This is a genomic window from Kitasatospora sp. NPDC048722 (genome assembly GCF_040650235.1).
GTDB lineage: Bacteria > Actinomycetota > Actinomycetes > Streptomycetales > Streptomycetaceae > Kitasatospora.
Genome location: NZ_JBEZGX010000007.1, coordinates 114699 through 171702 on the forward strand (window position 1 = coordinate 114699; position 57004 = coordinate 171702).

A 57004-nucleotide genomic window follows, 5' to 3' on the forward strand; every position below is an offset into this window, starting at 1 on the left:
GCAGGTACGCTTCGGCCGATGGTGACCAACTGTTGAGCAAAACCAGGACCGAGGTGGTGCGGGCCGCTTCGGCGATGTCGTTCAGGCCGTCCGCCTGCCCGAGGGTTTCGTCGTCGATCAGGGCCGCGTCGGCGAGCCAGGACACCCCTTCGGTCGGAGACCGGCGAGTTGAGACGACGGCAATCCCCTCATCGGAGAGAACCTGCATGAGACCGACGAGATAAACTGGATTGTTGACCAGTACATCAACTCGTAGCACGCTTCTCCCTGTAGATAGCTGGATGGGTTCATCCATCGTCAAGCGAGTAGCAGTCGGACCATGGTTGCCCGCTGTCACGAAGTCGTTCGGCGGGCGCATGGCAGGTTGGTTGCGCCCTGAGCCCGGCCTCCGGTAGCAGCGAGTCGTATCCGAGCAAGCGACCGTGATCCACTACCGCCACCGATTATTGGCCCCTTCGAAGCGGGCCGCTTGTCGCGCCAACCGGGGACATGGACCCGCCTTGACGGGGACCCGTAAGATCGATGCTTTGGATCGCGTTCGCCAGCCTCTGACCGGAATGACCAGGGGGTCGGCCGGGCAGCACGAGGTGGCCCGTCGGCGGGCTGTGACCGGGTCGGTCAGATGGTCGTGGGGGCCAGGGTGACGTCGTGGCCGCGGGGCCTCAGCCGGCGGACGAGGTCGCGGGTCTTGCGGGCGGCCTTCATGTGGCCTCGGCGTTTGACCAGGCGTCGGTAGCGGGCGCCGAGGAAGGTCCCTGTTCTCACGCCCGCACGGCGTACCCACCGGGATCAAGGCGACTGGCCTGCGCAAACGCACCAGCGGCAATGCATGGTCCCTCGCGAGGAAGGGCGCCTGTCGCCGGTTCACGTGACTGCGCGGCCCTGACTGGCCCCGCCTACTGTCGATCACACAGTGGGCTTGGTGAAGGGAGGGGACCGGTGGCTATCGGCACGGCTGCGGCGCTGCTCCTGGCGCTCTTGGTGATCACCGTGGTCGCCCGGGTGCTGGGGCTCCTCTGTAGACGGTTCGGCCAGCCGGAGGTCATCGGCGAGATCGCCGGCGGAATCCTGCTCGGCCCGTCCCTGTTCCACGGTGTGGTCACGCGCACTTTGTTCCCGACCGAGATCCGTCCGGAGCTCAAGACGATCGCCAGCGTCGGAGTCTGCGTCTTCATGTTCCTTGTGGGGCTGCATCTGGCCGAAAGTCGTCTGCGCGGGCAGAGCCGGATCGTCCTGTCGTTGTCGATCGGCTCCATGGTCGTGCCGTTCGTCCTCGGCAGCCTCTTTGCGATCGGCATCGTTGGCGACCGGTCCGGGAGGACTGCGGTTCTCTTCTGCCTGTTCCTCGGAACGGCGATATCGATCACTGCTTTCCCGGTACTTGCCCGGATCTTGACGGACCGCCGGCTGATCGACACGCCCGTCGGTGGTCTGGCACTGGCCGTGGCAGCGGTCGGGGACTTCCTCGCCTGGGCGATGCTGTCGGTCGTGGTCGCCCTCTCGCACGGGAACCAGCCCCCCTGGCGGATTCTGCTGGTGGTGCCCTTCGTGGCTCTCCTCGTCGGGGTGGTGCGACCGGTGCTGGCCAGGCTGGCGAGCCGCCCGGCCGGGCGCAGGCGCGGGTCCGCTGCTCGGATCACCCGTGGCGCCGGCCTGCCGGTCGCGATCGCCGGCGCACTGTGGCTGTCGTCCGCGGCGACCGAGTGGATGGGACTGCATCAGATCTTCGGCGCGTTCCTGCTCGGCGCGGTGATGCCTCGCTCGGGCGCCGCCGACCTGCGTGAGCGGGTACTGCCCCGGGTCGAGCGGGTCAACCGGACCGTGCTGTTGCCGGTCTTCTTCGTGGTCGCCGGCTTCGCGGTGAACCTGTCCGGGATGGACGCCCGGGAGTTCGGCCTGCTGCTGTTGATCCTGCTGGTCGCGATCGGCGGCAAGATGGCAGGTGCCTTCATGGCTGCGCGGCTCGTCCGGGTGTCACGCCGGCACAGCGTCGCGCTGGGCCTGCTGGTCAACACCCGAGGACTCACCGAGCTGATCGTCCTGGCCGTCGGCCTCCAGATCGGCCTGCTCGATCAACGCCTGTACTCGCTTCTGGTGGTGATGGCGCTGGTCACCACATCGATGGCGGGTCTGCTGCTGCCCTTCGTCTACCCCCGGCAGCAGGCCGAGCCGCACCACGAGGGCTGCTCGGCCGCCGAGTTCGCACCCTTGGTGAGAGAGGAGTCGAGATGAACCCGTTCGACGACCCGGAAGGTCGTTTCCTGGTGCTCGTCAACGACGAGGAACAGCACTCGCTGTGGCCGAGCCGCCGGGCGGTACCTGCCGGTTGGCGGATCGTCCATGGCGAGGACAGCCGGCAGGCGTGCCTCGACTACGTCACGCAGCACTGGACCGACCTGCGCCCGCTCAGCACCCGCTGAGCGGTCCGCCGAGAAGAGGCAGCCCGTGATCCCGATCTCCGACTTCCTGGAAGAACTGCGCGTGGCCGGCGTCCAACTCTGGCTTCAGGAAGGCAGGCTGCGCTATCGGCCGGCCGGTGCGCTCGACGCCGAACGGCTGGCGGTGCTTCGCGAGCGGCGCGACGAGGTGATCGCCACCATGCTCGCCGACCCGGTCCCGGCCCCAGCTGCCCGGCCGGACGTCATCCCGCTCTCCGACCACCAGCAGGGCATGTGGTTCCTTGAGCAGATGGGCGTGCTTGGCGCGGCGTACAACCAGACGGCGTTGCACCGCATCACCGGCGACCTGGACGTGGCGGCGTTGCGGTCGGCGATCGCCGAGATCGTGCGACGGCACGAGATCCTGCGCACGGCGTTCCCGGCGCGCGACGGCATCGGCGTGCAGGTCGTGGAGCCGCCTGGTGATCCTCGCTTCACCCTTCTCGACATGTCCGAGCTGTCCGCCGCCGAGCAGCAACGGTGGCTGGACCAGCGGAAGCGGATGTACGCCGAGTACCGGTTCGACATCTCCGTGGCGCAGAACTTCCGGACCGAGCTGATCCGTTTCTCGCCGACCGAGCACGTGCTGGTCTTCCGTTCGTACCATCTGGTGCTCGACGGTCCCTCGCACGCCAACCTCTACGAGGAACTGCGCACGTTCTACCGGGCGTTCCGGACCGGTACCCCGGCCGACGTGCCCGAACTGAGCATGCAGTACGCCGACTACGCCCTGTGGCAGAACGGCCGGGACGCCGCAGAGGCGAAGCGGCACATGGACTACTGGACGCGGCGACTGGCCGACGCACCGCACGTCTTCGACCTGCCGACCGACCGGCTCCGCGCGGCCACCGCCGAACTCGACGGCGACACGGTCGAGGTGCCGGTGCCCGCCGAGGTGGCCGAAGGGCTGCGCCGACTGGCCCGGCAGGAGGGCGCCACGCCGTTCATGGTGCTGCTGGCGGCCTTTCACACGCTGCTGTACCGGTGGAGCGGCCAGACCGACGTGAGCGTCGGGATGATCGTCGACGGGAGGGCGCACCCGGACGTCGAGGCCAACATCGGCCACTTCGTCAACCCGGTGGTCCTGCGGGCCGACCTGGCCGGGCGGCCGACCTTCGTCGAACTGCTCGGCAAGCTCCAACCGCTGCTGCTGGAGGCGTACGAGCACCGGCACGCGCCGTTCGACCGCCTGGTGGCGGAACTCCGGCCACAGCGGGACCTGGCGGTGCAGCCGCTGTTCCAGGTGCTGTTCACCTACCTGAGGGCCGAGCCGTTCGACATGCTCGACGGGCTGACCGTCACCCCGATCGAGCCGGACGAGCGCAAGGCGATGTTCGACCTCACACTCTTCGCGCAGGAGGGCGAGACGGGGGAGCTGAGCGTCGGGCTGGAGTACCAGACCGCGCTGTTCGAGCGCGCGACCATGCAGCGCCTGGCCGGCTACCTGGTCACCCTGCTCGCCGGGGTGGTCACCACGCCGCACGTGCCGATCGACGATCTGCCCCTGATGTCGGTCGGAGAGCGGCACGAGGTACTCGAACTCTGGAACGGCACGGTCACCCGGTACGACGACGACATCTGCCTGCACCAGTTGGTCGAGCGGCAGGTCGCCGCCACACCGACCGCCGTCGCGGCGGTGTTCGACGGCCGGGAACTGACCTACCGTGAACTGGACGAGCAGGCGAACGCCCTGGCCCGGCAGCTGCGGGAGCTGGGCGTCGGCCCCGACGAGCGGGTCGGCATCGCACTGCGCCGCTCGCTCGACCTGGTGGTCGCCAACCTGGCGGTACTCAAGGCGGGCGGTGCCTGCGTCCCGATCGACCCGTCCTATCCGGAGGCACGCCGGCAGCTGATCGCGCAGGACGCGGCGCTGCGCCTGGTGATCGGCCCGGCAGACGGTGCGGCCGGCCCGGAAGGCTCCGCGCCAGTACTGGCGTTCAGCCCCTCGGCCGCCGTCACCGGCCCGGCGAACCTGACCGACCCGGCCAACATCGCCTGGGTGCTCTACACGTCCGGGTCCACCGGCCGGCCCAAGGGCGTGGCCATGTCGCACCGGGCACTGCTCAACCAGGTGCGGTGGCAGCAGCGCCAGGGCCCAGGTGGCCGCGGGCGGACCCTGCAGTGGGCCGCGCTCAGCTTCGACATCTTCTACCAGGAGATGCTGACCACGCTGGCCGCGGGCGAGACGCTGGTCCTTGTCGAGGAAGAGGTCCGGCACGACTTCGAGCGTCTGCTCGATGTCATCGAGACGCAGCGCATCGAGCGGGTCTTCATGCCGTTCGTGGCCCTGCAGGGCATGGCCGAGCTGGCCGTGCGCCTCGACCGCTTCCCACCGTCGCTGCGCGCGGTGCTCACGGCCGGCGAGCAGTTGCAGGCCACCCCGGCGATCCGGGAGTTCTTCACTCGGCTGCCCGACTGCACGCTGTTCAACCAGTACGGGCCGATCGAGGTACACCTGGCCACTTCGCACCAGCTCGGCGGGGACCCCGCGCAGTGGCAGGCATTGCCGCCGATCGGCCGGCCCTTCGACAACGCCCGGGCGTACGTTCTCGATGCCGAGCTGCGGCCGGTGCCGCCGGGGGTGGCCGGCGAGCTGTTCGTCGGCGGCACCCCGCTGGCCCGCGGATACCTGGGCCGCCCGGACCTGACGGCGGAGCGGTTCCTGCCCGACCCGTTCCGCGACGGGGCCCGGATGTACCGCACCGGCGACAAGGTCCGCTGGAACGCCGCCGGGCAGCTGGAGTTCCTCGGCCGGTTCGACGACCAGGTGAAGATACGAGGGTTCCGGGTGGAGGTCGCCGAGATCGAGACCGTCCTCAGCGGCCACCCGCAGGTGCTGGAGTGCGCCGTCGCCGCCCACCGGTACGGCGTCGGCGACCGGCGCCTGGTTGCGTACGTCGTGCCGGACACGCAGGCCCCGCCGCCCTCCGCCGAGCTGCGTGCCTTCCTTGCCGACAGGCTGCCGGACTACATGGTGCCGGCGGCCTATATGACGGTGACGGAACTGCCGTGTACGCCGAGCGGGAAGCTCAGCCGCGCACTGCTGCCACGGCCGGACGACGAGACGGAGTGGGCAGGGGCGGCCGAGTACGAGCCGCCGGGTACACCGCTGGAGGAGCGCATCGCCGCGATCTGGACGGAGGTGCTGGCCGTGCCGCGGGTCGGCGTGCGGGACAACTTCTTCGAACTGGGCGGCCACTCGCTGCTGGCGGTCGCGGTCGTCAACAGGGTCGGGGACCTCGTCGGGCGCACGGTCGCTCTGCGTACGCTCTTCGAGACGCCGACCGTGGCCGGCCTCGCCACCCGCCTGAGCGAGCCGGACCGGAGCTGAGCGGCCGAAGCGGCGGACCCCTCCGTTCTGCCGGGCCCTGAGCCGTCCCGGTCTGGTGCACTCGGACCGGCTGGGGCTGCGACCGGGGAGCACGCGGGCAACAGCGCAGCAACGCCCCGCTGAAAGTGCATGAGAACGGGCCGGTGTCCACCAGGACACCGGCCCGTTGCGTTCCTGCCGCGGTCTCAGCCGGACAGTCCGCCGACGGCGGTGCTGCCGTACTCGTCCTCGAGCCCCATCGCGAGCTGGATCCAGGCCGCCGCGCAGGACCTCGCCAGCGACCCGAGATTGAGCCGCGAGTGCGGCGGGATGTGGCTCAGCGTCAGGGGGATCTCGTCGGGCACCAGCACCCGGGGCCCCAGCCAGCGCAGCAGCACCCGGCCGGACTCGGTGTAACGCAGTGACGGATCCCGTTGGATGCTGTCGAGCAGCGACCGCAGTTCCTGGGAGGGGTCGGCCTCCGGCAGTTTCACCGTCATCTGCCGGTCCTCGTCGCGGTCGATACGTTCCGGCCGGGTCCGCCGGTCCAGCACCGGGTCCTCGCCGGCCCGCAGACGGGCCCGGACACTGCGCGCGGTCTCCACCGAGATGCCGGCCTCCTGAGCGATCCGGCGCAGCGTCGCCTCCGGATGCACGGCGATCAGCTCGGCCGCGGCTTGCCGGCCGGCCGCCCCGTTGACCGGCCGTACCCGGCCGTCACGGCCGATGCGCGCCTCGACCGGCGGGCCGTCGATCCCGCGACGCAGCGAGCCCACGGTCTTCGCGGCGAGCCCGGCGGTGACGGCGATCGACCGGTCCGACAACTGCGGGTGGCTCCGGATGATCCGGACCGCGGCGGCGCGCCGATCGGCGAGCGTCAACGGCCTGCCGTGCGACACGTTGAGCCGGACGGCAACGAGGAACGCCTCGTGACTGTCGCCGTCGAACATCTGCGCGCGGATCTCCTGCTCCCCGCGCAGGCGCGCGGCGGTGAGCCGGTGCATGCCGTCGATGACGCGCATGGTCGCGCGGTGCACCACGATCGGTGGCAGGTCCGCCTCCATCTCCGCCAGGGAGCTCGCGTACTCCAGGTCAACGCCCGCGGATCGCGGCGAGTCGGCATCGTGGATGGCGGAGAGGGGCAACTGCACGACTGCGTCGTCCCCGTCGGAAAGCGGCTGTGTGCACGGCTGCACACCGGTGGAGGTCGCGGTTTCGAGTATGGATCCAGAGGTGTTGACCGGCACTGGTTCAGCTCCGTTTCTGTCACGGCCCCGATGGTCGAACGAGGACACGGTCCTCGTTCATCCTGACCATGTGGCCGGACCCACGGCACTCACCTGTTTTGGGGGCAACGCCCGCTAGCCGGGTGTGCGGAGGTACCCCAGGCGCCGTACCGGCTCCACGCCGCCGGCCAGACGGACCGGATCGCTGCCGCGGGCCAGGGCCGCCAGGAACTCGTGGCGCGGCAGCGGCCCCGCGCCGAGCCGCCGGCTCCGCTCGCTGTCCCACTCGACGTCCAGCAGCGTCACGCCGGCGCCGGCCAGCCGGTGCTCCATGTCGAGCAACGCCACCTTCGACGCGTTGCTGCGCCGGTGGAAGCAGGTGTCCAGGACGAACACCTCCCCGGTGCCGATGCCGATGGCACCGCCCACCAGCTCGCCGTCCTCCCACACCTCGACGCTGTGCGCCCAGCCCTGCCGGTTGAGCTCGATCATGCACTCGCACAGCTCGGTGGTCAGCCACTCGGGGAGGCGGTCCCGGCGGCACTCGGCGAGCACCCGGGCGAAGTCCTGGTTGGTCGTGGTGGTCCAGGTCAGCCGGTTGCGCAACAGCTTCATCAGGCTGCGTGCCTTGGTCAACCCGCCGTACGGTATGACCGGCCGGGGATCCGGGGACCACCAGACCAGCGCGTACGGGTCGGGCAGCGGCGAGTCGAGCACCACGGTCCTCCCGGACTCCACCGACTCCTCGTACAGGGCGTGATTCACCTCGATGTCGGCCGCCGTCGCGGCCGGCATGGGGAAGGCGCCGTGCCGGTAGCCGCCGAGAACGGTGGCCGGGTCGAGCTGCCCACCGATCGCGATCGGCACATCGGCCGGGGCACTATCCATCGCGAATCCGTCCCAGACGCACCCTTCGCAAAGAATCACATGCGGATTCTGGCCTCAGACCCGCAACCGACGGGAGTCCCTCGATGACCGCACCCTCGACATTGGGCAGCACCGGCGCAGCCGCGCGCTGGCTGCGCCGGCCCCGGCCGCGCCAGGACCCGTCCGCCCGCCTCGTGTGCCTGCCGCACGCCGGCGGCACGGCTAGCGTCTACAGCCCGTGGACCGACCGGCTGCCGACCGCGATCGAGCTGATCGGAGTGCAGTACCCGGGCCGCCAGGACCGGCTGGCGGAGCCGTTGATGTCGTCGGTCCCGCAGATCGCCGATGCCGTGGTCGCGGCGCTGGCGCCGTACACCGACCGGCCCCTGTTCCTGTTCGGGCACAGCATGGGCAGCCTCGTCGCCTACGAGGTCGCGATCCGCATGGAGGCCGGTCCGGGGCCGGATCCGGCCGGTCTGTTCGTCTCCGGCCAGCTCGCCCCGCAGCGGTCCGCGCCACCGAAGGGGGCGCTCGACGACGCCACCGTCGAGGCCGAGGCCCGGGAGGCCGGCTGGACCGATCCGGTCGTGTTCGACCACCCGGAACTGCGCGAGCTGGTGCTGCCGGCGCTGCTGGCGGACGTCCGGGCGTCCCTCACGTACCACCGCGAGGAACCGGTGCGGCTGAGGGTCCCGATCGCCGCCTACGGGGGACTCGGCGACGGCGGCGACGTGCCGGGTGAGCTGGCCGCCTGGGGTGAGGTGACCTCGGGCAGCGCCGTGTGGCGGGCGTTCGACGGCGACCACTTCTACCTCCGGCCTCAGGAGGCCGACCTGGTTGCCGACATGGTGACCCGGATGTCTGACTGGGGAGAGCCGCCAGTTGGACATAGCTGAGTGAGGAGAAGGACCGTGGCCGATTCTGATCTAGCCGAGCGGTACCGCTTCGCGCCGGACATCATGGTCGAGGTCCGGGCCGCGTCTCGGCCGGACAACTGGCACGGTCCGCTGGAAGCCGTCACGCACTGGGCCTGGATGGCGTTCTGGTGCGCGGCCTCGGTGCTGTCGTGGCAGCACGCACCCTGGTGGCTTGCGCTGCCGGTGTACCTCGTGGCGGTGTTCTTCATCGGCGGCCGCCAGCGTGGCATCGCCGGCATGCTCCACATGGCGACACACCGGGTGTTCATGGCGAACCACCGGGCCGGCAGCGTGATCGGGGCGGTTCTCGGCGGATACCCCGTGCTGCAGAGCTACACCGGCTACCGGGCCTCGCACCTCGGTGAGCACCACGGCCGGCTGGGCGACCCGGACCGCGACCCGGACTACCAGCAGTACCGGGACAACGCGCTGTGCGGGGACAACCTGAGCCGCAAGGCGCTGCGCCGGTACCTGCGCACGGTGGTGACGCCGAAGGCGACCGCCTCGTACGTGTTCTACCTGCTCCGGCACCGCATCGTGGCGGCGGGGGAGCAGCCCGCCGAGCGGGCGTTGCGGGTGGTCCTGCTGGCGGGGGTGCTCATCTGGGCCGTCCTGGGCGGCTGGTGGCTGTGGCTGGTGCTGCTCTGGTTCGTGCCGCTGGTCACCACACAGGTGTGGATCGGTGCGGTGTCCGAGTTGATGGAGCACTTCCCGCTGATCGAGACCGCGCCCCGGGTGGACATCTACATGTCCTGGAACCGGGTCTACGGATGGGGCACCCGGTTCCTGCTGGGAGAGATCGACGGCGAGGGCTTCCACCTGGTCCACCACCTGTTCCCGCGGACGCCGATGTGGCGGCTGCGCGAGGTCGACGCGATCCTGAGCCGCGACCCGGTGTACGCGGCACTGCCGCGGCTCGGCGGCCCCCTGGGCGGCCTGGAACAGATCTACCGTTCGCTGCCCGCGCACCGCGAGCACGACGACACAGTGAGGGTGGACGCATGACCGAGACGGTGATCGTGGTCTACACGGCCGGAGCCGCCAGCCCGCTCGAACTGGCCGCCGACGCGGAGGGCTACGACCTCCTGTTCGCGGTGCCCGTCGAGGAGGCGCCGGACGGACTGACCGACCTGTTGGCGGTCGTCGGTGAGGTCGTCGACATGACCGACGAGGCGGCCGGCGCCGCCGTGCTCGCGGCCCGCCGCCCGGCCGGGATCGTGGCCTTCTCCGACCGTGACCTGCCGCTCGCGCAGCGGCTGGCCTCCCGGCTCGGCCTGCGCTTCCACTCCGAGAGCACGGTGCTCGCCGCCACCGACAAGCACGCCCAGCGGCAGCGCTTCCGTGAGGCCGGGCTCCGGGTGCCGCGGTTCCGGCTGCTGACGGGGCCCGGCCAGGCGGTGGAGGCGCTCGCCGAGGTGGGCACGCCGGCCGTGCTCAAGCCGGTGAGGGGTGCGTCCAGTCGTCAGACGTACCGCCTGGACAGTCCGGAGGACGCGGTGCGGTACGCCGCCGACGCGTTCGCCTCGGGCGACGCCGACGAGTTCGTGATCGAGGAGATGCTGGTCGGCTGCCCGTCGGTGGCCGGGCCCGGCCTAGGTGACTACGTGTCGGTCGAGGTGTTGTGGTGGCGCGGCACGGTCGCGTGCCAGGTGCTCAACTCACGGCTGCCGTTGATGGAACCGTTCCGGGAGCGGGGCTTCTTCCTGCCCGGTCTGCTGCCCGCGCCGGTCGAGGAGGAGGTCTACGCGATCTCCGCGGCGGCCTGCCGGGCTCTCGGCGTGCAGGACGGGTGGGCGGACATCGAGCTGAAGCTGACCGCCGACGGGCCCGTGGTGATCGAGGTGAACGCCCGCCTCGGCGGCTACTCGGCCGCGCTGTTGCACCGGTCGTTCGGAGTGGAGGCGGTCCGGCTCGCGTTCGAGGTCGCCGTCGGCCGACAGCCGGTGGTGTCGCTGGGGGAGCCCGCCGCGGTCGCCTTCGGCTACCAGATCCTGCCGCCGGTCGGCGACTGGCGGTTGGCCTCCTGGGGCAACGTGGCCGCCCTCGCCGAGCGTCCCGACATCCTCTCGGTCGTCCTGACCGCGGAGCCCGGTGACCGGGTCGACTGGCGGCTGGGCGGCCAGGGCACGCTCGGCGTGGTGGAGGGCCTGGTCGCACGGCCGGACGAGGTGCTCCCCGCGATGCGCGCCATCGAACGGACCATCGCCGACCAGGTGGTCTTCACCCCCGCGTGAGCGGCCGCTCCCAGTAGCTCGGCCGGCGCCTGGGCCTCGACCGGCGCATCGGATCGCGCAGGACCCGAAGGACCAGGCCCGCCGGGATCACGAGCAGGACGTACACGACGGTGAGCAGGGCCTTGCGCATCAGGAACCCCTATCAGTGTGGGACGGACGGCTGCTGGTCAGTCGAGGGGAACCTCGGTACGCCAGTCCACGTCCTCTTTCCAGTCCGGCTGGTCGGACTTGTGCAGCAGGAACCCGCCGAGCACGAGCAGGTCCATGTCGGTCCGCATGAAGCAGGTGTACGCCTCGTGCGGCGTGTTCACGATCGGCTCGCCGCGCACGTTGAACGACGTGTTCACCACGACGCTGCTGCCGGTCTCCCTCTTGAGTGCCGTGAGCAGGCGGTGGTAGGCGGGGTTGTCCCGCGGCCCGACGGTCTGCACACGCGCCGAGTAGTCCACGTGCGTGACCGCCGGGATCACCGACCGGGTGACCTTGAGCCGATCGATGCCGGTCAGGCCGGAATCCGTCTCGACGGCGAGCCGGGCCGCCTCCGCGACCGGCGCGACCACGAGCATGTACGGACTCTCCTGGGAGAGGTCGAAGAACTCCTTGGCGTCCTCGGCCAGTACGGACGGCGCGAACGGCCGGAACGACTCCCGGAACTTGATCTTCAGGTTCATGACCGACTGGGTCCGCGGATCACGGGCGTCGCCCAGGATCGACCGTGATCCGAGCGCCCGCGGGCCGAACTCCATCCGGCCCTGGAACCAGCCCACGACCATCCCCGCGGCGATCGACTTCGCGACCTCGGCAGCCAGCTCCTCCGGTTCGAGGCGGCGGTGCGGGACGCCGGCCTCGGCCAGGTAGGCCGCGATCTCGTCGTCGTCGTACGCCGGTCCGAGCAGCGACCCGGACATCGCGTCGTGTCCGGTCCCCGCGTGGGCACGCCCGGCTCCCCGGTCCATCGCGACCGCGAGCGCCGCGCCCAGCGCGCCGCCGGCGTCGCCGGCCGCCGGCTGGATCCAGACCTCGTCGAACAGCGCGTCGGCGATGATCTTTCCGTTCGCCACGCAGTTCAGGGCCACGCCCCCGGCCAGGCACAGCCGCGACTCGCCGGTCAGCTCGCGGGCCGTGCGCGCGAGCTTGAGGACGACCTCCTCGGTGACCAGCTGGACGGACGCGGCCAGGTCGAACTCCCGCCGGGTCAGCTCGCCCTCCGGCTCCCGGCGCGGACCGCCGAACAGCTCCTCGAATCCGCGACCCGTCATCACCTGACCGCGCAGGAACGCGAAGTAGCGCATGTTCAGGCGGAACGACCCGTCCGGCTTGACGTCGATCAGCCGCTCGCGGATCAGGTCCGCGTACCGCGGTTCCCCGTAGGGCGCCAGGCCCATCAGCTTGTACTCGCCGGAGTCCACCTTGAACCCGCAGAAGTAGGTGAAGGCCGAGTAGAGCAGGCCGAGCGAGTGCGGGAAGCGGATCTCGGCCACCGGCTTCAACCGGGTGCCCTGCCCGTGCCAGATCGAGGTGGTCGCCCACTCGCCGACACCGTCTATGCACAGCACGGCGGCCGATTCGTACGGGCCGGCGAAGAACGCCGAGGCGGCGTGCGACTCGTGGTGCCGGCGGCAGATGATCTCCGGTACGCGTCCGCGGTCCAGTCCCTCGAGCTCGCGACGGACCACGTCGGCGACCCGCCGCTTCGACGACCACCAGCCAGGAAGGGTGTCGCGGAACGAGGCGAGTCCGAACGGGACCGCGCCGAGATAAGTCGCCAGGACACGGCGGAACTTGAGCGCCGGGTCCTCGTAGTAGGCGATCGCCGACACGTCCGCGAGTGTGGCGCCGACCTCGTCCAGGCAGTAGCCGACGGCGTTGGCCGGGAACGCGGAATCGTGGCGGCGGCGGGTGAAACGCTCCTCCTGCGCGGCTGCCACGGGGCGCCCGTCGGACACCAGCGCCGCGGCACTGTCGTGGTAGTAGGCGGAGATACCGAGAACCAGGTCAGACATGTGCGGATGCCTCCACTCGGGCGCGACGGGCCGCGTTGCGGGCCCAGAATCCGGACGGTGGGTTCAGCGAGCGGTACCCGGCCCGGATCCGGTCCCACGCGTCCGTGCGAGCTGCCGGCGTCTGCTGCGCCAGATATCCGTCGACGGCGTCCGCCGCCCACGCGGAGTGTCCGGTCGCGACATTGTCGATGGTGTTGTGGACGTCGACGAACGTGGTGCTGAAGCCGTACTGCTTCAGCGCATGCCGGGCACGGCGATAACTGCCGCCGACACCGGACAGCTCCATGGCCAGATTCAGGCCGAGGATCTCCGGTTCGAACCTGCCCGGGAACCGGCCGATCGCCAGCCAGTAGACGGGCAGTTCGAACGACAGGTCCCGGATGGCCGGCCAGGCCGCGAACTCCGGCGACCGGGTCGGTGGCAGGTCGATGCCCATCTCCCGCAACAGGGTGCGGTAGATCAGCGGATGGTTCAGCTCCAGCTCGCCGTTGCCCAGTTCGTCCCAGTAGGTGTTGAACAGGAAGTGGCCGCGCTCGGCGGAGGCGAGCTGGTAGTCGGTGTGACCGGCCAGCCAGGCGCCGTCGATCAGGGTGAGCGGTGCCAACTGCAGCGTCGAGTCGATCAGCTCGGCGCGGCTGGGCAGGGGATCGTCCGAGCCGTCCTGGAACTCGCTGTTGTGGAGGTCGTGCTGGTCGAGCAGCCACGGCCGCAGGCCGTTCGTCGGCGGCTGGGCCGGCAGCGACTGGGCCGTCCGCTTCATGCCGTGGCGGGAGCGGGCCAGCCACCCCGCGACGTAGCGCAGCGCGTACTGCCGGGTGGCCGGCGTGATCGAGCGCCGCAACAGCCGGGTGTACGCCTCCCGCAGGTCGGCGGGAGCGACGTCGTCGTCGCCCGTGGTGTCCGGGGCCGGGCGGAATCCGATGCTCCGGGGCTGATGCGCGGCCGGCCGAGGCCGATCACGCTCAGCCGGATCGGCCGGCAGCGCATCGATCCACCGGTTGATGACGTCCAGGTCGTCGTCGGGGAACACCCGGAACATCCGGCCGTTCTCCGACACCAGTTCGCCGGTGAGCCGGCTCTCCCCGGACCGGCCCGGCCGCACGAGGCGGCTGTCGGCGAGCGCGGCCAGGAACGGAGCCGGGTCGGTACGCGCCTCGGTGAGCCACTGCTTCAGTGGTCGCCCGCGCATGACGAACCGGTCGTGATAGGCCGACGCCTCACGGGCCCGGGAGCGCATCAGCTCGGCCATCTCGAAGGACGGGTCGCGAGCGGCGTCGAGCTCCCGGTACGCCTCGTCGCTCCAGCGCCGCAGGGCGGCGAACGCCCACGCGAAGCCGCGCTCGATCGCCGCCGTACCAGCCGCGCCGGCCGCCGTGGTGAACGCGGCCGCGACGGCTCGTGCGTCGTCGAGCGCCGGCGCCCGGCGCGGGCCGCGTGCGCGGCCCGGGTCCAGCGCGGCCCAGTCCGCGGTGTCCGGACCTCGGGTCCGGACACCGGCGAGCGGGGGCAGCAGCCCGACGGCGCGCAAGCAGAGATCAAGACCGATGATCTCGCCCTGGTACGCGTCCGGGCGTCGGCTCATCGTCAGTGCGAGAGCCGGCAGGTAGAAGGAGGGGTCGGCGATCCGGCGGTCGTGTGCCAGGCGGGCGGTCGGACGCGCGTGCACGGCTACCCGGACGTGCCGCATCAGGGCGAGGTACGCGTCGCCACGGGAGTCGCCCGGATGCCCGGTGCCGACATCGGCCGCGAACAGCGCGAGCGCCCGCATGGTGACCGGTTCCTCGGCGTTGCCCGGCTCGCTCATCCATTGCAGCCAGGCACCCGATACCGAGGCCAGTGGCGCACAGGCGAGCACCGCCCGGCGGACGAGCACCTCCGCACAGCCCTCGCGCTCCGCGGTGGCGAACAGCGCGGTGAAGCGCGCCCGTTCGGCCTCGGCCCAGGCGGCGACCGCAGAGGGTTCGCACCGCGGATCGCCGTCGTGGCCGGCACGATCCAGCTCGTCGGTGATCGCGGGCCGCAGCGTGTCGGGCAGCGGCGTGTCCTCCGGCTCGCACGCCCGCGCGAACACCGTCCGGACCGACAGCGTCAGCCCGTCGTCGCCCATCACCTGATCAGAACATCGGGTAGATGGAGGCATCGGCCTTCTTCTTCTTGCGGCGGCCGAACAACCTGGCCATCAGCGTACGCAGGAACGGCACGGAGAAGTCACCTCAGTTCACTTCGGGTCGGCGTCCGGACGTCACGTCAGTTCGAGGTCCTCGGCGAGCACCTGCGCGACGACGTCATTGCCCTGGTCGGTGTAGTGGCCGCGGTCGACAAAGAGCCAGTCCGACGGCTTCACCACCGCGGAGAGCCGGGAGAGCGTGTCGACGAACGGGATGCCCTTGCGCGCGCATGCCTCGCCGAGGGCCTCGGCATAGGCGGCGCCCGTCGCGATGCTGCCGACGTCGCCGTAGCGCTCTTCCCAGGTCCCGTAGTCGGAGGCATTGTCGAACTCGTCGAAGAGCAGCTTCTCCTGCGGCGCCGGCGTTTCCCGCAGCCAGGTCGCGAGCGGCTGGAGGGCGAAGCTCACCCGGGCGCCGGTCGCGGCGGCCATCACGAGCCAGCTGTCGAGGTTCCGCAGCGTGACGTCGACAGCGGACTGGATCATGCCGGCCGTCGTCGGGCGTGCTGCCGACGGCGTGACCGACTGCGCCGGTGGCCTCGGGCCGGTCCGCCACCGCTTGGTCCTGGCCGGCTCGGCGTACCGTGCTCGCAACTCCTGCATCTTCTCGAAGTACTCGTTGCAGAAGAAGAACGGCTCCTGGCCGCCGACGTCCACCCCTGTCAGCTGTCCCATGACCAGCGTGTTGAAGCCGCTGAGGATGACTATCTCGTCGATCGGCGGCAGCAGGTGCCGGTGGAGCATGAACAGCATCAACTCCTGGGTGGAGTTGAGGTACGGGGCGCCGAAGGTGAACCACGGCCGGCTCGGCGCGTGTTTCGACCAGAGCCGGGAGGCGATCGTGGCCGCGTCGCTCGTGGCGCCGTAACCCAGCGACACCGAACCACCCACGAGCAGCCGGACCGGCCCGTCGAGCCGGTCGCCGCCGACGGACCCCGGCCCGCTCGGACCGTGCGAGATCCGGAATCCGAGCCGGTCGGTGTTGATGGCCGCCGACCGGAAGTTCGGCCTGTTGAAGTACATCAGATAGGGGAGGTACCTCATCTCCCCGCGATCGAGGAAGTCGAGATAGTCGGCGAGCTGGGGCGTCAACAGCTCGGTTTGCCGCACCATTAAGACGACCTCCATCTGCCAGCAGGTGGCCCCTCCGGCCGGAATCCCTTCGAAGCAACCTAACGTCGCGTCGGCCAGACGGCGTGTCCCGTAAAAGGGCTGCGGGCCGCCGGCCGGTTTCCGGAGCTCCCGAAGTCACCCGTCCGGCGTGCTAGCCTCGGCTCGGCTCTGACGTGGAACGACCCGTCGTTCCGTCCGACACGGAGATGTGATGACTGACGACGTGGCCAGGGACATCTCGTTGCGACCCCTGACCGAAGATGACGTTCCGACGCTCTTCGACATCCAACTCGACGAGGAAGCCCAGCTGTTGGCGGCCTTCACCGACGCCGAAACCGCCCGCGACGCCGACGCCTTCCGGCAGAAGTATCGGAAGATCCTGGCCGACGACGCGATCGTCAACCGGGTCGTCGAGATCCACGGTGAGGTCGTCGGCAGCGTGGCCACCTTCCCGATCGAGGGCGACACGGAACTCACCTACTGGATCCGCAAGGACTGGTGGGGCCGGGGTGTGGCCACGGCGGCCGTCGCGGCGCTGCTCGACGAGGTGACGGAACGGCCGATCCACGCCCGGGTCGTGGAGGACAACGCCGGCTCCGTCCGGGTGCTGGAGCGCAACGGTTTCGTGCGCGTCGGCAGTGAGGACTCGTTCGCCCCCGGCCGTCAGGCCACCGTCACCGAGCTGATCTTCAAACTGGGCGACTGACGACGGACCCGGTGCGCATCCGCGCAGACCGGGCCAGGACAACGACATCCGTGCGCCGCATGGTCCGAGGACCATGCGGCGCACGGCTTTTCGTGTGCAGTTCTCGCTTCCAAGTGCCGATTGTGAACAGTTGGACGCCGGACGCGGCCTCATGCCCTCTCGACCTCGGGCGAGGTCGAGGCGCCCGCGGTGGCGCGAGTGGTGAACGCCCGGTCGACGGCATCGTTGACAGTTCCGGCCATGGTTAGCGTCGTCACCGTATCCCGGGCTCTGTGGCCCATGGCCCGATTCCCGGTGCTTGCGAATTCGCGCAGGGAATCGCACTTCGGTGAATCGCCGGGCAGGTCCACCACGCGTACGGAAAGGTACTGGTGCAATGGTCGACGCCAAACCACAGCAGTTCTGGCGAAACAGTCCGGCCGACGCCATCCTGCTCGCCATCACTGTGACCCAGTTCGCCGGGACCATCGCGCTCGCGGCTCTGACGCCGGACGGGTTGTGGCCCAGGCTCGGCTCCGCCGCCCTGGTCACGGCCATGATGACGTACTCGATCATCGTGGTCACCCACCTGTTCGTCCATCAGCCCTGGTTCACCGACAGCCGCCTGAACGCCGCTCTGTCGTTGGTGAGTTCGGCGAACATCGCGCAGTCGGTGCAGGGCTACTACCTGACCCACGTGCGCAACCACCACCGCTACAACAACGACCGCAAGCGTGACGGGACCACCGCCGACATCACCTCCACCTACCGGCACGGCCGCGACGACGGGCACGCCCCGCTGTGGCGGTACCTGGTCGGCGGCCTGGCCTCCTCCGCTCTGGAGTGGGTAGCCACCTGGGCGATGCTGCGCCGGGGGTGCGCGGTCGGCCCGCAGGAGGCCACGCTGCAGGGGCTGGCCTCCCGGAACCCGACCCGCCGGGCCGCCGAACTCAGCCAGATCAGGTACGACCGGCTCGCGTACCTCGCGTTCACGGTGCTGCTGGCCGTTCTGTCCTGGCAGTGGACCCTGCTGTGTTACCTGCCCTCGGTGGCGCTCGCGTTCACCCTGGTCAACGTCCAGAACTACTACCGGCACTTCGGCGCGGAGCCGGAGAGCCGGTACGCGAACTCGGTGAGCCATTACGGCCGGCTGTACAACCTGCTGACCTTCAACGACGGCTACCACCAGGAGCACCACCTTCGCCCCGCGACGCACTGGAGCCGGCTGCCCGTGGTCGCCGAGCAGTACCAGGAGCAGTTCGAGGAAGCCGGTCGCGTGGTCTCCCCGGTGCCGGCCCTGGTCGGCTTCCTGGACACGGGCCGCGTCGGTCAGCGCCCGTCGGCGAAACCGTCCGTCGGATGAAGCCGCTCAGCCGTCGAGGAAGGAACAGTACGTGAAGGATCTCGGCACGCGGGACGACCCGTACGACGTGATCGGTCTGGGTTTCGGACCGTCGAACATCGCGCTGGCGATCGCCGCTCAGGAGATCGCCCCCGATCGCAGCTGCCTCTTCTTGGAGCGCTCGCCGGACGTCTGCTGGCACGAGGGCATGCTCATCGACGGGGCACGCATGCAGATCTCGTTCCTGAAGGATCTGGTGTCCCTGCGTAATCTCGCCAGCCCGTTCACCTTCCTGGCGTACCAGAAGGCCAAGGGACGGCTCGAGAAGTTCGTCAACCTCTCCGAGTTCCGGCCGACCCGGCTGGAGTTCCAGGACTACCTGCGGTGGGTCGGCAGTCAGTTCTCCGGCACGGTGCGGTACCGCTCCGCGGTCACCTCGGTGTCCCCGGTCCGCGGCGACGACGGCACGCTGTCGCTGCTGCGGGTGACGGCCACCGACACCGCCACCGGTGAGGTGGTCGAGTACCACGCCCGCAACGTGGTGCACGGGCTCGGCGGCCTGCCGAAGGTGCCCGCCGGGGTGACGACCGGCCCGTCCGTGGTGCACTCCAGCGCGTTCCTGTCCAAGTTCCCGGGCGCCTTCACCGACCACGACCGGGACTGGGAGTTCGCGGTCGCCGGGGACGGGCAGAGCGCCGGCGAGATCACCCACTACCTGCTGGACCGCTACCGCAACTCGCGGGTGCACCTGGTCCTGCCCGGGTACTCGCTGAGCGCCACCGACAACAATCCGTTCGCCAACGAGCAGTTCTTCGAGGCCAACGCCGACGCCTTCTACTTCCGCAGCGAGGAGAACCGGCGCGACTACGCCGCCCGCCTGCGCGACACCAACTACGCCGTCGTCGAGGCGGGTTTCCTCGACGACCTGTACCGCCTGGTCTACGCCGACGAGGTACGCGGCCGGACCCGGCTCGTGGTGCACGACGGCTGCCGGCTGACCTCGGCCGACTCCGACGGCACGGGAGTCCGGGTCGGCGTGTACAGCCGCTTCGGTGCCGGAGCCCACGAGTTGCGCACGGACGGACTGGTGCTGGCCACCGGTTACCGGCGGGACCTCGACACGGAGATGTACCGGGACGTCCTGCCCTACCTCGAGACCGACGACCACGGCCGGCCCGTGGTCTCCCAGGACCACCGGGCACGTTCTGCCGAGGAGTTGACCTGCGGACTGTACCTGCAGGGCCTTTCCGAGGCGACGCACGGGCTCGGCGAGACGCTGCTGTCGCTGCTGCCGTTCCGGTCCAAGCAGATCATCACGGCCATCGCGAAGGACGGCGGTTCGATGGCGCGGGCGTTCCCCGCCGCGCAGGACGACTTCGAGGCCCTGGTCGCGCAGATCCGGCGGTGTGATTCCGGCACCGTGATCAGCGCCGGACCTTCGGAGTTCCCGGTCGCGATCCGGCTGCCGCTGGCCCTGGACCGGAACCGGGGCCGGCGGGGAGTCCTGTTCGGAGTGCTGGACCGGACGGACGCGGTGCCGCTGACCGACGGCGGCAAGGTGCTGGCGGTGTTCGACCCGGCGTCGGCCGGCAAGCCGATGTCGGTCAACGTCCGCGGGCACGTCCGGCTGGTGAGCGACCGGGAGCGGATCGCCGGACACCTGGCCCGGTTGGACCCGGCGGAGTCGGCCGGTTCGCCGGACGCCAAGGTCGGAATCGAGATCGAGATCGAGATGCTGTCCGGCCGCGTCCACCCGTCCCGGGAACAGCGTGCCGTAGGAACCGAGAACGAGGGGCAGTCATGACCGACATCGATGAGACGTACGTGGTCGTGCACAACGACGAGGAGCAGTACTCGATCTGGCGGTCGGACCGACCGGTGCCGGCCGGGTGGACCCCGGTCGGCGAGCCCGCGCCCCGGGAGGACTGCCTGGCCCGGATCGGCGAGCTGTGGACCGACATGCGGCCGGCCAGCCTGCGGGCGGCCATGGGCGGGTCCCAGCGGTGATCGTCTGCGGCATCAAGGTCTCCCACGACGGCGCGGTGGCCGTGCTCGACGGGCAGCGTCTGGTCTTCAGTGCCGAGATGGAGAAGCTCGGCAACGGCCGGCGCTACAGCGCGCTCGGCGACCTCGACCGGATCTCCGCCGTCCTGGCCGATCACGGGTTCGACGTCGCCGACGTGGACCGCTTCGTGATCGACGGATGGTGGTCGGAGGGCGACGGACCGACGCTCATCGACACCCTGTCCGGTGGAAAGCCGGTCAGCGTCGCCACCGCGCCGTACGCCGCCGACCCGTTCGTCCCCGTCCTGCCGGCGCGGTACACGTTCGACGGCATCCCCGGCAGCCCACTGGCCGGGGGCTACAGCAGCTACCCGCACGTGAGCCACCACCTGTACGCCAGCTACAGCACCGGTCCGTTCGCCGGCCAGACCTCGCTGGGCCTGGTCTGGGACGGCGGCACGCTGCCCCGGCTGTACCTCGTGCGTCCCGGCCGACCCGTGACCGGCGAGTACCTGGGTCCGCTGTTCGGTCTGGTCGGCGACATGTTCACGTACTTCTGCCTCGCGCTGGAACCGTTCCACCGGTCGCTGGACGGGCTCACGGAGGTCCAGATCGTCGAGCACCACCTCGGCACGGCGGGCAAGGCGATGGCGTACGCCGGCCTGGGCGCCGTGGACGACGACGTGCTGGCGGTGCTCGACAAACTCGTCGCCGAGCTGGGCGCCGACCTGATGGGCCCGGAGGTCGGCACGATGCTGGCCGCCCGCTGCACCGGGCTCTTCCCGTCGCATTCGAGCGCCGACCTCATCGCCTCCTGCCAGGAGTTCATCGGCCGGACGCTGGTCGGCGCGCTCACCGACGCGGTGGCCCGGCTCGAACTGCCCGCACTGCTGCCGATCTGCCTCGCCGGCGGATGTGCGCTCAACATCAAGTGGAACAGCATGATCCGCTCCAGTGGGCTGTTCGCCGGTGTCTGGGTGCCGCCGTTCACCAACGACTCGGGTGCCGCCATCGGCACCGCCCTCTGCGAGGTGCTCAGCCACGGGGGCGGGCCGGAGCTGGAGTGGAGCGTCTACTCGGGGCCGGCCGTCACGCCCAGTCGGCCAGCGCCCGGCTGGTCGGCCCGGCCGTGCGACGAGGCGCAGTTGGCCGCACTACTGCACACCACGGGTGCGCCGGTGACGGTGGTCGACGGGCGGGCCGAACTCGGCCCGCGGGCGCTCGGCAACCGCAGCATCATCGCCGCCCCGGTGGCGCCGGCCATGAAGGACGAGCTGAACCGGATCAAGCACCGGGAGCCGTACCGGCCGGTCGCGCCGATCTGCCTGGAGTCGGCGGCGTCGGCGGTCTTCGACCCCGGGGGCGCCGACCCGTACATGCTCTTCGACCACCGGCTGCGGACCGGCTGGGCGGAGCGGGTGCCGGCCGTGCTGCACCTGGACGGGACGGCCCGGCTGCAGACCATCCGGCCGGACACACCGCACACCAGGGTCGGCCGGGTGCTCGAGGAGTACCACCGGATCAGCGGGATCCCCCTGTTGTGCAACACGAGCGCCAACCTGTCGGGACACGGGTTCTTCCCCGACGTGGCCACCGCCACCGCCTGGGGCGGCACACCGTACGTGTGGTCCGGCGGAACCCTGTACACCGACGAACGAAGGACGAACAGTGTCTGAGTCAGAGGAGACGACCGGGTCGCCGGTCCGCGCCTACAACGAGTGGGACCCGCTGGAGGAGGTCATCGTCGGCACCGTCGACGGTGCGCACTTCCCGCCGTACGACACCGTGACGGCCGCGCCGCTCTCGCCGGAACAGCGCGCGGTGTTCAGGGAGAACGCCGGCAAGCCGTTCCCGGCCGACCAGATCGCCGCGGCCCGCGACGAGCTCGACCAGCTCGTCGACATCCTCAAGAACCACGGCGTGCAGGTGCGCCGACCGGATTCGCGCGACCACGGCCAGTCGTACGGCGCGCCGGGCTGGACCAGCACCGGCCTCTACGACGCGATGCCGCGCGACCTGCTGCTGGTGATCGGTGAGCAGATCATCGAGGCGCCGATGGCCTGGCGGTCGCGCTACTTCGCCAGTTCCGCCTACCGGCCACTGCTCAAGGAGTACTTCCGTGCGGGCGCCCGGTGGTCCGCCGGCCCGCGCCCGGAGCTCAGCGAGGAGCTGTACGTCGAGGGCTGGACCGACCAGCCGGAGGGCGAGCCGTTCCGGTCGGTGATCACCGAGTTCGAACCGACCTTCGACGCGGCCGACTTCATCCGGTGCGGCCGGGACATCTTCGCGCAGCGCAGCCACGTCACCAACATGATGGGCATCGAGTGGGTGCGCCGGGAGATCGGCGACGAGTACCAGGTGCACGTGGTCGAGCTGGCGGACGACCATCCGATGCACATCGACGCGAGCCTGATGCCGATCGCACCCGGCAAGCTGCTCATCCATCCCGACCGGGTGGTCGAGGTGCCGCGCCAGTTCAAGGACTGGGAGGTCCGCCGGGCACCGGCGCCGGTCATCCCGGACGGCCACCCGCTGTACATGACCAGCAAGTGGATCAACATGAACATCCTGATGCTGGACGAGACCCACATGGTGGTCGAGGCCGAGGACCGGCCGATGCAGGAACTCGCCGAGAACTGGGGCATCACGCCGATTCCCTGTCCGTTCCGGAACTTCAACACCTTCGGCGGCTCCTTCCACTGCGCCACCACGGACGTGCGCCGACGCGGTGAGCTGCAGTCCTACTTCTAAGTCCGGGACATCGTCTCGACGCCGGTCGGCGCGTCCGTGCTTCGCCGACCGGTTCGACCAACGAAGGCGAAGGGCCGGGAAGGCGAGATGACAGATCAGAGGACGGCCGGGCGGTTCAAACAGGTCCGGCGATCACGGGCGTTGCTGCTCGCCGCCTTCCGCGCCCACCCGGGCCCGATCGCCTGGGGACTCGTCGGCTCGCTGCTGTACGGCACGAGCCTGGTCGCCTGGTCGGTGGCGCTCGGCGCGTTGTGCAACGACGTGGTGATCCCGCGGTTCGACAACGGCCACGTCGCCACCGGCACGATCCTCGCCGTGCTGGTGGCGGTGGCCGCCGTCGGCGTGCTGCAGGGTTCCGCGGGACTGATCCGGCGTTGGACCCTCGTCGTGACCAGGGCGCGCTTCGACGCCACCCTGCGGGACGCCGTCGTCCGGCGGTACCACCAGCTGCCGATGACGTACCACCAGGCCCACTCGACCGGCCAGAAGCTGGCGCACGTCACGACGGACGCGGAAGCGGCGGCGGAGCTGCCCGCTCGGCTGCCGGACGTGCTCGGCATGTTGGTGCTGTTCGTGGTCACCGTCGGGTGGGTGCTGGCCGTCGACCCGGTGCTGGCCCTGGTCGGCGGCATGATGATCCCGGCGCTGCTGCTGGTCAACTCGGTCTACCAGAAACAGGTCGAGGTGCCCGCCGAGGCGGTCCAGGAGCGGCTGGGGCGGGTGACCGAGGTCGCCCACGAGAGCTTCGACGGCGCGGCCCTGGTGAAGATGCTCGGCCGGGACCGCGTCGAGCGCGACCGCTTCGCCGCCGAGGCGGCCGGTCTGCGCGACGCGAAGATCAAACTGGCCGTCCGTGAGTGGATGCTGGACTCGCTGGTCGAGTCGATCCCGACGGTCACCTCGCTGGTCATCGTCATCGTCGGCGCGTTCCGGGTGAACAGCGGAGCGATCACGGTCGGCGCCCTGGTCAGCTTCGTCAACGTGTTCGCCATGTTGGTGGTCCCGGTGCGCACCATCGGCAACGTGCTCGGCGACGTGCCGCGCATGCTGGCCGGGTACGCCCGGGTCCAGGCGGTGCTCGACGAGCCGCTGCCGCCGGCCACGGCGGATCCGCAGCCGCTGCCGGACGGCCCGCTCGACGTACGCGTCCAGGACCTTTCCTTCACCTACCCGGGCGGCGCGGCAGCGCTGTCCGGAGTGAGCTTCCACGTGCCGTCCGGCGCCACCGTCGCGATCACCGGCGGTACCGGGTCGGGCAAGTCCACGCTGCTGCTGGCACTGACGGGCCTGGTGCCGCCGGCCGGCGGCACCGTGCTGCTGAACGGGGCCGACCTGAGCCGGATCAGCCCGGCCGACCGGGTGGCGGCCATCGCAGCCGCCTTCCAGGAGCCGTTCCTGTTCGCCGGCTCGCTCGCCGGGAACGTGCTGCTCGACTTCGACGCCCCCGTCTCCGCCTCCGCCTCCGCCGCGGCCGATCCGCGGCTGGACGAGGCGCTCCGCCTGGCCCGGGCGACCGCGCTGGTGGACGGCCAGCCGAACGGGGCGGACACGCCGGTCGGCGAGCGTGGAGTCACGCTCTCCGGTGGCGAACGGCAACGCATCGCGCTCGCACGGGCGTTGGCCCACCGGCCACGGCTGCTGCTGCTGGACGAGGCGACCTCCGCCGTCGACGCCACCACCCGACAGGAGATCATGAGCGGCATCGCGACCGGCCTGACCTCCACCACGACGATCGTCGTCACCACCAGCGCCGCGACGCTGGCTCTCGCCGACGCCGTCGTCTACCTCGAGCAGGGCCGGGTGGCCAGCGTCGGCTCACACGCCGACCTGTTGCGGATCGACGGCTACGACCGGCTGATCCGGGCCTACGAGCGAGAGCGGGTGCAGGCATGACCACGATCGACCCGGCCGACCCCGAGAGCGTCACGGGGTCGACGACCGCCGTGATCCGCCGCGGTCTGGCGGCCATCCCCTCGATTCGTCAGGGCCTGGCGCTGACGGTCGTCCTCGCCCTGCTCGGCGGGATCGGTCGGCTCGCCGTGCCGGTGCTGATTCAGCAGGTCATCGACCGCGGGCTCAGTACCGGTCATATCGACGGCGGCCGGCTTCTGAGGCTCGGCGCGGTGGCCGCGCTGGTGGTGGTGTTCACCGCGGTGGTCAACTGGGCCAGCCTGGTGCGTCTTGCGATCGCCAGCGAACGTGCGCTGTTCGACCTGCGGGTCCGCGCCTTCACCCATGTGCACCGGCTGAGTGTGGCGTACCACTCGGCCGAGGCCCGGGGGAAGCTGGTGTCCCGGGTGACCTCCGACGTCGAGACCCTCAGCATGTTCCTGCAGTGGGGCGGTATCGCCTGGCTGGTGAACGGCGCCATCATGCTGGCCGCCCTCGCCGGCATGGCCTACTACGACATCGTGCTGACGGTGATCACGGTCGTGCTGACCGTGCCGCTGCTGATGCTGGTCCGGGTGGTGGTCGGCCGCCTCGGCCCCGCGCACACCGCGGTCCGGGTCCGGGTCGCCGAGTTGCTGACGGTGATCTCGGAAACGGTCCAGGGTGCCGCCGTCATCCGCGCCTACGGCGTCGAGGAGCCGAGCCTGCGGCGGACCACGGCCGGCATCCACCGGTGGCGGGACTCGAAGATCCGGGCCGGGTACCTGGGCAGCGTGCTGATCTCCCTCGCCGACCTGTTCTCCGTGGTCGTCGTGGTCGGCGTCGTCGCGGTGGGACTGGCGATCGGCCCGTCGACCGGGCACAGCGCCGGCGAACTGGTCGCGTTCATCCTGCTGGTGACCCTGTTCATGGCGCCGATCACGGAGTTCACCCAGGTCATCGACTTCACCCAGAGCGCCGTCGCCGGGTGGCGTCGCGTGCTGGCCCTGCTCGACATCGCCGACGACATCGCCGAGCCGGCCGAAGGCCGGCAGCTGTCACCCGAACCGCCCGGTGTGGTCGTGGAGAACGTGGTCTTCGGCTACCCGGGTGCCGGCGTGACGCTGGACGACGTGTCGTTCGAGGTGCCCGCGGGCCGCCAGGTCGTGCTGGTCGGTGCCACCGGATCCGGCAAGACGACGCTGACCAAGCTGATCGCGCGGCTGGCCGACCCGGACCGGGGCCGCATCCTGATCGGCGGCGTGGACGTCCGCGAGATAGCGACCGAATCGCTGCGCTCCCGCCTGGTGGTCGTGCCGCAGGAGCCGTTCCTCTTCGACACCACCGTGGAGGAGAACGTCCGGTACGGTCGCCCGTCCGCCACCCGCGCCGAGATCGAGCACGCCTTCCGCGAGTTGGGTGCGGAGGCGTTCCTCGCCGGCCTGACGAACGGCCTCGACACCCCGGTGGGGCAGCGCGGTGAGAGTCTGTCCGCGGGGGAGCGGCAGTTGGTCGCCCTGGCCCGCGCGCACGTGGCCGACCCGGCCTGCCTGATCCTCGACGAGGCCACCTCGGCCGTGGACCCCGAGATCGAGCTGACGCTCATCGAGGCGCTGCGCCGGCTGACCGCAGGGCGCACCTCGGTGACCGTCGCGCACCGGCTGGCCGTCGCCGAGCTGGCCGACGAGGTGATGGTGCTCGAGGGCGGCCGGCTGGTGGAGCGTGGCCGGCACGGGGAACTGCTCGACGCGGGCGGCGTGTACGCCGGGCTCTACCGCAACTGGCGACAGGCCACCATCGACAGCGCCCCCGCCTGACGGCACGTTGGTGCGGCTGCAGGACGAGCGTCTGCCTGGCGACCGTGACCTGAACAGTCAAGGCCGACGGTGACGTCGGCGGCCGCCGCCGCAGACCCCCGTTCCGGTGACAAGACGCGTCGCTCCGGCCCGCATACGGTGGGTCCGATCGGCCCCGCATTCCTCCCTGCTCTCAGGTGGCTCACACCGGCAGGAATCGTTGGCGAAAGGAAAAGAAGGTGGCTGAAAGCACCAGCGGAACGGCAAACCAAGGCTTGACGGCCGAGCAGGTGAAGTTCTTCCAGGAGAACGGTTTCATCGGACCTTTCGACCTCTACGAGGAGGACGAAGCCAAGCTTCTCTGGAACCAGGCCATGATCGAGATGGTCACGTCCCAGAACAAGCCGCACGACTCGACCATCATCAACTACGACCGCCACCTGGACTGCGACACCCTGTCCCGGCACATCGCCCACCCCACGGTCGTGCACAAGCTGCGCAGCCTGATGGACCAGGACATCATCTGCTGGAAGACGAACATCTTCGAGAAGCAGCCGGGTGAGCAGGGAACCGGGTGGCACCAGGTCGAGGCGTTCACCGTCTTCGAGTCGGAGACGGTCGCCTACCCCTCGCTGCGCTACACCGAGGAGAGCACCGCGACCACGCAGGAACTGACCGTGTGGACGGCGTTCTCCGACGCGGACGAGGAGCACGGCTGCCTCCGGTTCATCCCGGGCAGCCACAAGCAGTGGTACTACGACGAGACCAAGCCGATGTCGCGGAACGTGGAGAGCAAGTCCCACGACTTCTTCGGGTACGACTACTCGGAGCTGCAGCTCGACAAGGACTGGGACCCGGACGCCGGCGAGATCGTCACCATGCCGATGAAGCCGGGGCAGTTCGTCATCTTCCTGGCCAAGTGCATCCACGGCTCACTGCCGAACGTCAGCGACTCCAAGCGGCTCGGGCTCGCCACCCGGTACGTGTCGCCGTCCGTCCGGGTCTACGAGCACATCGACAGCCTCAGCGGGTTCGGTGACGAGATCAGCCTCGACTACCACGGCAGCGTCCTGGTCTCCGGCGAGGACCGGTGGGGCCACAACCGCATCCACGCCGAGAACCTGAACGGCTTCCCGTTCCCGAAGGTCGGCTGATGAGCACCGACGAGTACCGCCGCAAGTTCGCCGACTTCCTCGCCACGCAGCCGATGACCAGCGACATCACGTACGAGCAGGTGGCTCGGGCGAAGACGCGCGACGAACTGGGAATCAGCTCGCTCAACATGGTCCTGGTCCTCGTGAACTACATCGACAAGTTCACGAACAACACCGTGACCATGCGCCCTGAATGGGTTTCCCTGCTGGGCGACGTCGACGGCATCCTCTCCGTGCTCCGCCAGATCGACGCGAGTTCGGTGGTACCGAATCGGGCCTGACGCCCGTGAAGCAGAGGCCGGCGCCGGCATTCCCCCATCCGCTCGGTAGATCGAAGGAACCATGATCTCGGATCTCGACAATGTCGGCATCGGCTCGTTCGCGTGCGCCTTCGGCGACCTGGAGAACAAGCCGGAGAACATACCCGATTTCGACGACCTCTGGCAGACCGTGTCGTTCGGCACGGACTTCACCGAAATGGGCTGCACCACCTACCGGAAGATGTCCGGGCCGGTGCAGGACTACGTCGTGGACGCCGTGCGCCGGACCCTGCGGGACTCCGGCGCCGGCGCCGCGGACATCGACCATCTCGTCATCGCGACCAGCGACCCGGCTCTCGCACTGTTGCCGTCCGACTTCGCGGAGCGGGTGCTGATCGCACTGGGGCTGGACGACTGTGTTCCGCACCTCATGTCCTACCAGCGGTGCTGCAGTTCGCTGACTGCTCTGCGGCACAGCCGGGACCTGTTCGCCGATCCGGACGTGACGCACGTGGTCATGGTCGCTCTGGACTTCGTGCCGGTCGACCGTGACAGGATCCTGCCCTACGCCGTGTTCGGTGATGCGGCGGTCAGCTGCATGCTGACCCGGAACGATCCCGGTCTGGTGCGGATGTCCGGCTCTGCCATCAAGGTGGACCCGGAAGGACTGCGCGGGCGCGACACGTTCGCCTCCCGCAAGACCGTCGCCGACCGTGCGCTGGCCGCCGTCCTGCGGGACGGCGGGCGGGAGCTCGGGCAGGTGACCAAGGTGTTCGCGGCCAACCTGCACAAGCCGCTGACGATGTTCAACGCGAGCGCCGTCGGCCTGTCGCCGGACCGGCTGCACTTCGCCGAGACTCTCTCCGCCTACGGGCACTGCGGCAACGCCGACTGGATGATCAATCTGGTCGACTATCACGATCGAGTCGGCATCCGCAGCGGGCAGACGTATCTGGCGCAGTCCCTGGCACCGGGGTTCTACGCCTGCGCGCTCCTGGAAGGGACCGCTTCGTGAACGGGCTGCTGTCCAGGACGGACTGCATCGGGCCGATCACCGTGTCGGCCGACGTGATGCGCACTCTGCACTCGCTCTCCACGGCGGCCGGGGTCGACGATTTCGTCGCCCTGTCGATCTGTGTCGGTGTGCTCGCCGAACGGTTGCCGCGCCCCGGCACGGACCTCCGCGTCCGGGTCACCCGGCAGGAACGCGACGCGGTCCTGCCGCGGCCCGATGCGCCGGACCCGGCGATGAGCTTCCGTGACGCGCTGCGGCAGGCCGCCCGGTCCGAGGCCGCCGCCACGGCGGAAACCGGCGACGACCGGGTCGCCGTGACGATCCTGGTCTCCCGGGACGGCCGGAACCTGTACGCCGAATCCATGACCGATTCGTCCGACGTCCCCTCCACGGAGGCGTGGGCACAGGCGTTCCTGCAGCTGCTCATCGGCATGACGGACGACCCGGACGCACCGATGCTCAGCCATCCGCTGGTCGGTCCGGAGGAAAGCGAGCGGATCCGGCACGGCCTCAACCCGCACCGGGATCCGGAGATCCGGTACCGCACGATGGCGGCGCCGTTCGAGGAGCAGGCCGAATGCACCCCGGACCTGGTCGCCCTGCAGGACGAGGACGGCACCACCGTCACCTACCGCGAGCTGAACGAGCGCGCGAACCGGCTGGCCCATCACCTGCGGGGGCTCGGCGCCCGCCCCGGCACCCGGATCGGGATCTGCCTGCAGCGCGGTATCCCCCAGGTCGTCGCGATCTACGCCGCGGTCAAGACCGGCGCCACCTACGTTCCCCTCGACGCCGACCTGCCGGACCAGCGCATCGCTCTGATCCTTGCGGACTCGGAGCCCGGGCTGGTGCTCACCGATCCGGTCTGCCGCGACCACCTGCCCGAGGGCCCGTGGGAGATCCATGACGTGGGCACCGGGCAGGCCGGGTCGGGCCGGCCGACGACGAATCTCGTCCTCGACGACGGCCCGGGGCTGGTGCACATCCTCTACACCTCGGGGACCACGGGCCGCCCCAAGGGTGTGGTCTCCCGGACGGCAGGCACCCTGGCCAACCTCTCCTGGATGCAGCGGCAGTACCCGTTCCGCGCCGCTGAGACGGCGCTGTTCAAGGCATCCCCGGGATTCGACATCTCGATCTGGGAGCTCTTCTGGCCGCTCTACCACGGCGCCCGTCTCGTGATCTGCCGGCCCGGCGGCGAGCGGGATCCCCGGCATCTGGCCCGGCTCGCCCGGGACCACGGCGTGTCGCAGATCTTCCTGGTGCCGACGATGATGACGGCCTTCCTGGAGGAGATGTCCCAGGCCGGTTCCGAGGCACTGAGGTGGGTGGTGTGCGGGGGCGAGCCGATGAGCCCGCGGATCCCCGAGGCGTTCGCCGCCGTGCTGCCCGGCAGCAGCCTGGTCAACGCCTTCGGCCCGACCGAGGCCGGGCCGGTCACCGACAACGTCGTTGATCCGGGCTCGACCGGCGGGTCCGTTCCGGTGGGCCGGCCCGCCGACAACTTCCGGCTGACCGTGCTGGACGCCAACCTCGATCTCGTGCCGATCGGCACGCCCGGTGAGGCGTACATCAGCGGTCAGGTCGGCCTGTCGGACGGGTACTGGCGGCAGCCCGCCCAGACCGCCGAACGATTCGTCGCGGACCCCTACGGGCCACCGGGATCACGGATGTACCGCACCGGTGACCTCTGCCGCTACCGCGCGGACGGCACACTGGAGCACCTCGGCCGGATCGACCGGCAGGTGAAGATCCGCGGGCTGCGGATCGAGCCGGGGGAGGTCGAGTCGGTGCTGGCCGCGCACCCCGCGGTCGGCGACTGCGCGGTGATCGCCCACGGGCAGCCGCTGCGCCTGCTCGCCTTCGTCGTGCCCGCCGGCCAGGGCTCCGTCACCGACCTGGACCCGGCGGCGGTCCTCGAGCACGCGGCCGGGCTCCTGCCCGCGCAGATGCGGCCGGACCGGGTGGTGCCGGTCGACTACCTCCCGGCGACGGTGAACGGCAAGATCGACCAGGGCGAGCTGATCAGGATCTGGCAGGAGCTGGCCGAGCGGGAACGTCCGGTCGAGCCGCCCGCGGACGAGCTGGAAGCGGCCCTGGTCCAGATCTACCAACGGGTCCTCGGCCGGTCCCCGATCAGCGTGTTGGACACGTTCCTCCAGGTCGGAGGCCACTCGATGCTCACCTTTCGGCTGCTCGACGAGTGCAAGGCAACCCTGCGGGCCGAACCCGACATGACCCAGCTGCTGCACGGCACGCTGCGCGACGTCGCCGCGACGATCCGCACGACGACAATCCCGTCACCTCGGGACTAGGACGGAGGACGAAGGCTTTGGACAGTCTCACGACCGGCGACTCGGAGAAGCTCGCCGACGCGCTGAGCGGCGATCTCATCACCGCCGCCGATCCGCGATACGACGAGGCCCGCAAGGTCTGGAACGGGGACATCGACCGGCGTCCCCTGCTGATCGCGCGGTGCGCGGACGTGGCGGACGTGACCGCGGTCGTCACCTTCGCCTCCGAGCGCGGACTGCCCATCGCGGTGCGCGGCGGTGGGCACAGCGTGGCCGGCCAAGGGGTCTGCGACGACGGCGTGGTCATCGACCTGTCCCGGATGCGTGCGGTCGAGATCGACCCGGAACGCCGACTGGCCCATGTGCAGGGCGGAGCCCTCTGGCAGGACGTCGACCGGGCCAGCCAGGCGCACGGGCTGGCTACAACCGGCGGCATCGTCAGCGAGACCGGCGTCGGCGGGCTCGCCCTGGGCGGCGGGATCGGCCACCTCATGCGCCGCTGCGGGCTCACCGTGGACAACCTGGTGGAGGCCGACCTGGTGACCGCGGACGGCAGCTGCCTCCGGGTGGACGCCACCACGGACCCGGAGCTGCTGTGGGGCCTGCGCGGCGGGGGCGGCAACTTCGGGACCGTGGTGCGGTTCGGCTTCCGGCTGCACGAGATCGGACCGACCGTCCTGGCCGGGATGGTCATCTATCCGCTGGACGTCGCAACGGAGTTCCTGACCGTGTACCGCGACCTGATCGCGGACGCTCCGGACGAGCTCGGGACGATCCTCAACCTCCGGCTGTGCCCGCCGTTGGAGACCGTCCCCGAACGGCTGCACGGTTCTCCGGTCGTGGCCCTCAACGTGTGCTGGTCCGGTGACCTCGAGGAGGGGCTGGCGTTCCTGCGTCCGTTGCGCGGGTTCGGGCGTCCGCTGCTCGACACGGTCGGTCCGATGCCGTACGTCGAACTGCAGCAGACGGTCGACACCACCTCCCCGCCCGGCAAGCACTACTACTGGCGGTCGGTGGACTTCGGGGAGCTCAGCGACCAGGTCATCGCGACCGTCGTCGAGCACGCGTCGCGGATCACCTCGCCGCTGGCGGCCGTGCCGATCTACCACCTCGGCGGGGCGGTCGGCCGGGTGCCGGCCACGGACACCGCCTTCGGTTCCCGGCACGCCGGTCACAACATCAACATGTTCGGCGCGTGGGAGCCCGGTCAGGACGACCGGGAGCGTCACGTCCAGTGGGTCCGGGACTTCAGCGACGCGATGGCGCCGTATGCGGTCGGGCAGTACGTCAACTTCCTCAACGACGAGGGGGGCGACGGCGTGCGCGCGGCCTACGGGGAGCGGTGGCGGCGCCTGGTCGCGCTCAAGCGGCGGGTCGACCCGCAGAACCTCTTCCGCTACAACTTCAACATCGATCCCGGCCGTCCGGGCGAGGGAGACGCATGAAATTCGGCATCATGATCGTCCCGGAGGACCGCTGGCAGACGGCGCGGCTGAAGTGGCGCCAGGCCGAGCAGATGGGATTCGATCACGCCTGGACCTACGACCACCTCAACTGGCGTGCGTTCCGCGCCAAGGAGTGGTTCACCATGGTTCCGACGCTGACCGCGGCGGCGGTGGAGACCGAGCGGATCGGAATCGGTGCGCTGGTCTCCTCGCCCAACCTGCGGCACCCGGTGAACCTGGCCAAGGACGTCACCACTGTCGACGACATCTCGGGCGGCCGTCTCATCCTCGGTCTCGGCGCCGGCGCGGCGGGCTTCGATTCCACCATGACCCGCCGGAACCCGTGGAGCCGGCGGGAGCGGACCGAGCGGTTCGCCGAGTACGTCGAGCTCACCGACCAGCTCCTGACCCAGCCGGTGACCACGTTCGACGGCCGCTACTACCTGGCGGACGAGGTGCACTCCCAGCCCCTGTGCCGGCAGGAGCCCCGCGTCCCGTTCGCGATCGCCGCGTCCGGGCCCCGTGGCATGCGCGTCGTGGCCCGGCACGCGTCGACCTGGGTCACCACGGGCGAACCCAACCTGTTCGCGAGCGCTCCGTACGTGGAGGCCCTCCCCGTCCTGCGCCAGCAGGTGGAGGCGCTGGAGAAGGCGTGCGTGGAGATCGGCCGTGACCCGTCCACGGTGTCCCGGCTGCTGGTCACCGGGCCCACCGTCGGTGGCGTCCTCGATTCGCCGGCCGCGTTCTTCGACGCGGCGGGCAAATTCGCCGAGGCCGGAATAACGGACCTCGTCGTGCAGTGGCCGCGGCCGGACGAGCCTTTCCAAGGCCGGGTGGACGTCTTGGAGAAGATCGCCGAGGATCTGGATCGCAACCGATCCATCTGACTCCACCCAGGAGAAGACGCCGTCCACCGTTCCGGGATAATGACGATTTCGACCGAGAAGGGCTGCTTGATCCTGTGCGAACCCATTATGTAGGGGACATCCGTCTCGACGAATCCCGCCTGGCGAAGGATCTTGAGCAGATCGATTCATTTCCGTGGTCCGAGGCGTACAGCGATTACGTTTTCGGCGGCGCGTGGAAGAGCTGCATGCTCTGGGCGCGGGGCGGGGTCGCCGGCGACGGCGTGGTCACGAACTACGACCACGACCAGCCCGCCGCCTTCTCCGAGCTGGCCGATCGGCTGCCCTATCTGCGGGAACTGATCGCGAACACGGCCGACCTGGATCGGCTGAACTTCGTACGCCTGGCGAAGGTGCGGAACAGCGTGATCATCCCGCATCGAGACCTGCTGGAGCTCGGCGACCTCGCCGACGAGACCCGCAACGCCCACCGGATGCACATCCCCCTTGTCACCAACGAGGACTGCTTCTTCAACGAAGGCGACACCGTTTTCCGAATGCGTAAAGGCGAGGTGTGGTTCCTCGACGCCTCGGAGATCCACTCGGTGGCGGTGCTCTCCTCGCAGGAGCGGGTGCACCTGATGTTCGACTTCGTGAACGTGCCGTCCGCGAAGCCGTTGACCACGGTTGAGGGTGCGAGCTCGGACGTCGGCGTTCCGGCCGACCGGACAGTGACACGACCGCCGCTCACCGACGCCGACCGCGCCGACCTGATGCGGCTCGCGGACGTGCTGACGCTGGAGACGGTCAACGAAATCTTCAGCATTGTCATCAAAAAGCATTTCCGGTACGACGGGGGTGTGGATTTCGTCTGGAACACCATGCTCGATATTGCGCGCGCCGCCGAGGATCCGGCCGTCCTCTCGCACATCGAGGAACTCCGCCGCCACTACACTCTGGAACGGGTGGCCTGATAATCCGCAGCTGTTCGGAGTGAGCCTCTGGAACAACCGGCTGTAATGCTAGGAGATTCCCCTGAAATCCGGTGGAGCAGTCGACCGACGAGTCGGGGGATAGAGGAAGAGGTTGAATATGCCGCTGAAGATCGAACGCAGGTTTCTGGTCTCCACCAATTGGCCAGCTGCTGCGGCACGGCAGACGCTCGAACTCATGCAAGGGCATGTCCCTGCTGAAGGTACGGACGGAGAGATGCGTGTCCGTGCTTCTGGCGACAGCTATTTTCTTGCTCTCAAAACCGGGCAGGGTCCCGTCCGAGAAGAAGTGGAGATCGGCATAACCAAGGGCGTCTTCCAGGCTCTGTGGAAGATGACTGGCGGACGGCGAGTGCAGAGGAAGAGGTCATCCATCGCCTATGGTGGAGGCATCATCGAGGTGGACGAGTTCGAGGGAGTCCACGCCGGGCTCACGCTGGCCGAAGTGACATTTCCCAGCGAGGCCGACGCGCGGGTCTTCGTTGCACCGCCGTGGTTCGGCCAAGAGGTCACCGACGACGTGCGCTTCAAGAGCGCCTGCCTTGCCGAACACGGGATGGACCTCATTCGGTCGTATTCCGTGAGCCATCGGTCCGTTGGCTTCGGCGCCGCAGGAGAGAAACGGTTCATGTCCCTGTAGTGGCGTACTGAAGCCCCGGGCGAGCTGGCCGAGGTCGGCGGCGGCGAGGTTGCCGATAGTGCGCTTGACCAGCGACTGGAGCGATCTCGCGGTGACAGCTGGAGTGCAGGAACCCCGTAGCGCGCAACCAGCCCGCACCTGCCCGGGGCGATCGACAACCGATTGGGACTGACCGAACCGTCTGGGACCGGCCGTCACGCTACACCTGGCGGCAGGGAAAAGCCCCAGGTCAGCGTGATCGTACTGACCGGTGAACTGAACCCGGCGTACAGGCCGACTCTTCCGCCCTCCACGCAGCCGAAGGCCCTCCGGATCGCGCGAGAAGCGCGGGCCGGAGGGCCTTCCGCGTGTCGTGGGCCGACTAGGCCGGGTGGGCGCCGACGGCGTCGCGGATCTGCTCGCCGAGGCCGCCGTTGACGCGGGCGCAGTTGGCGCAGCAGAAGAACATGCCGGCCACCTCGACGCCGTGGCCGACGATGCGCACGCTGCACTGTTCGCAGCGGGGCGCGAGCTTCTCCATCGCGCACTCGAAGCTGTCGAAGGTGTAGGTGTCGCCGGTGACCGTCTTGATCTCGAAGGCGAGCCAGTAGTCGTTGCCGCAGGTGACGCAGATGGCCATGGCGGCCGTCTCCTTCCGGTGGGGCCGGCCCTGGCGGGGCGGCTGCCTCCAGTGTCGAAGGGACGGACGGCCGCGGCCACTCGGCGGCACCGTCAGGCGGAGCGGTCGGACAGCTCCGTCAGGGCCAGGACGGCGCGCTCGGCGTCGTCGGCGCCGACGAACAGGTGGTCGTGGTGGAAGCCGGCCACGACGTTGCAGCTGATCCCCTCCTCGGCGAGCCGGCCGGCCACCGCCGCCGTCAGTCCGACGGCCTCCAGCGCCGAGTGGATCTGCAGGGTGATCCAGGCGGCCACGTACTCGTACCGCAGCCCGAGGGCGTCCGCCTCCTCCTGCGGGAGCACCACCGTCACCCCTTCGGGTTCGGCGACGGTCACCACCGGCCGCATTCCGGCGGGCACCTTCGCGGGCAGCGTGCAGTAGACGTACCGCCCCGGGTTGAGCAGCGGGCGCATGCCGCGCAGCAGCGTCGAAAGATCGCGTTCTCCGGCCATGCCCGTCACCGTAGCGGCTGGACGGGGGCCGACCGCTGCGCTCGGCGGCCGTGTCGGGTGTCGGTATCCGTTGACGAGCGACAGTCACCGATATATCGTCGAGCTATCGAGACAGTTACTCGACTGTCTCGCCGAACCACAGGAGGTGGGCGCCGTGCGCTCAGGAATGCGATTTCGTGGAGAGGGCCCCCGCGGCGACAGGCGTCGCGGCCCGGGCCCGGAGTTCGAGGGGATGCCGGGGGAGGGCTACGAGCGCCGCGCGGCGTTCGGCGGCTTCGGTCCGCCGTTCGGCGGCGGTGGCCCCGGCCGCCCGATGGGCGGTCCGTTCGGGCACGGCTTCGGCGGGCGCGGCGGCCGGCGCGGCGGTCCGCACGGGCGGCGCGGGGGCCGGGCGCGGCGCGGGGACGTCCGTGCCTCGCTGCTGGCTCTGCTCAGGGAACGGCCGATGCACGGCTACGAGATGATCGCCGAGATCACCGAGCGGACCGGCGGGGCCTGGCGGCCGAGCCCGGGTTCGATCTATCCGAACCTCCAGCTGATGGAGGAGGAGGGCCTGATCGTCGCGGAGGAGATCGGCGGCAAGCGGCTGGTCTCGCTCACCGATGCGGGCCGGGCCGAGGCCGAGGCGGGGCCGGCGGAGCCGTGGGCGGAGGCCGGCCGGGAGGTCGACTGGGAGGCCGTCCAGGAGGTCGGCCAGGCGCTTGCCTCGGTCGACCAGGCGATCCGTCAGGTCATGGCCACCGGCTCGGAGGCGCAGCGCACCAAGGGCCTGGCAGTGCTGACCGAGGCCCGCAAGAAGCTGTACCTGATCCTCGCCGAGGACGACTGACCGGGGATGACTGGCCGTCACCGGTGGGAAGCGGACGGTGCCGCTGTTCGGGACGGGCTCGGAGGGGGCTCAGCCGCGGATCGTGAACAGGGCCACGCAGGAGAGCAGCAGTACCGCCCACCCGAACCAGAGCCAGCCGTCGGGCCCGATGACGACGGTGTAGAGGCTGATCACGACCAGCAGCGCCGCGGTGACGCCGGCCACCTGCCGGTTGTGGTGCGCGATCGCCTCGGTCCTGCTCCTGGGGTGCCGCACGGTTCTCGCCATGGCCGTCCTCCCGGGGAGGCTGCGGAGGGGGCGCGGCCCGCGGGCGTCAGCCGGACGCGCGCTCGGTGGCCGCCTCGTCGTACTCGTAGCGCCAGAACCAGCGGGTGCCGTGCACCTGCTTGGACCGGACGTACACCAGTGTGCGCGCGGGGGTGTCGCCGTGCGCGGGGACCGGCACCTTGTAGGTCTTGGGCACGCCGAGCATCATCCCCACCTCGATGGGGAGGACCTGGCCGTCCAGGGGGCCGCCGACGAATTCGGTCTCCGCTTTCACCCCACCAGGGTCTCACCTCCGGGTGGGTGACGTTACGGCGGACCACCCGAGGGGGCGTTGTGGCCGCTGCGTGCCGGGAGTGTGACCGGCGAGGCACCGCCCCCGGTCATCCGAAGGCCCCGCGCACCCTTATCCTTCCTGTTACGCCCTCGGGGTCCACCCGGGTCAGCGGGCCCCGTGCGGGCCGGGCGAGGCGCGGATCGGCGTGCTCTCCCGGCCTTCGAGCCGCAGCCCGAGCGCTGCCGCGACTCCGTACCGTGACCCGGGCGTCGGCCGTCCGGTGACCCCGGCTCCGGCCGGCAGGGCGTGGACGGCAAGGCCGAGCACCGACCCGGGAAGCAGCGGGGGGCGCCGTGCGTTGCGTCGGAGAGGTACGTCGAACGCTGTGTCGCACCAGGCACGGCAGCGCGCGGAAGGGGCCCGATGGAAGCCGGCAGCAGGTGGACGACCTGGTGGCAGAAGCGTGACCGTGAGCGGGCCCGCCCGGGCGACGCGGACACTCCCGCCGCCCGACTGGATCAGCTGCTCGGCGCCGTCCGCGCCGGTTTCCCGCTCGCACCCGCGGCCCATCCGGCCGGTTACCGGTGTTCGTGCGACCGGGTCGCCTGTCCGGCGCCCGCCCAGCACCCGGTGTCCTTCGCCTGGCAGACCCAGGCCACCACGGACCCGGAGCAGCTGGCCCGCTGGCTCTCCCGCGACCCGCACGCCAACTTCGTGACCGCCACCGGCCGCGCGCACGACGTCCTCGACGTCCCGGCGGAGGCCGGGCGGCTCGCTCTGGAGCGGCTGACGGCGCTCGGCGTCGAGGGCCCGGTGGCCGCCGTCGGCGAGGACCGCTACCTGTTCTTCACCGCCACCCGCGGCACCCCGCAGGACGAGGACGAGTGGTGGCCGAGCGCGCTCGACTCCACGCCGGACACCATGTCCGAGCACCCCGGCCTGCGCTGGCACTGCCGCGGCTCGTACACGCTGCTGCCGCCGGCCGCCCTGCCGGACGGCTCCCAGGTGCGGTGGCTGCGCGGGCCCGAGCTGTCCCTGCCGGACCCTTTGCGCGTCCTCGACGTGCTGACGGACGCCTGCACCGAGGTGGGCGCCGTGGCCGAGGAACAGTGGCTCATCGGCTGACGACGCCCACCGGGGCGGGATGGTGGGTCACGGCAGGGTCAGGACCTCCGCGCCGTCCGCCGTGACCACCAGGGTGTGCTCGAACTGGGCGGTGCGCTTGCGGTCCTTGGTGACGACGGTCCAGCCGTCCGGCCAGATCTCGTAGTCGTAGGTGCCGAGGGTGAGCATCGGCTCGATGGTGAAGGTCATCCCGGGCTTGATCACCTCGGTGGCCCGCTCGCTGTCGTAGTGCGGGATGATCAGGCCGGAGTGGAACGACGTGTTGATGCCGTGGCCGGTGAAGTCCCGCACGACGCCGTAGTCGAAGCGCTTGGCGTAGGACTCGATGACCCGGCCGATCACGTTGATCTGACGGCCCGGCTTGACCGCCTTGATCGCCCGGTCGAGCGACTCCCTGGTCCGCTCGACCAGCAGCCGGGACTCCTCGTCCACGTCGCCGACCAGGTAGGTGGCGTTGAGGTCGCCGTGCACGCCGTGGATGTAGGCGGTGGCGTCGATGTTGACGATGTCGCCGTCCTGGAGCACGGTCGAGTCCGGGATGCCGTGGCAGATCACCTCGTTGATCGAGGTGCAGACGGACTTGGGGAAGCCCCGGTAGCCGAGGTCGGAGGGGTAGGCGCCGTGGTCGCACATGTACTCGTGGGCGACGGCGTCCAACGCGTCGGTGGTGACGCCGGGCGCGATCAGCTCGGCCGCCTCGGCCATCGCCCGGGCGGCGATCCGGCCCGCGATCCGCATCTTCTCGATCGTCTCGGCGGTCTGCACCTCGGGCCCGGTGTACGGCGTCGGCGCGGGCTTGCCGACGTACTCGGGGCGCGCGATGTGCGCCGGGACCTTGCGGGTGGGGGACTGGGTGCCGGGTACGAGAGCCATGCGGCGAGTCTATCGGCCGGGTCCCGGGCGGCCGGGAGGTGTGCGGAGCGGCCCCGGCCGGGGAATGATCGGTGGCGGACCGTCCACCGTCGTACAGGAGACCGCCATGCCCCTGGGATTCCACCGCAAGCCGACCGGCAAGCCCGGCGAGTGGTTCTACTGCATCAAGCACGACAAGGTCGAGGAGGGTCCCGAGTGCCCGGCCAAGGACCGCCTCGGCCCGTACGCCACCCGCGACGAGGCGGCCCACGCCCTCCAGCTGGTCGAGGAGCGCAACCGCGAGTGGCGCAACGCGTCGGACGACAAGCCGCAGGACGGGGCGGAGTAACGGCGCGTCACGGGGCTGCGGCCGCCGCCCGTTCGCGCTCCGCCCGTTCGCGCCCGGCCCGGACGGCGGCGGTGTGCGGGTCCGTGCGGTCGTCGTACCGCAGCAGGCCGGGGAGCGCCGCGCCGACGGCGACGACGGCGAGGACGCAGGCCAGACCGCCGGTCCAGACGGCGGCGCGGACGCCGACCAGGCCGGCCATGGTGCCGGCCCGGACCTGCCCGAGCTGCGGGCCGACCGAGTAGCTGAGCAGCTCCACGCCCGCCATCCGGCCGCGGACCTCGTCCGGGATGGACTGGTTCCACATGGTCGAGCGGGCGACGCCGCTGATCTCGTCGGCGCCGCCGGCCAGCGCCAGGCCGAGCAGGACCACCCAGACGTTGCCGGTCAGGCCCGCGAGCGCCATCGCCGCGCCCCAGCCGACGGCCGCGACGACCAGCAGGCGGCCGTGCCGGTGCACCCGGGAGGTCCACCCGCTGGTCGCGCCGACCAGCAGGGCGCCCGCGGCGGAGGCCGCGTACATCGGGCCGAGTGCCCAGTCCGCGCCCAGCTCCGAGGCCAGGAACGGGAAGACGGCGACGGGGAAGGCGAACAGCATCGCGCAGATGTCGATCGCGTACGTGCCGAGCAGGTCCTTGCGGCTCCACGCGTACCGGAGTCCGGTGAACACGGCCTGCAGGGTGGGGCGTTCGGCGTCGCTCGCGGGCGGTACGGCGCGGATCCGGGCGAGCAGCAACAGCGACACGGCGAACGTGAGGACGTCGAGCGCGTACGCCGTCCGCACCCCGGCGAAGGCGACGATGACGCCGGCCAGCGCCGGGCCCGCCACCGAAGCGACGTTGCGGTACAGGGAGTTGAGGGCGAACGCGGCGGCGAGCTGGTCGTGCCGGACGATCCGCGGGACGAGCGAGTCCAGCGCCGGGCGCTGGAGGCCGTCGGCCGCGGCGACCAGCGCGGAGACCGCGTAGACCGGCCAGAGCAGCGGGTGCGGCAGCAGCGCGTTGAGCAGGAGCAGCCCGGCCAGCAGGCCGAGTCCGGCCTCCGAGAGCAGCACCAGCCGGCGGCGGTCGAGGGCGTCGGCGAGCGCGCCGCCCCAGAGCCCGAAGACGATCAGCGGGACGAGCTCGAAGGCGCCGACCAGGCCGACCGCGAAGGACGAGCCGGTGACGTCCTTGATCTGCATCGGTACGGCGACGTAGGTGAGGAAGCTGCCGAAGCTCGTCACGCAGCCGGACGTCCAGAGCAACCGGAAGTCGCGGGAGGAGCGCCAGGGCGAGAGGTCGGGACGCAGCGAGCGCAGCAGGGCGCGCGGCCGGCCGCCACGGGGTGGCTCGTCGTCGTTCACGAACGACCATCCTCGGACGGCGGCTCCGGGGGTCGCAACGGATTTTTCCGGCCGCCGGGGCGGGGCCTACCAGCGGCTGATCGCCGGGGGCGCGGTGAGCCGGGCAGCCAGGTCGGCGAGTCGGCCGAGGACCGGGCGGCGGGCCGGGGGCTGCCCGGCGGCGGCGCTCACCAGGTGCTGGGCGAGGTCGAAGGGCTCCTCCGCGCCGGTGCCGACGGCCAGCCGCTCGTGCGCGAGCCCGCGCAGGTCGGCGAGCCCGTCGAGCCCGCCCGGGTCGGCGGACGCGGCGCCGCCGTCCAGCGCGAGCACCGTCGCGCCGCCCCGGCGGGCGTCCTGGACACGCTCCAGCAGCGGCGCGCCGACGGCCCGCGGGGCGACCACCAGGACGGTGGCGCCGCGCCGGGCCCCGCTGAGCCGCCCGAGGCCGTGCGCCAGGTGCGCCGGGGCGCCGGCCGTCGGGCCGTACCGCACCAGGGTGGGCGCCAGCCGGGGGACGTCCGACCAGGCGGCCTCGTCGTCCAGGTGGGCGGCCAGGTGCCAGGGCTCGTACGCCTCGGTGCCGACCAGCAGCAGCTCGCCCGCCCCGCGCCGGGACACCGAGCGGCGGAGCGCTCCGGCGAAGCCGCCGACCGCCTCCAGCCAGCCGGTGCCCGTCAGCCGCTCCCGGAGTGCCGAAACTCTCACCGCGTCCATGGGCCTCAGAATGTCCGCCCGGCCGGGGATTTGGCAGGATCGGCCCATGACTTCCCTCGATTCAGCGACAAACCCGGCCCGTGAGCTGCCGGACGTCTCGCGGCTGGTGGTCGGCGTCCTCGGCGGCACCGGCGACCAGGGGCGCGGGCTGGCCCTGCGACTGGCCAAGGCCGGCCAGCAGGTGATCATCGGCTCGCGCGACGCCGCCCGGGCCGAGGCCTCGGCCGCCGGGCTGGGCCTCGGCGTGCGCGGCGCCGACAACGCCACCGTCGCCCGGGAGAGCGACATCGTGATCATCGCCGTCCCGTGGGACGGGCACGCCGCGACCCTCACCGCTCTGCGCGAGGAGCTGGCCGGCAAGATCGTCGTCGACTGCGTGAACCCGCTCGGCTTCGACAAGCAGGGCGCCTACGCGCTCGTGCCGGAGGAGGGCAGCGCCGCGCAGCAGGCCGCCGCGCTCCTGCCGGACTCGCGGGTCACCGCCGCGTTCCACCACCTGTCGGCGGTGCTGCTCCAGGACGAGTCGGTGGAGCGGATCGACACCGACGTCATGGTCCTCGGCGACGAGCGGGCCGCCACCGACGTCGTGCAGGCGCTCGCCGAGCGGATCCCCGGCATGCGGGGCATCTTCGCCGGCCGACTGCGCAACGCCCACCAGGTCGAGTCGCTGGTGGCCAACCTGATCTCGGTCAACCGCCGCTACAAGGCGCACGCGGGCCTGCGGATCACGGACGTCTGAGCGCGTCCCGCCGTGTCGGCCTCACCCCTGGACCCGGTCCGGAGGTGAGGTCGGCGACAATGGGGGCCGGCCGCCGGACAGATCCCTTCCGGCCGGCCAGCCCGTCCGCGCCCGAGGAGCCGCCCGCCATGCCCCGCACGTCCGTCTTCGCCCTGATCGTCGTCGTCCTCGCGCTGACCGCCGCCGTGGTCTCGCTGACCCAGGGCTTCTGGCTGGGCCTGATCTGGATCCCGCTGGCGGGCGTCGCGAGCAACGTCCTGTGGATGAACCGGCGCCGGGCGAAGCTGGCCTCCGCCCAGGCCGCCGACCAGGGCTAGGGCAGGGCTAGTTCTTCCAGAAGCTGAACAGGTAGCGGCCGAGCGTCGCGTAGTCGGCGTCCACGCCGAACAGGCTCATCATGCCGTGGACGGCCTCGAAGAAGTACGTGTTGACCTGCGGCTGCCACAGCAGCGCGAACACGGCCAGCATCCCGTACGGGGCGAACGGCTCGACGGCGCGGCGCGCGTTGTACGACAGCCAGGGCTCGACGATCCCGTAGCCGTCCAGGCCCGGCACCGGCAGCAGGTTCAGCAGCGCCGCGCTGAGCTGGAGCAGGCCGAGGAAGCCGAGCGCGCCGGCGAACGGCGAGACGTTCAGCTCGTAGCCGTTCCAGACCGCGTGCACCGTCGGGTCGTCCAGCCAGCCGGCGCCGATCGGGATCAGCAGCAGCGCCGCGCACAGCAGGTTCACCAGCGGCCCCGCCGCCGAGATCAGGCTGTGCTTGAGCCGCCCCTGGATCCGGTGCCGCTCGATCCACACCGAGCCGCCGGGCAGGCCGATGCCGCCGAGGATCACGAACACGATCGGCAGCACGAAGCTGAGCAGCACGTTGGTGTACTTGAGCGGGTTGAGCGTCAGGTAGCCCTTCGCGCCGACGCTGATGTCGCCGCCGTGCAGCGCGGTGCGCGCGTGCGCGTACTCGTGCAGGCAGAGCGAGACCATCCAGCCCGCGACGACGAACAGGAACACCCCGAAGGAGGCGTTGCCGTAGCCGGCGTACACCGCCCAGCCGGAGGTGCCCAGTATGGCCAGGAGCACCCAGAACACCGGGCTGATCCGGCGGTCGTCGCTGCGCGAGCGCTGCGTTGCGGCGAAGGTCATGGTCTGGTGCTCCGGGGGTCGGGGGGTGGAACGGGGCGGGCGGACGGCGCACCGATCATGCCGGGCGCGCCGGTGACCGGACAAGCCGTCCAGGGTGAACGTCCGGCGCCCTCGTCCGGGTTCCGGGGGCTCGGCGGGTGCCCGGACAATTGTGCGTCCCCGTGACCGGACATCGACCAGAATGGTCCAGTGCATTACGGCATCCTCGGAACCACCACGGCCCACCACGACGACGGCACGCCGGTCCCGCTCGGCGGCGCCCGGCTGCGCGCGCTGCTCACCGCGCTGGTCCTGCGCGAGGGCCGCCCGGTGCCGGCCGACCTCCTGGTGGACGAGGTGTGGGACGCCGAACCGCCGCAGGACGCCTCCGCCGCCCTGCAGACCCTGGTCGGCCGGCTGCGCCGCACCGTCGGCCGGGACGAGATCGGCTCCGGTCCCGCCGGGTACTGGCTGACCGGCCCCGCCACCGACCTCGCCGAGTTCCGCCGGCTCTCCGCCGAGGGCCGCCGCGCGCTGGACGCCGGCGACCACGCGCTCGCCGCCGAGCGGCTGCGGGCCGCCCTCGCGCTGTGGCGCGGCCCCGCACTGGCCGACCTGCCGGACAGGGGCCCGGCCGCCCGGCTGGAGGCCCAGCGCGACGAGGCCCGCCGGCACCGCATCACCGCCGAGCTCGGGCTCGGCCGGGCCGCCGACCTGGTCGCCGAGCTCACCGAGCACTGCGAGCGGCGCCCGCTGGACGAGCCCTGGCAGTACCTGCTGCTCCGCGCGCTGCACGAAAGCGGCCGGACGGCCGAGGCGCTGCGCCACTACGATCGGACCAGGCGCGCCCTCGCGGACGAGCTCGGTGTCGACCCCGGGCGTCAACTCCAGGACCTCCACGCCGAGTTGCTGGTTCCAGAGGAGGCCGCGCCGCCGCCCAGAGCGCCCGCGCGCGCCGCCGTCGCCGGGAACCTGCGCGGCCGGCTCACCAGCTTCGTCGGCCGCGAGAGCGATCTCGCCGCCCTGCGCGAGGCGCTGACGACCGGTCGGCTGACCACCCTGACCGGCCCCGGCGGCTCCGGCAAGACCAGCCTCGCGGTCGAGGCCGGCCGCGCCGAACTCGCCGCCGGCCGCTGGCCGGAGGGCGTCTGGGTGGCCGAACTCGCCCCGCTGGAGAGCCCGGAGGCCGTTCCCGCCGCCGTGGTCTCCGCGCTCGGCCTGCGCGAGACCGTGCTGCACACGGGAAGCATCGTCGCCGAGGTGATCGACAAGCGCGCCGAGGACCCGCTGCGCCGGCTGGTCGAGCACTGCGCCCACCGCCGGATGCTGCTCGTCCTCGACAACTGCGAGCACCTGATCCAGGCCGCCGCCGACCTCGCCGCCACCCTGCTCGTCGAGTGCCCCGGCCTGACCGTGCTCGCCACCAGCCGCGAACCGCTCGGTGTGCCCGGCGAGACCGTCGTGCCGGTCGAGCCGCTGCCCGCGCCGGTGGCGCTGCGCCTGCTCGGCGAGCGGGCCGCCGCCGCCCGCCCCGGCTACGACCCGGGCAGCGAGCCGGAGGCCTGCGCCGAGATCTGCCGCCGCCTGGACGGCCTGCCGCTCGCCATCGAACTCGCCGCCGCCCGGCTGCGGGTGATGACGGCCCGCCAGATAGCCGACCGCCTGGACGGCCGGTTCGCCCTGCTCACCGCCGGCAGCCGCACCCTGCTGCCGCGCCAGCAGACCCTGCGCGCGGTGGTCGACTGGAGCTGGGACCTCCTCGGCAAACGCGAACGGGCCGTCCTGCGGCGGCTGTCGGTGTTCGCCGGCGGCTGGCGCCTGGAGGACGCCGAGGCGGTCTGCGCCGACGGCGTCGAGGTGACCCGCACCGAGGTCGCCGACCTGCTGCTCTCCCTCGTGGACAAGTCCCTGCTGGTGGCCGACCTCGGCGACGGGGACCTGCCGCGCTACCGGATGCTGGAGACCATCCACGAGTACGCGGAGGAGCGCCTCGCCGAGGCCGTCGAGAACGCCGAGACGGAGGGGCGCCACCTCGCCCACTTCCGTGAACTGGTCGCCACCGCCGACCTGAGCATCCACGGCCCGCAGCAACTGCACTGGCTGGCGGTGCTGGAGCGCGAGCAGGACAACATCCGGGCGGCGCTGCGCCGCGCGGTCGACCGGCGGGACGAGGAGCAGGCCCTCACCCTCGCCCTCGGCATGAGCTGGTACTGGTCGCTGCGCGGCTACAGCCTGGAGGCCCGCGGCTGGTACAACGCGATCACCGGGCTCGGCCCCGACCCTTTCGACCCGGCCGCACCGGCCCCCGTGCCGCTGGAGCACAACGTGCTCGCGTACGGCGTGCCGATGCCCGAGGGCGTCGTCGAGGAGGCCCGGCGGCTGCTCGCGATGTACCGGCTGATCGGGCTGTTCGAGGGGAACCTGGAGGTGCTCGGGGACCAGGAGGCGATCGCGGTCTCGCAGCAGCTGCTGGAGGTGTACGGCCCGGACCTGCCGCAGTCCTACCGCTTCCCGGCCCTGATGCGGGTGTTCGGGGCCTTCCTGGCCGGCCGGCTGGAGCTGATGAAGGACCTGATGGACGACGCCGTGCGCGGCTGCGAGGTGCACGGCGGGCTGACCGACCTCGCGTTCGTCCTGCAGATCCGGGCCAAGGTGATGAACGACTGGCCGGGCGGGGCCGAGCAGGGCATCCGGGACGGTGAGCGGTCCCTGGAGCTGTGCCGGGAGGCCGGGGACCTCTGGGGGATCTCCCAGGCGCTGGCCGCCCGCGGCGAGGCGCTGGCCAACACGGGGCGCGCGGAGGAGGCCGCCGCCGCGTACGAGCAGGCGATCGAGCTCGCCGAGGAACTCGGCGCGCCGCAGGAGGTGCCGATCCTGCGGGTCAACCTCGGGGCCGCCGTGCTGGAGCTGGACATGGACCGCGGCGAGCGGATCATCCAGGAGACGCTCGTCGGGCTCGACCGATCGAGCCCGTACCACGCCGTCACCGGCGCCTTCCTGTTCGGGCACCTGACGCTCTGCGGGATCCACGCCCAGCGCGGGGAGTACGACCTGGCCCTGTCCGAACTGGACCAGCTGGACACGCCCCGGGTGGGCGGCTTCAGCCCGGGCGTGGTGTCCGGCCTGCTGACCACCGCCCGCGGGTGGATCACCGCCCGCGCCGGAAGCCCGGAGCAGGGGCTCGGCCTGATGCGCGAGGGCCGGCGGCTGCTCACCGCGATGGAGGGCGCGAACGGCTTCGCCGAGCAGATGACGGTCATGGTGGTTCCGGCCGTGGTCGGCGTGCTGCGGGCCTTCGCCGAGCGGGACGCCGACCTCACGGCGGCCCGCCGGGCCGCCGTGCTGCTCGCCGCCCACAACGGCATGAACGGCCCGAAGGGCGGCTACCTGGACCGCGCGGAGCGCGAGCGGTCGGGGGCCGCCCTGCGGGCCATCCTGGGCGACGAGGCGTTTGAGGCGGCCTGTGCCGAGGGCCACGGCATGACCCCGGGGCAGACGCGGGAGGTCCTGGACGAGCTGATCGGCTAGGCGGGGACGGCGAACCCGCCTCCACCGGAGGCGGGTTCGTGGTCGGTCGCACCCCCGCGGCGGACCGGCCGCCGGCCGTCACACCCGCTTGCGGAACCGCGCCACCGCGAGCGGGGCGAAGATCGCGGTCGAGGCGGCGGACCAGATCAGCACCACCGTCACCGGGTGGGCCACCGCCCCCTCGCCGTTGAGCAGCGCGCGGGAGGCGTCGGCCAGCGCGGACAGCGGGTTGACCTTGGTGAAGGCCTGCAGCCAGCCCGGCATGGTGCTGGTCGGCGCGAAGATCGAGCTGCCGAACTGCATCGGCATCAGGACCAGCATGGAGACGCCCTGGACGGCCTGGGCGCTGCGCAGCGACATGCCCAGCAGCATCGAGATCCAGACGATCGACATGCCGAACACCAGCGACAGGCCGATCGCGGCCAGCAGCTCCGGCAGGCCGGTCTTCAGTTCGAAGCCGAGGATGAAGGCGAAGGTCAGCAGGATCGCGGAGGAGAGCAGGGCCCGCAGCGTCTCGGCCACGATCTTGGAGAGCAGGACGGAGGACCGGCCGATCGGCAGGGTGCGGAAGCGGTCCATCACCCCGGTCTGGAAGTCGGTGTTCAGCCCGGTGCCGACGGCCAGCGCCAGCGTCATGCCGGTCTGCCCGAGCAGCCCGGGGATCATGAACTGCTTGTACTTGTCCTGGTCCCCCGCGAACACGGCGCCGCCGAAGACGTAGACGAACAGCACGGTGAAGACGATCGGCATCAGCACGGCGTCGAACATCGACTCCGGGTCGGCCTTGATCCGCATCAGGTTGCGGCGGGTCAGCGCGCCGATGTGGCGAAGGGTGCCGGCCAGGCCGATCCGGGTGTCGTCGGCGCCTGAGTCCTCGACCCGGGCGGGGGCGAGCGTGGCGGTGGTCATGCGACGGGCTCCTTGACGAGGTCGGCGGCGGCCGTGGTGGCCGCGTCGGCGGTGGGCTTGCCGGTGATGGCGAGGAAGACCTCGTCCAGGCTGGGCACCTTGGTGTCGATGCCGGCGATCGCGAAGCCGCGTCCGCCGAGCACCCCGATGACGGTGGTGAGCTGCTGCTCCTCGACGAGCGGCACCGCGAGCAGGCCGTCGTCGGGGGAGAAGGTGGCGGAGGAGATGCCGTTCTCGTGCAGGCAGCGGGCCATCTCCGGCAGTTCGGCCGGGTGGGCCGGGCGGACCTGGAGGATCTGGCCGCCGACCTTGGCCTTGAGCTCGGCGACGCCGCCGTTGGCGATCACCCGGCCGCGGTCGATGACGGTCAGCTCGTTGGCGAGCTGCTCCGCCTCCTCCATGTACTGGGTGGTCAGCAGCACGGTGCTGCCCTCGGCGACCATCCGCTGCACCTCGTCCCAGACCTCGTTGCGGGTGCGCGGGTCCAGGCCGGTGGTGGGCTCGTCCAGGTAGAGCACCCGAGGGCGGCCGATCATGCTGGCGGCCAGGTCGAGGCGCCGGCGCATGCCGCCGGAGTAGGTCTTGGCGATCCGCTTGGCGGCCTCGGTGAGCGAGAAGCGCTCCAGCAGTTCGGTGGCGCGGGCCTTGGCCTCGCGGCTGGAGAGGTCGAGCAGCCGGCCGATCAGGTAGAGGTTCTCGTAGCCGGAGAGCAGCTCGTCCACGGAGGCGTACTGGCCGGTCAGGCCGATGGTGCGGCGCAGCTGCTTGGGCTGGCGCAGGACGTCGTAGCCGCCGACGAACGCGGTGCCCCCGTCCGGCTTGATCAGCGTGGAGAGGACCCGCACCAGGGTGGTCTTGCCGGCGCCGTTGGGGCCGAGCAGGGCGAGGACGGTGCCTTCGCGCACGGTGAGGTCGACCCCGTCGAGGGCCTTGGTGTCACCGAAGTGCTTGACGATGCCGCGGACCTCGACGGCGTTGCCCGCGGCGCTCCCCCGGTCGTTCGGGGCGGTGGCGATTCGTGTCATGCCCCGAGGGTGTCCCGCCCGGCTGTCAGCCGGCTGTCATCGCGGGGGAGGGCCGGGCGCGGCGCTGTCACCCCGCTGTCACGGGCGGCCGGGCGTGACAGCGCCGCCGGTGCGGGCTCCCCGGAAACGGCTGCGGCCCCGCTCCCGGAGCGGGGAGCGGGGCCGACCGGCGGCGCGTCAGTGGAAGCTGTGCTCGGCCGCGGGGAAGGTGCCGGCGCGGACGTCCTCGGCGTACGCGCGGGCGGCGTCGCCGAGGACGGCCCGCAGGTTGGCGTACTGCTTGACGAACTTGGGCACCCGGCCGGCCGTCATGCCGGCCATGTCGGTCCACACCAGCACCTGGGCGTCGGTGTCGGGCCCGCCGCCGATGCCGACGGTCGGGATCGCGAGCTGCTCGGTGACCTGCTTGGCCAGCTCGGCGGGCACCGCCTCCAGCACGACCGAGAAGGCGCCGGCCTGCTGGACGGCCTTGGCGTCGCGCAGCAGCTGGTGCGCCGCCTCGTCGCCGCGGCCCTGGACCGGGTAGCCGCCGAGGGCGTGCACGGACTGCGGGGTGAGGCCGATGTGCGCCATCACCGGGACGCCGGCCTCGGTCAGGAGCTCGATCGAACGGGCGCTGCGCTCGCCGCCCTCCAGCTTGACCGCGCCGACGCCGGCCTCCTTCATCAGGCGGGCGGCGTTGTGCATGGCCTGGGCGGGGGACTCCTGGTAGGAGCCGAACGGCAGGTCGGCGACGACCATCGCGCGCCGGGTGCCGCGGACGACGGCGGCGGAGAGCATGACCATCTGATCCATGGTCACCGGCACGGTGGTCTCGTAGCCGAGGTGGCAGTTGCCGGCCGAGTCGCCGACCAGGAGGACGGGGATGCCGGCCTCGTCGAACACGCCCGCGGTGAGGGCGTCGTAGGCGGTGAGCATGGACCACTTCTCGCCGCGCTGCTTGGCGGCGGCGAGGTCGCGGACGGTGACGCGTCGGTTGGTGACCCCGCCGTAGAGGGTGGCGGGCGACGCCTGGTTCTGAGCAGGCGAAGGCGAAGAAGCGTTCATCGAACAGGCTCCTGAAGGGTTGTCGTCTCGTGGCGCCGTACGGCGTCCCCGGATCCCCTCCATGCTTGCACGCCCGGGCGGCTGCGCAAAGACGGGTGCACCGAGCCCGGTGCGATCTGCGGCACACCGGAGGTCTTTGCCTCCATTTTGCGATACGGCGTCGTCTCGTATCGAAAATGCGGTTACGCTGTTCGGGGGGTTACGAGACGTATGCGGCTCGGAATTACCCGCCAGTGCCACACCATCACGGACGGGAAGACCAATGACCACCGCAGCCGCGCCGCCCCGCGTGCCGGAAGCCATCCACCGCCGCCGCTGGGCGATCCTGTGCACCCTGGTGCTCGCCCTGCTCGTCGTCGTGCTCGACAACTCGATCCTCAACGTCGCGATGAAGACCATCGCGACCCCGGCGCCGGTCGGACTCGGTGCCACCCAGAGCGACCTGGAATGGTCGATCAACTCCTACACGCTGGTGTTCGCCGGGCTCCTCTTCACCTCGGGCCTGCTCGGCGACCGCTTCGGCCGCAAGCGCGCGCTGCTCGCCGGCATGGTCGTCTTCGGGATCGCCTCGCTGCTCTCCGCGCTGGCCGGCACGCCCGGCCAACTCGTCGGTTTCCGCGCCCTGATGGGCGTCGGCGCCGCGCTCGCGATGCCCGCCACGCTGGCCATCATCATGAACGTCTTCGAGCGCTCCGAGCAGCCGAAGGCGATCGGCATCTGGGCCGGCGCGGTCGGTCTCGCCATCGCCATCGGCCCGATCACCGGCGGCGTCCTGATCGAGCACTTCTGGTGGGGCTCGGTCTTCCTGATCAACGTGCCGATCGTCATCGTCGCGGTGATCGCGATGGTGCTCCTGGTGCCGGAGTCCAAGGACCCGAACCCGGGCCGTCTCGACCCGGTCGGTGTCCTGCTGTCGATCATCGGCCTGGTCGCGCTGATCTACGGCATCATCAAGGGCGGTGAGCTCGCCGACTTCACCGACGTGCAGGCCTGGGGGCCGGTGCTGGTCGGCCTGGTGGCGCTGGCCGCGTTCGTCTGGTTCGAGCGCCGCACCGCGCACCCCGCGCTGGACGTCACGTGGTTCCGCAACAAGGTGTTCAGCGCCTCCGTGGTCGTCGTCGGCGTCGTGTTCTTCGCGCTGATGGGCGTCTCGTTCTTCGGCGTCTTCTACATCCAGAGCGTGCGCGGCTACAGCGCGCTGCAGGCGGGTCTGCTGATGCTCCCGCTGGCTGCCGCCCAGCTGCTGTTCGCGCCCCGGGCCAGGCTCGTGGTCGACCGCTTCGGCGTCGCCGCCACCGCCGCCGTCGGCATGCTGCTGATCGCGGCCGGCTTCGTCGGCTACGCCGTGCTGACCGCCACCACGCCGATCTGGGTGCTGATCGTGCTCGGCCTGCTGATGGGTGCCGGCATGGCCCACGTCATGCCGCCGGTCACCGTCGCGATCATGGGCTCGCTGCCCCGCGAGAAGGCGGGCGCGGGCTCGGCCGTCAACAACACCTTCCGCCAGGTCGGCGGCTCGCTCGGTGTCGCCGTGCTCGGCGCGGTGCTCTCGACCGTCTACCGCGACCACATGAGCGACACCCTCGCGCAGCTCCCGGCGGAGCTGCGCGACAAGGCGGGCGAGTCCCTGGAGGCCACCCTGGCCGTCGCCGGCCGGATGGGCCCCAAGGGCGCGGCGCTGCTCGCCCCCGCGGACGACGCGTTCATCAGCGCCATGCACGTGGTCGCCTCGCTGTCCGCGGGCATCACCGTGGTCGGCGCGCTGATCGCCTGGTTCCTGCTCCCGCGCAAGGCCGCCGGTCCCACCGGCGGGCCCGGTGCCGGGGCGGCCGAGGTCGCCGACCGGCGCGAGAGCGCGGTGGCCGAAGCCTGACCGGCGGCCGGCCTGAGCGACAATGGCCCTGCCGCCCCGGGGGCACCCGGCGCGGCAGGGCCGCGGTCCGCCGCCACGGACCACCAGACAACGGAACGGCGCCCCCGCGCCCGCGCACATCCAGGGAGACCAGCGGGATGAAGACGGACACCCCGACCGCCGGGGCCGCGCCGACCTGCGCGGCCGTCCGCCGCGGCCGTCCGCGCAGCGAGGCCGCCGAGCTCGCCATCTTCACCGCGGTCGAGGACCTGATGGCGGGCGGTGCGAACCTGTCCGAGCTGACCATCGAGGGCATCGCCACCGCCGCCGGCGTCGGCAAGGCCACCATCTACCGGCGCTGGCCCAACAAGGAGGCCCTGCTGGTCGACGTGGTCAGCCGGCTGGAGATCGCGATGCCGGAGTCGACCGGCGTCAGCGCCCGGGACGACCTGGTCGCGATGATCGACTACATGCGGCGGCGCGGCCTCGCCAAGCGCAGCCGCTGGATCCTCAAGGCCGCCTTCGGCCAGATGCACAGCCTGCCCGAGCTGCACAAGGCCTACTACGAGCGGGTGGTGCGGCCCCGGCGCGAGGCCGCGCTCGCGCTCGTGCGCCGGGCCGTCGACGAGGGCGTGCTCCGCGCCGACCTCGACATCGAACTGCTCGGCGACCTCCTGATGGGCCCGATCCTCTACCGCAGCATCCTGTGGGACGACTCCGACCTGGAGGACCCGGAGCTGGCCGGCAAGATGATCGACGCCCTGCTCGACGGCCTCGCGCCCGGCGCCTGAACGCCGGTTCGTCCCCGTCCGTTCCCGACCGCCCGCGGCGTGGCCTCGCTCACCAAAGCGGGCCACGCCGGAACCCGCTCCGGCGGCCCCGCGTCTGTCCCGGCATAGGCTGAGCCGGGATCCGATCAAACCGGCACCAGTCCGGCACGCCGCCCGCACCCCCACGGGCCTGGCGGCGGACGGGCGAGGGCACGAGCGAACGGGAGCCACGGATGACGCAGGCGGACAGGACCGACCGGGTGAGGGGCGAGGAGAGCGCCCCGGCTCCCGCGGGCGCCGCGCTCGTCCGGGGGGACCTGGGCGGACGCTTCCTGGGCCTGCGGCACTGGGGCCGGGACGGCCGCGGTGCCACCGCGTGGCGGCGCGGTCTCGTCGTCGCCGCGCTGGCCCTGTTCACCGGCCTCCTGCTGGGCTTCCACGCCGACGTGCCGAACAGCCCCGGCAACCTCGGCAGCCTCCTGGAGACGTTCCTGCCCTGGCTCGGCCTGGCCGTGCCGGTGCTCCTCGTGCCCGCGCTGCTGCGGCGCTCGGCCACCGCGCTGATCGCCCTGCTGGTGCCCGCGGTGCTGTGGGTCAACCTGTTCGGCGGCCTGCTCACCGACAAGAGCGGCGGCAAGGGCGACTGGACGGTGGTCACCCACAACGTGGCCGCCGCCAACACCGACGTGCCGGGCACCGTCCGCAACCTGGTGGACTCGGGCGCGCAGGTCGTCGCCCTCCAGGAGCTGGCCGGCAGGGCGCTGCGCGGCTACGAGACCGGCCTCGCGACGGCGTACCCGTACCACGCGGTCGAGGGCACCGTCGGCCTGTGGTCGAAGTACCCGATCGCCGACGTCCAGCCGGTCGGCCTCAAGATGGGCTGGACCCGCGCCTTCCGGGCCGAGGTCACCACCCCGCAGGGCCCGGTCGCGGTGTACGTCGCGCACCTGCCGTCCGTCCGCCTGAAGGCCGAGGGCGGCTTCACCGTCGCCCAGCGGGACGTCAGCGCGCAGGCCCTCGGGGACGCGATCCAGGCCGAGCGGCTCACGAGGGTGCTGCTGCTCGGCGACCTCAACGGCACGATGAACGACCGCAGCCTGGCGCCCGTCACCTCGCAGATGCGCTCGGCCCAGGGCGCGGCGGGGGACGGCTTCGGCTTCAGCTGGCCGTCGTCCTTCCCGATGGCGCGGATCGACCAGATCATGAGCAAGGGCGGCCTGCGCCCGGTCGACTCCCGCACCCTGCCCCGGGACGGCAGCGACCACCTCGCGGTGGCCGCCACCTACCGGTTCCAGTAGGCCCTTCCTCAGCCGCGCCGCCAGCGGTTGGTGATCGGCAGGCGGCGGTCCCGGCCGAAGTTCTTGACCGAGATCTTCGGGCCCGGCGGGTACTGGCGCCGCTTGTACTCGGCGGTGTCCACCAGCCGGACCACCCGGTCCACGACCGCCGGGTCGAAGCCGGCCGCGACGATCGCGTCCCGGCCCTCGTCGCCCTCGATGTAGCGGTCCAGCACGCTGTCCAGCAGGTCGTAGTCGGGCAGGGAGTCGGTGTCCACCTGGTCCGGGCGCAGCTCGGCGGACGGCGGCTTGGTGATCGTGTTCTCCGGGATCGGCGGCACCTCGCCGCGCCGCTCGGCCTCCTCGTTGCGCCAGCGGGCGAGGCGGAAGATCAGCGACTTGTAGACGTCCTTGATCGGGCCGAACGCGCCGACCGAGTCGCCGTACAGGGTCGAGTAGCCGACCGCCAGCTCGCTCTTGTTGCCGGGCGCGAGCACGATGTGCCCCTCCTGGTTGGAGATCGCCATCAGCAGGGTGCCGCGCAGGCGGGACTGCAGGTTCTCCTCGGCCAGGCCGGTCAGTTCGGTGGCGGCCAGGTAGGCGTCGAACATCGGGGCGATGGAGACCGTCCGGAAGTGCAGTCCGGTGCGGCGGGCCAGGTCGGCCGCGTCGTCCTTGGAATGCTCGGAGGAGTAGCGGCTCGGCATCGAGACGCAGTACACGTTCTCGGCGCCGATCGCGTCCACCGCGATCGAGGCGACGAGCGCCGAGTCGATGCCGCCGGAGAGGCCGATCAGCACGGACCTGAAGCCGTTCTTGGTGGCGTAGGCCCGGGTGCCGGAGACCAGCGCGGCCCAGATCTCGGCCTCGTCGGAGATCCGCGGCGCCACCTCGGCGGCCAGCTTCTGCGCGGGGGCGGGCCGCGGCTCGCCGCTCAGTTCGGTGCGCACCAGGTGCAGCCCGTCGCTCAGCAGCAGGCCGTCGGTGTGGTCGCTGCTCGCGGCCGGCAGGTCGAGGTCCAGCACCATCAGGTGCTCCTCGAACTGCGGGGAGCGGCCCAGCACTTCGCCGTCCGCGCCGACGACGATCGAGTCGCCGTCGAAGACCAGCTCGTCCTGGCCGCCGACCATGTTGACGTAGGCCAGGGTGCAGCCCGCCTCGGCGGCGCGGCGGCGCACCAGGTCGAGCCGCTGGTCGTCCTTGTTCCGCTCGTACGGCGAGCCGTTGATCACCAGCAGCAGGCCGGCCCCGGCCTCGCGGGCGGCGGTGACCCGGCCGCCGTCCTGCCAGATGTCCTCGCAGATCGCCAGGGCGACGTCCACGCCGTCCACCCGCAGCACCGGCAGCTGGTCGCCCGGGACGAACCAGCGGAACTCGTCGAACACGCCGTAGTTGGGCAGGTGGTGCTTGGCGAAGCGGGTCACGACCTCGCCCCGGTGCAGCACCGCCGCGCAGTTCTGCGGCGAGCCGGCCGGGCGGCCGAGGCGCGGGGAGGCGTGCTCGGAGCGCCCGAGGTAGCCGACCACCACCGGCACCTCGCCCAGCCCTTCGGCGGCCAGCCGCCCGGCCAGCTCGACCAGTGCGGCCCGGGACGCCTCGACGAAGGAACGGCGCAGCGCGAGGTCCTCGACCGGGTAGCCGGTCAGGACCATCTCGGGGAACGCGACCAGCTGGGCGCCGGCCTCCACGGCCTGCTTGGTCCAGCGCACCACCTCATCGCTGTTGCGGGCGAGGTCACCGACCCAGGGGTCGATCTGGCTCAGGGCGAGACGGAGATTGGGCATGTTCCGAAGTGTAATCGTCGAACTGACGCAATGTCCTGGCAGGGGGTCGGCACTGCCCTCATGGCCGATGATCGGCCATGATGGGGACAGTCGCTTCCCCTGGGTCCCTCGGGGGTCTTCCGCGCGTAACACGAGCGTAAAGAGCAGAGGTGAGACTGTCCCCATGGGCAAGCAGCAGCAGTTCGTGCTTCGGACGCTCGAAGAGCGTGACATCCGGTTCGTCCGGCTGTGGTTCACCGATGTGCTCGGGTTCCTGAAGTCGGTCGCGGTGGCGCCGGCCGAGCTGGAACAGGCCTTCGAGGAGGGCATCGGCTTCGACGGGTCGGCGATCGAGGGCTTCGCCCGGGTCTACGAGTCCGACATGATCGCCAAGCCGGACCCGACAACCTTCCAGATCCTCCCGTGGCGCTCGGAGACGCCGGGCACCGCGCGGATGTTCTGCGACATCCTGATGCCGGACGGCTCGCCCTCCTTCGCCGACCCGCGCTTCGTGCTCAAGCGCACCCTGGAGAAGGCCTCCGAGCAGGGCTTCACGTTCTACACGCACCCGGAGATCGAGTTCTTCCTGCTGAAGAACCTGCCCGGCGACGGCACCCCGCCGATCCCCGCCGACCAGTCCGGCTACTTCGACCACACGCCGCGCGGCGTCGGCCACGACTTCCGCCGCCAGGCGATCACGATGCTGGAGTCGATGGGCATCTCGGTGGAGTTCTCCCACCACGAGGGCGCGCCCGGCCAGCAGGAGA

At 71.1% G+C, this 57004-nt stretch carries 52 protein-coding genes (2 of these 52 only partly in view); 32 read left to right on the plus strand and 20 right to left on the minus strand.

The features are described from left to right. Both AB0C76_RS08190 and AB0C76_RS08195 read right to left on the minus strand, forming a co-directional pair. A protein-coding gene (locus tag AB0C76_RS08190; protein WP_359961481.1) for a response regulator transcription factor crosses the window boundary here: on the minus strand, positions 1-295 show its 5' portion. The gene continues 347 nt to the left of window position 1, outside the view; the window shows 295 of its 642 coding nt (coding positions 1-295); it begins with the start codon at positions 293-295; the stop codon falls past the left edge of the window. 323 nt (positions 296-618) lie between these two features. Beyond that, positions 619-765 (minus strand): hypothetical protein, encoded by a 147-nt coding sequence (locus AB0C76_RS08195; RefSeq protein ID WP_359961484.1) that lies wholly within the window; start codon positions 763-765, stop codon positions 619-621. Between the two features lie 174 nt (positions 766-939). On the opposite strand from AB0C76_RS08195, the gene AB0C76_RS08200 reads away from it, so the two are divergent. The 3 genes from AB0C76_RS08200 to AB0C76_RS08210 are packed head-to-tail and all read left to right on the plus strand — an operon-like array spanning position 940 to position 5769. Continuing rightward, entirely contained in the window at positions 940-2232 is a 1293-nt protein-coding gene (locus AB0C76_RS08200; RefSeq protein WP_359961487.1) for a cation:proton antiporter, read from the plus strand. Then, positions 2229-2420: an MbtH family protein gene (locus AB0C76_RS08205; protein ID WP_283469129.1), complete on the plus strand. Its 192-nt coding sequence runs from the start codon at positions 2229-2231 to the stop codon at positions 2418-2420. Before AB0C76_RS08200 ends, AB0C76_RS08205 begins: the two co-directional genes overlap by 4 nt. A 25-nt stretch (positions 2421-2445) precedes the next feature. Further along, positions 2446-5769: an amino acid adenylation domain-containing protein gene (locus AB0C76_RS08210; RefSeq protein ID WP_359961490.1), complete on the plus strand. Its 3324-nt coding sequence runs from the start codon at positions 2446-2448 to the stop codon at positions 5767-5769. Positions 5770-5954: 185 nt separating this feature from the next. On the opposite strand, the gene AB0C76_RS08215 is transcribed toward AB0C76_RS08210, so the two are convergent. Continuing rightward, a complete protein-coding gene (locus AB0C76_RS08215) occupies positions 5955-6995 on the minus strand; it encodes a ParB N-terminal domain-containing protein (RefSeq protein WP_359961492.1) in 1041 nt (346 codons plus the stop codon). A 114-nt stretch (positions 6996-7109) separates the two neighbouring features. Continuing rightward, a complete protein-coding gene (locus tag AB0C76_RS08220) occupies positions 7110-7862 on the minus strand; it encodes a leucyl/phenylalanyl-tRNA--protein transferase (protein WP_359961494.1) in 753 nt (250 codons plus the stop codon). Between the two features lie 83 nt (positions 7863-7945). On the opposite strand from AB0C76_RS08220, the gene AB0C76_RS08225 reads away from it, so the two are divergent. The 3 genes from AB0C76_RS08225 to AB0C76_RS08235 are packed head-to-tail and all read left to right on the plus strand — an operon-like array spanning position 7946 to position 10992. Then, positions 7946-8737, plus strand: coding sequence for a thioesterase domain-containing protein (locus tag AB0C76_RS08225; protein WP_359961497.1), 792 nt, complete (start codon positions 7946-7948; stop codon positions 8735-8737). Positions 8738-8752: 15 nt separating this feature from the next. Next, positions 8753-9763 carry a fatty acid desaturase gene (locus AB0C76_RS08230; protein ID WP_359961499.1) on the plus strand — a complete coding sequence of 337 codons (1011 nt, stop codon included), beginning with the start codon at positions 8753-8755 and terminating at the stop codon, positions 9761-9763. After that, positions 9760-10992, plus strand: coding sequence for an ATP-grasp domain-containing protein (locus AB0C76_RS08235; protein ID WP_359961502.1), 1233 nt, complete (start codon positions 9760-9762; stop codon positions 10990-10992). Before AB0C76_RS08230 ends, AB0C76_RS08235 begins: the two co-directional genes overlap by 4 nt. Here AB0C76_RS08235 and AB0C76_RS08240 read toward each other — a convergent pair. The 4 genes from AB0C76_RS08240 to AB0C76_RS08255 form a co-directional block, all read right to left on the minus strand. After that, a complete protein-coding gene (locus tag AB0C76_RS08240; RefSeq protein WP_359961504.1) occupies positions 10979-11122 on the minus strand; it encodes a hypothetical protein in 144 nt (47 codons plus the stop codon). The genes AB0C76_RS08235 and AB0C76_RS08240 overlap by 14 nt on opposite strands. A 37-nt stretch (positions 11123-11159) precedes the next feature. After that, entirely contained in the window at positions 11160-12995 is a 1836-nt protein-coding gene (locus AB0C76_RS08245; RefSeq protein ID WP_359961507.1) for a carbamoyltransferase, read from the minus strand. Further along, positions 12988-15102 (minus strand): iron-containing redox enzyme family protein, encoded by a 2115-nt coding sequence (locus AB0C76_RS08250; RefSeq protein WP_359961510.1) that lies wholly within the window; start codon positions 15100-15102, stop codon positions 12988-12990. The genes AB0C76_RS08245 and AB0C76_RS08250 overlap by 8 nt, the downstream gene beginning before the upstream one ends. 135 nt (positions 15103-15237) lie before the next feature. Continuing rightward, positions 15238-16275, minus strand: a complete 1038-nt coding sequence (locus AB0C76_RS08255) for an Inducer of phenazine A (protein WP_359961513.1) — start codon at positions 16273-16275, stop codon at positions 15238-15240. A 211-nt stretch (positions 16276-16486) separates the two neighbouring features. Between AB0C76_RS08255 and AB0C76_RS08260 the strand changes: the two genes are divergently transcribed. From AB0C76_RS08260 to AB0C76_RS08335, 16 genes are all read left to right on the plus strand, one after another. Then, positions 16487-16981, plus strand: coding sequence for a GNAT family N-acetyltransferase (locus AB0C76_RS08260; protein ID WP_359961516.1), 495 nt, complete (start codon positions 16487-16489; stop codon positions 16979-16981). 376 nt (positions 16982-17357) lie between these two features. Continuing rightward, entirely contained in the window at positions 17358-18323 is a 966-nt protein-coding gene (locus tag AB0C76_RS08265) for a fatty acid desaturase (protein WP_359961519.1), read from the plus strand. A 31-nt stretch (positions 18324-18354) separates the two neighbouring features. After that, the gene (locus AB0C76_RS08270; RefSeq protein WP_359961522.1) at positions 18355-20106 is read left to right on the plus strand and encodes a SidA/IucD/PvdA family monooxygenase; all 1752 of its coding nucleotides are present in this window, start codon (positions 18355-18357) and stop codon (positions 20104-20106) included. Next, positions 20103-20309 (plus strand): MbtH family NRPS accessory protein, encoded by a 207-nt coding sequence (locus AB0C76_RS08275; RefSeq protein WP_359961524.1) that lies wholly within the window; start codon positions 20103-20105, stop codon positions 20307-20309. The genes AB0C76_RS08270 and AB0C76_RS08275 overlap by 4 nt, the downstream gene beginning before the upstream one ends. Beyond that, a complete protein-coding gene (locus tag AB0C76_RS08280) occupies positions 20306-21982 on the plus strand; it encodes a carbamoyltransferase N-terminal domain-containing protein (RefSeq protein WP_359961527.1) in 1677 nt (558 codons plus the stop codon). The genes AB0C76_RS08275 and AB0C76_RS08280 overlap by 4 nt, the downstream gene beginning before the upstream one ends. Further along, positions 21975-23057, plus strand: a complete 1083-nt coding sequence (locus AB0C76_RS08285) for an amidinotransferase (protein WP_359961530.1) — start codon at positions 21975-21977, stop codon at positions 23055-23057. Before AB0C76_RS08280 ends, AB0C76_RS08285 begins: the two co-directional genes overlap by 8 nt. 87 nt (positions 23058-23144) lie before the next feature. Then, positions 23145-24950 carry an ABC transporter ATP-binding protein gene (locus tag AB0C76_RS08290; RefSeq protein WP_359961533.1) on the plus strand — a complete coding sequence of 602 codons (1806 nt, stop codon included), beginning with the start codon at positions 23145-23147 and terminating at the stop codon, positions 24948-24950. Next, positions 24947-26743 carry an ABC transporter ATP-binding protein gene (locus tag AB0C76_RS08295; RefSeq protein WP_359961536.1) on the plus strand — a complete coding sequence of 599 codons (1797 nt, stop codon included), beginning with the start codon at positions 24947-24949 and terminating at the stop codon, positions 26741-26743. Before AB0C76_RS08290 ends, AB0C76_RS08295 begins: the two co-directional genes overlap by 4 nt. A gap of 254 nt (positions 26744-26997) precedes the next feature. Next, positions 26998-27876: a chlorinating enzyme gene (locus AB0C76_RS08300; RefSeq protein ID WP_359961538.1), complete on the plus strand. Its 879-nt coding sequence runs from the start codon at positions 26998-27000 to the stop codon at positions 27874-27876. Beyond that, positions 27876-28157 (plus strand): hypothetical protein, encoded by a 282-nt coding sequence (locus AB0C76_RS08305; protein WP_359961539.1) that lies wholly within the window; start codon positions 27876-27878, stop codon positions 28155-28157. The genes AB0C76_RS08300 and AB0C76_RS08305 overlap by 1 nt, the downstream gene beginning before the upstream one ends. Positions 28158-28218: 61 nt before the next feature. Next, a complete protein-coding gene (locus AB0C76_RS08310; RefSeq protein ID WP_359961542.1) occupies positions 28219-29151 on the plus strand; it encodes a hypothetical protein in 933 nt (310 codons plus the stop codon). Next, positions 29148-31466 (plus strand): amino acid adenylation domain-containing protein, encoded by a 2319-nt coding sequence (locus AB0C76_RS08315; RefSeq protein ID WP_359961545.1) that lies wholly within the window; start codon positions 29148-29150, stop codon positions 31464-31466. The genes AB0C76_RS08310 and AB0C76_RS08315 overlap by 4 nt, the downstream gene beginning before the upstream one ends. Before the next feature lie 17 nt (positions 31467-31483). After that, a complete protein-coding gene (locus AB0C76_RS08320) occupies positions 31484-32890 on the plus strand; it encodes an FAD-binding oxidoreductase (protein WP_359961548.1) in 1407 nt (468 codons plus the stop codon). After that, positions 32887-33777: an LLM class flavin-dependent oxidoreductase gene (locus AB0C76_RS08325; protein WP_359961551.1), complete on the plus strand. Its 891-nt coding sequence runs from the start codon at positions 32887-32889 to the stop codon at positions 33775-33777. Before AB0C76_RS08320 ends, AB0C76_RS08325 begins: the two co-directional genes overlap by 4 nt. A gap of 74 nt (positions 33778-33851) precedes the next feature. Further along, positions 33852-34709 carry an aspartyl/asparaginyl beta-hydroxylase domain-containing protein gene (locus AB0C76_RS08330; RefSeq protein ID WP_359961554.1) on the plus strand — a complete coding sequence of 286 codons (858 nt, stop codon included), beginning with the start codon at positions 33852-33854 and terminating at the stop codon, positions 34707-34709. Between the two features lie 118 nt (positions 34710-34827). Next, positions 34828-35367: a hypothetical protein gene (locus AB0C76_RS08335; RefSeq protein WP_359961557.1), complete on the plus strand. Its 540-nt coding sequence runs from the start codon at positions 34828-34830 to the stop codon at positions 35365-35367. A 361-nt stretch (positions 35368-35728) separates the two neighbouring features. On the opposite strand, the gene AB0C76_RS08340 is transcribed toward AB0C76_RS08335, so the two are convergent. Together AB0C76_RS08340 and AB0C76_RS08345 are read right to left on the minus strand one after the other, a co-directional pair. After that, positions 35729-35986 carry a Prokaryotic metallothionein gene (locus AB0C76_RS08340; RefSeq protein ID WP_359961560.1) on the minus strand — a complete coding sequence of 86 codons (258 nt, stop codon included), beginning with the start codon at positions 35984-35986 and terminating at the stop codon, positions 35729-35731. A gap of 92 nt (positions 35987-36078) precedes the next feature. Further along, positions 36079-36477 carry an ACT domain-containing protein gene (locus AB0C76_RS08345; RefSeq protein ID WP_359961563.1) on the minus strand — a complete coding sequence of 133 codons (399 nt, stop codon included), beginning with the start codon at positions 36475-36477 and terminating at the stop codon, positions 36079-36081. A 232-nt stretch (positions 36478-36709) separates the two neighbouring features. Between AB0C76_RS08345 and AB0C76_RS08350 the strand changes: the two genes are divergently transcribed. Next, complete coding sequence (locus tag AB0C76_RS08350) at positions 36710-37306, plus strand: PadR family transcriptional regulator (RefSeq protein ID WP_359961566.1); 597 nt, start codon at positions 36710-36712, stop codon at positions 37304-37306. Positions 37307-37375: 69 nt separating this feature from the next. On the opposite strand, the gene AB0C76_RS08355 is transcribed toward AB0C76_RS08350, so the two are convergent. Next, complete coding sequence (locus AB0C76_RS08355) at positions 37376-37573, minus strand: hypothetical protein (RefSeq protein WP_359961569.1); 198 nt, start codon at positions 37571-37573, stop codon at positions 37376-37378. Positions 37574-37619: 46 nt separating this feature from the next. Further along, positions 37620-37847, minus strand: a complete 228-nt coding sequence (locus AB0C76_RS08360; protein ID WP_359961572.1) for a hypothetical protein — start codon at positions 37845-37847, stop codon at positions 37620-37622. Between the two features lie 423 nt (positions 37848-38270). Between AB0C76_RS08360 and AB0C76_RS08365 the strand changes: the two genes are divergently transcribed. Beyond that, complete coding sequence (locus AB0C76_RS08365; RefSeq protein WP_359961575.1) at positions 38271-38972, plus strand: bifunctional DNA primase/polymerase; 702 nt, start codon at positions 38271-38273, stop codon at positions 38970-38972. A gap of 27 nt (positions 38973-38999) precedes the next feature. On the opposite strand, the gene map is transcribed toward AB0C76_RS08365, so the two are convergent. Next, a complete protein-coding gene (gene map, locus AB0C76_RS08370) occupies positions 39000-39845 on the minus strand; it encodes a type I methionyl aminopeptidase (protein WP_359961577.1) in 846 nt (281 codons plus the stop codon). Positions 39846-39951: 106 nt separating this feature from the next. On the opposite strand from map, the gene AB0C76_RS08375 reads away from it, so the two are divergent. Continuing rightward, on the plus strand, positions 39952-40173 hold the full coding sequence (locus AB0C76_RS08375; protein WP_359961580.1) for a hypothetical protein: 222 nt from the start codon (positions 39952-39954) through the stop codon (positions 40171-40173). A 7-nt stretch (positions 40174-40180) separates the two neighbouring features. Here AB0C76_RS08375 and AB0C76_RS08380 read toward each other — a convergent pair whose 3' ends face one another. Beyond that, complete coding sequence (locus AB0C76_RS08380) at positions 40181-41515, minus strand: MFS transporter (protein ID WP_359961583.1); 1335 nt, start codon at positions 41513-41515, stop codon at positions 40181-40183. A gap of 66 nt (positions 41516-41581) precedes the next feature. Beyond that, positions 41582-42208, minus strand: a complete 627-nt coding sequence (locus tag AB0C76_RS08385; protein WP_359961586.1) for a hypothetical protein — start codon at positions 42206-42208, stop codon at positions 41582-41584. 46 nt (positions 42209-42254) lie between these two features. On the opposite strand from AB0C76_RS08385, the gene npdG reads away from it, so the two are divergent. Then, entirely contained in the window at positions 42255-42947 is a 693-nt protein-coding gene (gene npdG, locus AB0C76_RS08390) for an NADPH-dependent F420 reductase (protein ID WP_359961588.1), read from the plus strand. A gap of 128 nt (positions 42948-43075) precedes the next feature. Next, the gene (locus tag AB0C76_RS08395; protein WP_359961590.1) at positions 43076-43264 is read left to right on the plus strand and encodes a hypothetical protein; all 189 of its coding nucleotides are present in this window, start codon (positions 43076-43078) and stop codon (positions 43262-43264) included. A gap of 7 nt (positions 43265-43271) precedes the next feature. On the opposite strand, the gene AB0C76_RS08400 is transcribed toward AB0C76_RS08395, so the two are convergent. Continuing rightward, positions 43272-44087 carry a site-2 protease family protein gene (locus tag AB0C76_RS08400; protein WP_359961593.1) on the minus strand — a complete coding sequence of 272 codons (816 nt, stop codon included), beginning with the start codon at positions 44085-44087 and terminating at the stop codon, positions 43272-43274. 189 nt (positions 44088-44276) lie between these two features. Here AB0C76_RS08400 and AB0C76_RS08405 point away from each other — a divergent pair, with 189 nt between their 5' ends. Then, a complete protein-coding gene (locus AB0C76_RS08405; protein WP_359961596.1) occupies positions 44277-47594 on the plus strand; it encodes a BTAD domain-containing putative transcriptional regulator in 3318 nt (1105 codons plus the stop codon). 78 nt (positions 47595-47672) lie between these two features. Here AB0C76_RS08405 and AB0C76_RS08410 read toward each other — a convergent pair whose 3' ends face one another. The 3 genes from AB0C76_RS08410 to panB form a co-directional block, all read right to left on the minus strand. Continuing rightward, entirely contained in the window at positions 47673-48503 is an 831-nt protein-coding gene (locus AB0C76_RS08410; protein ID WP_359961599.1) for an ABC transporter permease, read from the minus strand. Beyond that, on the minus strand, positions 48500-49528 hold the full coding sequence (locus tag AB0C76_RS08415) for an ATP-binding cassette domain-containing protein (RefSeq protein ID WP_359961601.1): 1029 nt from the start codon (positions 49526-49528) through the stop codon (positions 48500-48502). The genes AB0C76_RS08410 and AB0C76_RS08415 overlap by 4 nt, the downstream gene beginning before the upstream one ends. 177 nt (positions 49529-49705) lie before the next feature. Continuing rightward, on the minus strand, positions 49706-50575 hold the full coding sequence (gene panB, locus AB0C76_RS08420; protein ID WP_359961604.1) for a 3-methyl-2-oxobutanoate hydroxymethyltransferase: 870 nt from the start codon (positions 50573-50575) through the stop codon (positions 49706-49708). A 262-nt stretch (positions 50576-50837) separates the two neighbouring features. Here panB and AB0C76_RS08425 point away from each other — a divergent pair, with 262 nt between their 5' ends. The 3 genes from AB0C76_RS08425 to AB0C76_RS08435 all read left to right on the plus strand — a co-directional run bounded on the left by AB0C76_RS08425 (position 50838) and on the right by AB0C76_RS08435 (position 54495). After that, positions 50838-52448: an MFS transporter gene (locus AB0C76_RS08425; RefSeq protein WP_359961607.1), complete on the plus strand. Its 1611-nt coding sequence runs from the start codon at positions 50838-50840 to the stop codon at positions 52446-52448. A gap of 137 nt (positions 52449-52585) precedes the next feature. Beyond that, complete coding sequence (locus tag AB0C76_RS08430) at positions 52586-53218, plus strand: TetR/AcrR family transcriptional regulator (protein WP_359961609.1); 633 nt, start codon at positions 52586-52588, stop codon at positions 53216-53218. Positions 53219-53430: 212 nt separating this feature from the next. After that, a complete protein-coding gene (locus tag AB0C76_RS08435; protein WP_359961612.1) occupies positions 53431-54495 on the plus strand; it encodes an endonuclease/exonuclease/phosphatase family protein in 1065 nt (354 codons plus the stop codon). Between the two features lie 8 nt (positions 54496-54503). On the opposite strand, the gene AB0C76_RS08440 is transcribed toward AB0C76_RS08435, so the two are convergent. Next, positions 54504-56258, minus strand: coding sequence for an NAD+ synthase (locus AB0C76_RS08440; RefSeq protein ID WP_359961615.1), 1755 nt, complete (start codon positions 56256-56258; stop codon positions 54504-54506). A gap of 163 nt (positions 56259-56421) precedes the next feature. Here AB0C76_RS08440 and AB0C76_RS08445 point away from each other — a divergent pair, with 163 nt between their 5' ends. Continuing rightward, a protein-coding gene (locus AB0C76_RS08445) for a glutamine synthetase family protein (RefSeq protein ID WP_359961618.1) crosses the window boundary here: on the plus strand, positions 56422-57004 show its 5' portion. Its footprint extends 779 nt past the window's final position; the window shows 583 of its 1362 coding nt (coding positions 1-583); the start codon lies at positions 56422-56424; its stop codon lies off the right edge, out of view.

Bases quoted from the DNA above. Each gene is read 5' to 3' on its own strand.
- AB0C76_RS08205 (WP_283469129.1), top strand. From the start codon at position 2,229: ATGAACCCGTTCGACGACCCGGAAGGTCGTTTCCTGGTGCTCGTCAAC.
- AB0C76_RS08220 (WP_359961494.1), bottom strand. From the start codon at position 7,862: ATGGATAGTGCCCCGGCCGATGTGCCGATCGCGATCGGTGGGCAGCTC.
- AB0C76_RS08225 (WP_359961497.1), top strand. From the start codon at position 7,946: ATGACCGCACCCTCGACATTGGGCAGCACCGGCGCAGCCGCGCGCTGG.
- AB0C76_RS08235 (WP_359961502.1), top strand. From the start codon at position 9,760: ATGACCGAGACGGTGATCGTGGTCTACACGGCCGGAGCCGCCAGCCCG.
- AB0C76_RS08240 (WP_359961504.1), bottom strand. From the start codon at position 11,122: ATGCGCAAGGCCCTGCTCACCGTCGTGTACGTCCTGCTCGTGATCCCG.
- AB0C76_RS08245 (WP_359961507.1), bottom strand. From the start codon at position 12,995: ATGTCTGACCTGGTTCTCGGTATCTCCGCCTACTACCACGACAGTGCC.
- AB0C76_RS08250 (WP_359961510.1), bottom strand. From the start codon at position 15,102: ATGGGCGACGACGGGCTGACGCTGTCGGTCCGGACGGTGTTCGCGCGG.
- AB0C76_RS08255 (WP_359961513.1), bottom strand. From the start codon at position 16,275: ATGGTGCGGCAAACCGAGCTGTTGACGCCCCAGCTCGCCGACTATCTC.
- AB0C76_RS08260 (WP_359961516.1), top strand. From the start codon at position 16,487: ATGACTGACGACGTGGCCAGGGACATCTCGTTGCGACCCCTGACCGAA.
- AB0C76_RS08265 (WP_359961519.1), top strand. From the start codon at position 17,358: ATGGTCGACGCCAAACCACAGCAGTTCTGGCGAAACAGTCCGGCCGAC.
- AB0C76_RS08275 (WP_359961524.1), top strand. From the start codon at position 20,103: ATGACCGACATCGATGAGACGTACGTGGTCGTGCACAACGACGAGGAG.
- AB0C76_RS08290 (WP_359961533.1), top strand. From the start codon at position 23,145: ATGACAGATCAGAGGACGGCCGGGCGGTTCAAACAGGTCCGGCGATCA.
- AB0C76_RS08295 (WP_359961536.1), top strand. From the start codon at position 24,947: ATGACCACGATCGACCCGGCCGACCCCGAGAGCGTCACGGGGTCGACG.
- AB0C76_RS08305 (WP_359961539.1), top strand. From the start codon at position 27,876: ATGAGCACCGACGAGTACCGCCGCAAGTTCGCCGACTTCCTCGCCACG.
- AB0C76_RS08310 (WP_359961542.1), top strand. From the start codon at position 28,219: ATGATCTCGGATCTCGACAATGTCGGCATCGGCTCGTTCGCGTGCGCC.
- AB0C76_RS08325 (WP_359961551.1), top strand. From the start codon at position 32,887: ATGAAATTCGGCATCATGATCGTCCCGGAGGACCGCTGGCAGACGGCG.
- AB0C76_RS08335 (WP_359961557.1), top strand. From the start codon at position 34,828: ATGCCGCTGAAGATCGAACGCAGGTTTCTGGTCTCCACCAATTGGCCA.
- AB0C76_RS08340 (WP_359961560.1), bottom strand. From the start codon at position 35,986: ATGGCCATCTGCGTCACCTGCGGCAACGACTACTGGCTCGCCTTCGAG.
- AB0C76_RS08345 (WP_359961563.1), bottom strand. From the start codon at position 36,477: ATGGCCGGAGAACGCGATCTTTCGACGCTGCTGCGCGGCATGCGCCCG.
- AB0C76_RS08350 (WP_359961566.1), top strand. From the start codon at position 36,710: ATGCCGGGGGAGGGCTACGAGCGCCGCGCGGCGTTCGGCGGCTTCGGT.
- AB0C76_RS08355 (WP_359961569.1), bottom strand. From the start codon at position 37,573: ATGGCGAGAACCGTGCGGCACCCCAGGAGCAGGACCGAGGCGATCGCG.
- AB0C76_RS08365 (WP_359961575.1), top strand. From the start codon at position 38,271: ATGGAAGCCGGCAGCAGGTGGACGACCTGGTGGCAGAAGCGTGACCGT.
- map (WP_359961577.1), bottom strand. From the start codon at position 39,845: ATGGCTCTCGTACCCGGCACCCAGTCCCCCACCCGCAAGGTCCCGGCG.
- AB0C76_RS08375 (WP_359961580.1), top strand. From the start codon at position 39,952: ATGCCCCTGGGATTCCACCGCAAGCCGACCGGCAAGCCCGGCGAGTGG.
- AB0C76_RS08385 (WP_359961586.1), bottom strand. From the start codon at position 42,208: ATGGACGCGGTGAGAGTTTCGGCACTCCGGGAGCGGCTGACGGGCACC.
- npdG (WP_359961588.1), top strand. From the start codon at position 42,255: ATGACTTCCCTCGATTCAGCGACAAACCCGGCCCGTGAGCTGCCGGAC.
- AB0C76_RS08395 (WP_359961590.1), top strand. From the start codon at position 43,076: ATGCCCCGCACGTCCGTCTTCGCCCTGATCGTCGTCGTCCTCGCGCTG.
- AB0C76_RS08400 (WP_359961593.1), bottom strand. From the start codon at position 44,087: ATGACCTTCGCCGCAACGCAGCGCTCGCGCAGCGACGACCGCCGGATC.
- AB0C76_RS08410 (WP_359961599.1), bottom strand. From the start codon at position 48,503: ATGACCACCGCCACGCTCGCCCCCGCCCGGGTCGAGGACTCAGGCGCC.
- AB0C76_RS08415 (WP_359961601.1), bottom strand. From the start codon at position 49,528: ATGACACGAATCGCCACCGCCCCGAACGACCGGGGGAGCGCCGCGGGC.
- panB (WP_359961604.1), bottom strand. From the start codon at position 50,575: ATGAACGCTTCTTCGCCTTCGCCTGCTCAGAACCAGGCGTCGCCCGCC.
- AB0C76_RS08425 (WP_359961607.1), top strand. From the start codon at position 50,838: ATGACCACCGCAGCCGCGCCGCCCCGCGTGCCGGAAGCCATCCACCGC.
- AB0C76_RS08430 (WP_359961609.1), top strand. From the start codon at position 52,586: ATGAAGACGGACACCCCGACCGCCGGGGCCGCGCCGACCTGCGCGGCC.
- AB0C76_RS08435 (WP_359961612.1), top strand. From the start codon at position 53,431: ATGACGCAGGCGGACAGGACCGACCGGGTGAGGGGCGAGGAGAGCGCC.
- AB0C76_RS08440 (WP_359961615.1), bottom strand. From the start codon at position 56,258: ATGCCCAATCTCCGTCTCGCCCTGAGCCAGATCGACCCCTGGGTCGGT.